Source organism: Nitrospinota bacterium (assembly GCA_027619975.1).
In the GTDB taxonomy this organism is placed as follows: domain Bacteria; phylum Nitrospinota; class Nitrospinia; order Nitrospinales; family VA-1; genus JADFGI01.
On sequence record JAQCGX010000010.1, the window covers coordinates 1 to 55,523 of the forward strand.

Annotated in this window: 67 protein-coding genes and 2 pseudogenes (1 of these 69 running past the window's edge); 21 read left to right on the top strand and 48 right to left on the bottom strand. The window is 47.5% G+C overall.

Annotation, left to right across the window (positions count from 1 at the left end; translation table 11 throughout):
* Positions 1-385: 385 nt before the first annotated feature.
* A complete protein-coding gene (gene asnB / locus O3C58_05000; GenBank protein ID MDA0691221.1) occupies positions 386-2,332 on the bottom strand; it encodes an asparagine synthase (glutamine-hydrolyzing) in 1,947 nt (648 codons plus the stop codon).
* Between the two features lie 696 nt (positions 2,333-3,028).
* Here asnB and O3C58_05005 point away from each other — a divergent pair.
* Positions 3,029-3,448 carry a hypothetical protein gene (locus O3C58_05005; protein ID MDA0691222.1) on the top strand — a complete coding sequence of 140 codons (420 nt, stop codon included), beginning with the start codon at positions 3,029-3,031 and terminating at the stop codon, positions 3,446-3,448.
* A gap of 200 nt (positions 3,449-3,648) precedes the next feature.
* Here O3C58_05005 and O3C58_05010 read toward each other — a convergent pair whose 3' ends face one another.
* On the bottom strand, positions 3,649-4,395 hold the full coding sequence (locus O3C58_05010; GenBank protein MDA0691223.1) for a hypothetical protein: 747 nt from the start codon (positions 4,393-4,395) through the stop codon (positions 3,649-3,651).
* Between the two features lie 89 nt (positions 4,396-4,484).
* Here O3C58_05010 and O3C58_05015 point away from each other — a divergent pair, with 89 nt between their 5' ends.
* The 3 genes from O3C58_05015 to O3C58_05025 all read left to right on the top strand — a co-directional run bounded on the left by O3C58_05015 (position 4,485) and on the right by O3C58_05025 (position 7,866).
* The gene (locus tag O3C58_05015; protein ID MDA0691224.1) at positions 4,485-5,027 is read left to right on the top strand and encodes a tetratricopeptide repeat protein; all 543 of its coding nucleotides are present in this window, start codon (positions 4,485-4,487) and stop codon (positions 5,025-5,027) included.
* 294 nt (positions 5,028-5,321) lie between these two features.
* On the top strand, positions 5,322-6,653 hold the full coding sequence (locus O3C58_05020) for a pyridoxal phosphate-dependent aminotransferase family protein (GenBank protein ID MDA0691225.1): 1,332 nt from the start codon (positions 5,322-5,324) through the stop codon (positions 6,651-6,653).
* Between the two features lie 205 nt (positions 6,654-6,858).
* Entirely contained in the window at positions 6,859-7,866 is a 1,008-nt protein-coding gene (locus O3C58_05025) for an NAD(P)-dependent oxidoreductase (protein ID MDA0691226.1), read from the top strand.
* An 86-nt stretch (positions 7,867-7,952) separates the two neighbouring features.
* Here O3C58_05025 and O3C58_05030 read toward each other — a convergent pair whose 3' ends face one another.
* Complete coding sequence (locus O3C58_05030; protein MDA0691227.1) at positions 7,953-8,396, bottom strand: CBS domain-containing protein; 444 nt, start codon at positions 8,394-8,396, stop codon at positions 7,953-7,955.
* Between the two features lie 101 nt (positions 8,397-8,497).
* Positions 8,498-8,938: a CBS domain-containing protein gene (locus O3C58_05035; protein ID MDA0691228.1), complete on the bottom strand. Its 441-nt coding sequence runs from the start codon at positions 8,936-8,938 to the stop codon at positions 8,498-8,500.
* A gap of 289 nt (positions 8,939-9,227) precedes the next feature.
* Here O3C58_05035 and O3C58_05040 point away from each other — a divergent pair, with 289 nt between their 5' ends.
* Positions 9,228-9,692, top strand: coding sequence for a tRNA (cytidine(34)-2'-O)-methyltransferase (locus O3C58_05040; GenBank protein ID MDA0691229.1), 465 nt, complete (start codon positions 9,228-9,230; stop codon positions 9,690-9,692).
* Positions 9,693-9,701: 9 nt separating this feature from the next.
* Here the strand turns inward: O3C58_05040 and O3C58_05045 are convergent, their stop codons facing one another.
* Entirely contained in the window at positions 9,702-10,076 is a 375-nt protein-coding gene (locus tag O3C58_05045; GenBank protein ID MDA0691230.1) for a tetratricopeptide repeat protein, read from the bottom strand.
* Positions 10,076-10,426: an STAS-like domain-containing protein gene (locus O3C58_05050; GenBank protein MDA0691231.1), complete on the bottom strand. Its 351-nt coding sequence runs from the start codon at positions 10,424-10,426 to the stop codon at positions 10,076-10,078. The genes O3C58_05045 and O3C58_05050 overlap by 1 nt, the downstream gene beginning before the upstream one ends.
* Positions 10,427-10,677: 251 nt before the next feature.
* Between O3C58_05050 and O3C58_05055 the strand changes: the two genes are divergently transcribed.
* The 3 genes from O3C58_05055 (at position 10,678) to O3C58_05065 (ending at position 12,168) form a co-directional block, all read left to right on the top strand.
* Complete coding sequence (locus O3C58_05055) at positions 10,678-10,827, top strand: hypothetical protein (GenBank protein ID MDA0691232.1); 150 nt, start codon at positions 10,678-10,680, stop codon at positions 10,825-10,827.
* Between the two features lie 82 nt (positions 10,828-10,909).
* The gene (locus tag O3C58_05060; GenBank protein ID MDA0691233.1) at positions 10,910-11,608 is read left to right on the top strand and encodes a GDSL-type esterase/lipase family protein; all 699 of its coding nucleotides are present in this window, start codon (positions 10,910-10,912) and stop codon (positions 11,606-11,608) included.
* A gap of 35 nt (positions 11,609-11,643) precedes the next feature.
* A complete protein-coding gene (locus O3C58_05065; protein MDA0691234.1) occupies positions 11,644-12,168 on the top strand; it encodes an isoprenylcysteine carboxylmethyltransferase family protein in 525 nt (174 codons plus the stop codon).
* Between the two features lie 173 nt (positions 12,169-12,341).
* Here O3C58_05065 and O3C58_05070 read toward each other — a convergent pair whose 3' ends face one another.
* On the bottom strand, positions 12,342-12,665 hold the full coding sequence (locus tag O3C58_05070) for a cytochrome c (protein ID MDA0691235.1): 324 nt from the start codon (positions 12,663-12,665) through the stop codon (positions 12,342-12,344).
* A 425-nt stretch (positions 12,666-13,090) separates the two neighbouring features.
* On the opposite strand from O3C58_05070, the gene O3C58_05075 reads away from it, so the two are divergent.
* From O3C58_05075 to hflX, 3 genes are all read left to right on the top strand, one after another.
* Positions 13,091-14,137 (top strand): hypothetical protein, encoded by a 1,047-nt coding sequence (locus tag O3C58_05075; GenBank protein ID MDA0691236.1) that lies wholly within the window; start codon positions 13,091-13,093, stop codon positions 14,135-14,137.
* 15 nt (positions 14,138-14,152) lie between these two features.
* Complete coding sequence (locus tag O3C58_05080) at positions 14,153-14,680, top strand: toxin-antitoxin system YwqK family antitoxin (GenBank protein MDA0691237.1); 528 nt, start codon at positions 14,153-14,155, stop codon at positions 14,678-14,680.
* Positions 14,681-15,073: 393 nt separating this feature from the next.
* Complete coding sequence (hflX, locus tag O3C58_05085) at positions 15,074-16,366, top strand: GTPase HflX (protein MDA0691238.1); 1,293 nt, start codon at positions 15,074-15,076, stop codon at positions 16,364-16,366.
* Positions 16,367-16,432: 66 nt separating this feature from the next.
* Here hflX and O3C58_05090 read toward each other — a convergent pair whose 3' ends face one another.
* The 5 genes from O3C58_05090 to queG form a co-directional block, all read right to left on the bottom strand.
* A complete protein-coding gene (locus O3C58_05090) occupies positions 16,433-18,628 on the bottom strand; it encodes a UvrD-helicase domain-containing protein (GenBank protein ID MDA0691239.1) in 2,196 nt (731 codons plus the stop codon).
* Between the two features lie 121 nt (positions 18,629-18,749).
* The gene (locus tag O3C58_05095) at positions 18,750-19,946 is read right to left on the bottom strand and encodes a trypsin-like peptidase domain-containing protein (protein MDA0691240.1); all 1,197 of its coding nucleotides are present in this window, start codon (positions 19,944-19,946) and stop codon (positions 18,750-18,752) included.
* Positions 19,947-20,054: 108 nt separating this feature from the next.
* Positions 20,055-20,987, bottom strand: coding sequence for a ferrochelatase (gene hemH, locus O3C58_05100; GenBank protein MDA0691241.1), 933 nt, complete (start codon positions 20,985-20,987; stop codon positions 20,055-20,057).
* Positions 20,980-22,020: a uroporphyrinogen decarboxylase gene (hemE, locus tag O3C58_05105; protein ID MDA0691242.1), complete on the bottom strand. Its 1,041-nt coding sequence runs from the start codon at positions 22,018-22,020 to the stop codon at positions 20,980-20,982. Before hemE ends, hemH begins: the two co-directional genes overlap by 8 nt.
* A gap of 168 nt (positions 22,021-22,188) precedes the next feature.
* Positions 22,189-23,352, bottom strand: a complete 1,164-nt coding sequence (gene queG, locus O3C58_05110) for a tRNA epoxyqueuosine(34) reductase QueG (GenBank protein MDA0691243.1) — start codon at positions 23,350-23,352, stop codon at positions 22,189-22,191.
* Between the two features lie 113 nt (positions 23,353-23,465).
* Here queG and O3C58_05115 point away from each other — a divergent pair, with 113 nt between their 5' ends.
* From O3C58_05115 to O3C58_05145, 7 genes and pseudogenes are all read left to right on the top strand, one after another.
* Positions 23,466-24,401 carry a histone deacetylase gene (locus tag O3C58_05115; GenBank protein MDA0691244.1) on the top strand — a complete coding sequence of 312 codons (936 nt, stop codon included), beginning with the start codon at positions 23,466-23,468 and terminating at the stop codon, positions 24,399-24,401.
* Between the two features lie 102 nt (positions 24,402-24,503).
* Positions 24,504-26,573 (top strand): annotated as a pseudogene (locus O3C58_05120) (AAA family ATPase).
* A 15-nt stretch (positions 26,574-26,588) separates the two neighbouring features.
* Positions 26,589-26,900: a hypothetical protein gene (locus O3C58_05125; protein ID MDA0691245.1), complete on the top strand. Its 312-nt coding sequence runs from the start codon at positions 26,589-26,591 to the stop codon at positions 26,898-26,900.
* Between the two features lie 128 nt (positions 26,901-27,028).
* Entirely contained in the window at positions 27,029-27,877 is an 849-nt protein-coding gene (locus O3C58_05130; protein ID MDA0691246.1) for a tetratricopeptide repeat protein, read from the top strand.
* A gap of 181 nt (positions 27,878-28,058) precedes the next feature.
* Positions 28,059-28,592, top strand: a complete 534-nt coding sequence (locus O3C58_05135; GenBank protein MDA0691247.1) for a Gx transporter family protein — start codon at positions 28,059-28,061, stop codon at positions 28,590-28,592.
* Between the two features lie 104 nt (positions 28,593-28,696).
* Positions 28,697-28,870 carry a DUF5989 family protein gene (locus tag O3C58_05140; GenBank protein MDA0691248.1) on the top strand — a complete coding sequence of 58 codons (174 nt, stop codon included), beginning with the start codon at positions 28,697-28,699 and terminating at the stop codon, positions 28,868-28,870.
* 15 nt (positions 28,871-28,885) lie between these two features.
* A pseudogene (locus O3C58_05145) lies at positions 28,886-29,568 on the top strand (glycosyltransferase family 2 protein).
* A gap of 51 nt (positions 29,569-29,619) precedes the next feature.
* Here O3C58_05145 and O3C58_05150 read toward each other — a convergent pair.
* The 3 genes from O3C58_05150 to O3C58_05160 all read right to left on the bottom strand — a co-directional run bounded on the left by O3C58_05150 (position 29,620) and on the right by O3C58_05160 (position 32,241).
* Positions 29,620-29,925, bottom strand: a complete 306-nt coding sequence (locus O3C58_05150) for a DUF2007 domain-containing protein (protein MDA0691249.1) — start codon at positions 29,923-29,925, stop codon at positions 29,620-29,622.
* 67 nt (positions 29,926-29,992) lie between these two features.
* Entirely contained in the window at positions 29,993-31,351 is a 1,359-nt protein-coding gene (locus tag O3C58_05155; GenBank protein ID MDA0691250.1) for a sodium:alanine symporter family protein, read from the bottom strand.
* A 134-nt stretch (positions 31,352-31,485) separates the two neighbouring features.
* Positions 31,486-32,241: a DUF4124 domain-containing protein gene (locus O3C58_05160; protein ID MDA0691251.1), complete on the bottom strand. Its 756-nt coding sequence runs from the start codon at positions 32,239-32,241 to the stop codon at positions 31,486-31,488.
* A gap of 271 nt (positions 32,242-32,512) precedes the next feature.
* Here O3C58_05160 and O3C58_05165 point away from each other — a divergent pair, with 271 nt between their 5' ends.
* A complete protein-coding gene (locus tag O3C58_05165; GenBank protein ID MDA0691252.1) occupies positions 32,513-32,956 on the top strand; it encodes a PRC-barrel domain-containing protein in 444 nt (147 codons plus the stop codon).
* Positions 32,957-33,073: 117 nt separating this feature from the next.
* Positions 33,074-34,729, top strand: a complete 1,656-nt coding sequence (locus tag O3C58_05170) for a hypothetical protein (protein ID MDA0691253.1) — start codon at positions 33,074-33,076, stop codon at positions 34,727-34,729.
* An 88-nt stretch (positions 34,730-34,817) separates the two neighbouring features.
* On the opposite strand, the gene waaF is transcribed toward O3C58_05170, so the two are convergent.
* The 6 genes from waaF to rho all read right to left on the bottom strand — a co-directional run bounded on the left by waaF (position 34,818) and on the right by rho (position 40,875).
* Positions 34,818-35,927 carry a lipopolysaccharide heptosyltransferase II gene (gene waaF, locus O3C58_05175; GenBank protein ID MDA0691254.1) on the bottom strand — a complete coding sequence of 370 codons (1,110 nt, stop codon included), beginning with the start codon at positions 35,925-35,927 and terminating at the stop codon, positions 34,818-34,820.
* A 55-nt stretch (positions 35,928-35,982) separates the two neighbouring features.
* The gene (gene murA, locus O3C58_05180; GenBank protein ID MDA0691255.1) at positions 35,983-37,239 is read right to left on the bottom strand and encodes a UDP-N-acetylglucosamine 1-carboxyvinyltransferase; all 1,257 of its coding nucleotides are present in this window, start codon (positions 37,237-37,239) and stop codon (positions 35,983-35,985) included.
* Positions 37,232-38,104 (bottom strand): peptide chain release factor N(5)-glutamine methyltransferase, encoded by an 873-nt coding sequence (gene prmC / locus O3C58_05185; protein ID MDA0691256.1) that lies wholly within the window; start codon positions 38,102-38,104, stop codon positions 37,232-37,234. The genes murA and prmC overlap by 8 nt, the downstream gene beginning before the upstream one ends.
* A gap of 55 nt (positions 38,105-38,159) precedes the next feature.
* Entirely contained in the window at positions 38,160-39,266 is a 1,107-nt protein-coding gene (gene prfA / locus O3C58_05190) for a peptide chain release factor 1 (GenBank protein MDA0691257.1), read from the bottom strand.
* A 103-nt stretch (positions 39,267-39,369) separates the two neighbouring features.
* Positions 39,370-39,606, bottom strand: a complete 237-nt coding sequence (gene rpmE, locus O3C58_05195) for a 50S ribosomal protein L31 (protein MDA0691258.1) — start codon at positions 39,604-39,606, stop codon at positions 39,370-39,372.
* Positions 39,607-39,624: 18 nt separating this feature from the next.
* On the bottom strand, positions 39,625-40,875 hold the full coding sequence (rho, locus tag O3C58_05200; GenBank protein MDA0691259.1) for a transcription termination factor Rho: 1,251 nt from the start codon (positions 40,873-40,875) through the stop codon (positions 39,625-39,627).
* Between the two features lie 748 nt (positions 40,876-41,623).
* Here rho and O3C58_05205 point away from each other — a divergent pair.
* Positions 41,624-42,037 (top strand): YkgJ family cysteine cluster protein, encoded by a 414-nt coding sequence (locus O3C58_05205; protein ID MDA0691260.1) that lies wholly within the window; start codon positions 41,624-41,626, stop codon positions 42,035-42,037.
* Between the two features lie 64 nt (positions 42,038-42,101).
* Here the strand turns inward: O3C58_05205 and rplQ are convergent, their stop codons facing one another.
* The 27 genes from rplQ to rplD all read right to left on the bottom strand — a co-directional run.
* A complete protein-coding gene (gene rplQ, locus O3C58_05210) occupies positions 42,102-42,641 on the bottom strand; it encodes a 50S ribosomal protein L17 (protein ID MDA0691261.1) in 540 nt (179 codons plus the stop codon).
* A 47-nt stretch (positions 42,642-42,688) separates the two neighbouring features.
* Positions 42,689-43,717 (bottom strand): DNA-directed RNA polymerase subunit alpha, encoded by a 1,029-nt coding sequence (locus tag O3C58_05215; protein MDA0691262.1) that lies wholly within the window; start codon positions 43,715-43,717, stop codon positions 42,689-42,691.
* An 83-nt stretch (positions 43,718-43,800) separates the two neighbouring features.
* Entirely contained in the window at positions 43,801-44,427 is a 627-nt protein-coding gene (gene rpsD, locus O3C58_05220) for a 30S ribosomal protein S4 (GenBank protein ID MDA0691263.1), read from the bottom strand.
* Positions 44,428-44,457: 30 nt separating this feature from the next.
* Positions 44,458-44,859: a 30S ribosomal protein S11 gene (gene rpsK, locus O3C58_05225; GenBank protein MDA0691264.1), complete on the bottom strand. Its 402-nt coding sequence runs from the start codon at positions 44,857-44,859 to the stop codon at positions 44,458-44,460.
* 18 nt (positions 44,860-44,877) lie between these two features.
* Positions 44,878-45,252, bottom strand: coding sequence for a 30S ribosomal protein S13 (gene rpsM, locus O3C58_05230; GenBank protein MDA0691265.1), 375 nt, complete (start codon positions 45,250-45,252; stop codon positions 44,878-44,880).
* Between the two features lie 58 nt (positions 45,253-45,310).
* Positions 45,311-45,424 carry a 50S ribosomal protein L36 gene (gene rpmJ, locus O3C58_05235; GenBank protein MDA0691266.1) on the bottom strand — a complete coding sequence of 38 codons (114 nt, stop codon included), beginning with the start codon at positions 45,422-45,424 and terminating at the stop codon, positions 45,311-45,313.
* A 30-nt stretch (positions 45,425-45,454) separates the two neighbouring features.
* Positions 45,455-45,673 carry a translation initiation factor IF-1 gene (gene infA, locus O3C58_05240; protein ID MDA0691267.1) on the bottom strand — a complete coding sequence of 73 codons (219 nt, stop codon included), beginning with the start codon at positions 45,671-45,673 and terminating at the stop codon, positions 45,455-45,457.
* A gap of 2 nt (positions 45,674-45,675) precedes the next feature.
* Positions 45,676-46,317, bottom strand: coding sequence for an adenylate kinase (locus tag O3C58_05245; GenBank protein ID MDA0691268.1), 642 nt, complete (start codon positions 46,315-46,317; stop codon positions 45,676-45,678).
* A 3-nt stretch (positions 46,318-46,320) separates the two neighbouring features.
* Positions 46,321-47,637: a preprotein translocase subunit SecY gene (gene secY, locus O3C58_05250; GenBank protein MDA0691269.1), complete on the bottom strand. Its 1,317-nt coding sequence runs from the start codon at positions 47,635-47,637 to the stop codon at positions 46,321-46,323.
* The gene (gene rplO, locus O3C58_05255; protein MDA0691270.1) at positions 47,637-48,074 is read right to left on the bottom strand and encodes a 50S ribosomal protein L15; all 438 of its coding nucleotides are present in this window, start codon (positions 48,072-48,074) and stop codon (positions 47,637-47,639) included. The genes secY and rplO overlap by 1 nt, the downstream gene beginning before the upstream one ends.
* 53 nt (positions 48,075-48,127) lie before the next feature.
* Positions 48,128-48,631, bottom strand: a complete 504-nt coding sequence (gene rpsE / locus O3C58_05260; GenBank protein ID MDA0691271.1) for a 30S ribosomal protein S5 — start codon at positions 48,629-48,631, stop codon at positions 48,128-48,130.
* A 155-nt stretch (positions 48,632-48,786) separates the two neighbouring features.
* Positions 48,787-49,152 carry a 50S ribosomal protein L18 gene (gene rplR / locus O3C58_05265; protein ID MDA0691272.1) on the bottom strand — a complete coding sequence of 122 codons (366 nt, stop codon included), beginning with the start codon at positions 49,150-49,152 and terminating at the stop codon, positions 48,787-48,789.
* Between the two features lie 3 nt (positions 49,153-49,155).
* Positions 49,156-49,710 carry a 50S ribosomal protein L6 gene (gene rplF / locus O3C58_05270; GenBank protein ID MDA0691273.1) on the bottom strand — a complete coding sequence of 185 codons (555 nt, stop codon included), beginning with the start codon at positions 49,708-49,710 and terminating at the stop codon, positions 49,156-49,158.
* A gap of 10 nt (positions 49,711-49,720) precedes the next feature.
* Positions 49,721-50,116, bottom strand: coding sequence for a 30S ribosomal protein S8 (rpsH, locus tag O3C58_05275; protein ID MDA0691274.1), 396 nt, complete (start codon positions 50,114-50,116; stop codon positions 49,721-49,723).
* Positions 50,117-50,153: 37 nt separating this feature from the next.
* Positions 50,154-50,339, bottom strand: coding sequence for a type Z 30S ribosomal protein S14 (locus O3C58_05280; GenBank protein ID MDA0691275.1), 186 nt, complete (start codon positions 50,337-50,339; stop codon positions 50,154-50,156).
* 40 nt (positions 50,340-50,379) lie between these two features.
* Positions 50,380-50,919 carry a 50S ribosomal protein L5 gene (gene rplE, locus O3C58_05285; protein ID MDA0691276.1) on the bottom strand — a complete coding sequence of 180 codons (540 nt, stop codon included), beginning with the start codon at positions 50,917-50,919 and terminating at the stop codon, positions 50,380-50,382.
* Between the two features lies 1 nt (position 50,920).
* Positions 50,921-51,262 carry a 50S ribosomal protein L24 gene (rplX, locus tag O3C58_05290; protein ID MDA0691277.1) on the bottom strand — a complete coding sequence of 114 codons (342 nt, stop codon included), beginning with the start codon at positions 51,260-51,262 and terminating at the stop codon, positions 50,921-50,923.
* Positions 51,259-51,627 (bottom strand): 50S ribosomal protein L14, encoded by a 369-nt coding sequence (gene rplN / locus O3C58_05295; protein MDA0691278.1) that lies wholly within the window; start codon positions 51,625-51,627, stop codon positions 51,259-51,261. Before rplN ends, rplX begins: the two co-directional genes overlap by 4 nt.
* Positions 51,624-51,899, bottom strand: a complete 276-nt coding sequence (rpsQ, locus tag O3C58_05300) for a 30S ribosomal protein S17 (protein ID MDA0691279.1) — start codon at positions 51,897-51,899, stop codon at positions 51,624-51,626. Before rpsQ ends, rplN begins: the two co-directional genes overlap by 4 nt.
* A 55-nt stretch (positions 51,900-51,954) precedes the next feature.
* Entirely contained in the window at positions 51,955-52,173 is a 219-nt protein-coding gene (gene rpmC / locus O3C58_05305) for a 50S ribosomal protein L29 (protein ID MDA0691280.1), read from the bottom strand.
* Positions 52,174-52,207: 34 nt separating this feature from the next.
* Positions 52,208-52,612, bottom strand: a complete 405-nt coding sequence (gene rplP / locus O3C58_05310) for a 50S ribosomal protein L16 (protein ID MDA0691281.1) — start codon at positions 52,610-52,612, stop codon at positions 52,208-52,210.
* A gap of 78 nt (positions 52,613-52,690) precedes the next feature.
* Entirely contained in the window at positions 52,691-53,377 is a 687-nt protein-coding gene (gene rpsC, locus O3C58_05315) for a 30S ribosomal protein S3 (GenBank protein ID MDA0691282.1), read from the bottom strand.
* A 1-nt stretch (position 53,378) separates the two neighbouring features.
* On the bottom strand, positions 53,379-53,729 hold the full coding sequence (gene rplV, locus O3C58_05320) for a 50S ribosomal protein L22 (protein MDA0691283.1): 351 nt from the start codon (positions 53,727-53,729) through the stop codon (positions 53,379-53,381).
* A gap of 23 nt (positions 53,730-53,752) precedes the next feature.
* Entirely contained in the window at positions 53,753-54,034 is a 282-nt protein-coding gene (rpsS, locus tag O3C58_05325; GenBank protein MDA0691284.1) for a 30S ribosomal protein S19, read from the bottom strand.
* 28 nt (positions 54,035-54,062) lie between these two features.
* A complete protein-coding gene (rplB, locus tag O3C58_05330) occupies positions 54,063-54,893 on the bottom strand; it encodes a 50S ribosomal protein L2 (protein ID MDA0691285.1) in 831 nt (276 codons plus the stop codon).
* 5 nt (positions 54,894-54,898) lie between these two features.
* Complete coding sequence (locus O3C58_05335; protein MDA0691286.1) at positions 54,899-55,186, bottom strand: 50S ribosomal protein L23; 288 nt, start codon at positions 55,184-55,186, stop codon at positions 54,899-54,901.
* Positions 55,186-55,523, bottom strand: partial view of a 50S ribosomal protein L4 gene (rplD, locus tag O3C58_05340; GenBank protein MDA0691287.1) — the 3' portion only. Its footprint extends 289 nt past the window's final position; 338 of the gene's 627 nt are visible here — the last part of the coding sequence; its start codon lies beyond the right edge, outside the window; it ends in the stop codon at positions 55,186-55,188. The genes O3C58_05335 and rplD overlap by 1 nt, the downstream gene beginning before the upstream one ends.

Below are 55,523 nucleotides of genomic sequence, written 5' to 3' on the forward strand. Positions count from 1 at the left end.
AGAAGAGTTCTCTTATTTTGACTTTGTAGAAGAAATGAGTGAAGATCTTGCTGATGATGATGAGGTAAAAGACAAGAAAAAATCTTTTGACTTTGATTCCTACCTTAACTCAAACATTGATTACTGATGAACTGGCCGGAACCGTACGAATCGCTTCCTGTGCTTAAATCCACGGGGATGGGATAACTGACTTTTACCTTTTCCATAGCATGCCACCTTGCAAAAGTGTTAGACCTTTCTTGGCCTTTAAACTGCCTCTATTTTTTAACGGTATTGTTGAAAATAAACTTAATGCCTATTTTGCAATATTTTTGAACCAATGAGAATTGAGTGATGGGATTTAATATTAATTTTCAAAAAGCAGCTTATTTTTTAATTAGATAGCTCAACTCTGATTCTCTTGCAACCAGGCTTGAAACATTAATATATTCCATATCACATATTGCCAGTTTCTTTTCCCCGAAAGATGCTCAGACCATTTCAACCGCACCAACTCCGGGTTGAAATAGCCTTCCCTTTGCAGCCTTTTTTCATCCATCAATTCCTCCGCCCATTCTCTTAGAGGTCCGCTCAGCCAGGTTCCCATTGGAACGCCAAACCCCATCTTGGGCCTTTCGATCAGATTTCTGGGAACGTATTTATACAGAATTTGTTTCAACAGCCACTTGCTTTCCCCGTTTTTGACTTTCATGCTCATTGGAATCCGCGCGGCAAACTCCACCACCCGATGGTCCAGCAGAGGGACTCTGGCCTCCAAACTGACCCCCATGCTGGCCCGGTCCACTTTGGTCAAAATATCGTCCGGCAAATACGTGATGAGATCCAGAAACATCATTCGCGTGGTGTAATCGGGAAGAATTTTCCAGTCTTCTTTGGTCGAAAACGGGGTCGGGGGTTCCATCGACCCTAAAACCACGGACGATGGATTTTTCCAATGGGAAACCAGCCCGGTATAAAGGGCTTCACCATTTTCAGGATTCAACAAACTTGAAAGAACATGAAGCTTGTGCCCGGTATTTGCAAACCTCAGCTTGGGAGGAAGCATAAACCGGAGGCGATTGAAAATTCCATCCCAGATTTGCGGAGGAACGGTGACCAGGGCCTGGGAAATAAATTTTCTGAGCAAAAAAGGACACCACTTGATTTTATTCCAGATAATACTGGCCCGGTCGTAACGATGATAACCGGCTAAGAGCTCATCTCCGCCATCCCCGGACAAACTCACGGTGACCTTTTTACGGGCTAATTCCGAAACGAGAAACGTCGGAATCTGCGAAGAGTCCGCAAACGGCTCGTCATATAATGTGGGCAGTCGCGGTATGACCGCCCTGGCCTCCTCGGGAGTCACATAAAGTTCCGTATGATCGGTTCCCAGATGATTGGCCACCAGTTTGGCATGCTGGGCTTCGTTGTACTCATCCTCCAAAAACCCGATGGAAAAAGTTTTCACCGGTTGACTGCTTTGCGCCTGCATCAAGGCAACCACCGTGGATGAATCGACGCCACCGGACAAAAAAGCCCCCAAGGGCACATCGGATATCATTCGCAGTTTGACGGCATCGGCCAGGAGGGTCTCAAATTGTTGCATGGCTTCCTGTTCCGATCCGGCAAATGGATTCCGTATTCCCTGCTCCACCACTTCCTTAGCCGACCAATAGGCGACAGAATCGGAAGCGTTTTTTGGGTCCTTCAGGGACAGGGTGAATATGTGACCGGGAAGAAGCTTTTTAATGCCTGCATAAATCGAATAGGGTGCGGGAATATAATTGTGGCGCATCAACAACGCCAGGGAGTTGCGGTCAATGACTCTTTTGAATTCAGGATGCGCTTGCAGCGCCTTCAATTCCGAGCCAAACAAAAAGGAATTTCCCTGCCAACCGTAGTAAAGGGGTTTAATGCCCAATCGGTCGCGCCCGAGGTGAAGCAACTGTTCTTTTTTATCCCACAGGGCAAAAGCGAACATGCCTATAAAATTCTTGACCGCTTTCTCTAATCCCCATTCCTCGATGGCGGCCAGCATGACCTCGGTGTCTGAATGCCCTCGCCATTGGTTGCAACTCAATTGGTCACGCAGAGCCGCAAAGTTGTATACCTCTCCGTTATAAGCGATGACGTAACGCTCGCTGGCAGAGACCATGGGTTGGTGTCCCTGCGGCGAAAGATCCAGAATCGAGAGACGCCGGTGAGCCAACCCCAACGACAATTGCGAATCCATCCAATAGCCTTCATCGTCCGGGCCCCGGTGGGTCAAGGCGGAATTCATTTGCCTTAAATAGTCCTCACACTTTGACCCGTCATTCGTTAAGTTGATGAAACCGGTAAGACCACACATAAGCAATGATTTTTAATAAAATTTTTGGATAAATAAGTTTAGGGAGTTGGGCCAGAATTGAATGAGGACGAAAAACGTCTGCAACCATACCAGCCCTGCGTAAATAGGTCCAGATTATATTAAAGAGACTTCTAAAATTGATATTCGCGGCCCTTCACAATCGCTTCCCTAGTTGCAAGGGATGGGATCATAGTCTTCGTTTGATTTTCAAGATGTCCTTTTATATTCCCCTGCAGGCAAGAGAGTGCGCTTTTATAGAAGTGATTCCCATACAAGGTCAATGGCAAATCCACAACTCAACCCATTGATTGTGACTTCTCCGCAACAACACCTGCATCAGATTTTAATATTCCTCGTCCATTCTCATCAAATCGGGAAGGGTTTGATTTTCTATCAAAAACTAGAAGAAGCAACAAATCATCCGCTGACAAAACCTGCCCCCGACTGCCCATCAACCGCCTAGAGCCCTTCCCAGGACTGGATTTCCACCCCACTCCCAGACATCAACAGATCATCACCCTATCGGATGTCAGAATTTATTCAACAGTGACATCGCCTTAACGAAATCTTAACACCCGCCCGGCATCATGAACCTCACGACAGTTTGATCCACATGGTTTCACACGGGCCGGATACCCATTTTGAATATTTCCCATGTTTCACAGTTAAAACAACTTTTAAAAAGAGAGGTCAATCATGTGTAAATTCCCAGGAAAAATTTTGATGCTTGCAACCATGGCTTTACTTCTGAGTGTCGGCTCAGCCGTTGCCGATCCCGCTTCCTCGGATTGGAACAACAGCTGGGGATTTCCTTCCCCTGCGGAAAAAGCCAACCTGCTAAACCAGGCGCTTGCCATTGAATTCGTTGAAGACGGCGGGTTCGACACTAATTACTATAGTACGGACAACAGCTCGAATTACAGCACGCAAAATTGCAACATCGATGGCGCTTGTTTTAATGGTAATGCGGTTGCCATTGGGAGCCAGGTAAATATTGATGTGAAAGGCGATGGCAATAACGTCGACGGCAATGCCACCACAGACGGAAACACAGCCGCGCAAAACAACAATGGCGCAGGCTCCATCGATCAGAACAATGGCAACAACCCCTATTAATTAATCATACAAACCTTTGAGATTTAGAAGGAGACGCTTCATATGTTTAACAAAAATTATAAAAAACTCATTCTGGTATAACCGCGCATTTAGTTTGGGAAAAAGTTGCAGTTAGTTTGGGATGGAAAGCCGGAAGGGAATTTACTGGGGTATGAAAATTGCTTCAGGAAGAATTTGGCTAGTAAATTTCTCGGATTAAATTATTTTTTGTCTTTCGGTAGGAAGTTTATGGAGTCGATCTGCCGCATGATTTTATCGGTTTCGGTCAAGGCCACGATAATGCCCTGCCAGTGGCGAATGTCGTCAATGGACAGCTTACGGCCTTTGCGGTCTTTCAGCCATTTCTGTGCCGGTTGATAACCGCCAATATAAAACTCCCACGCCACTTGCGGCACACCGCCGAAATACTGCGTGTCGTTGATCCAGACGTTTCCGTCCTCAAAGCGCGGCTTGTTAACCTCATGGTCGCCGTCCACCGGATAGGTGGTGATCGGGGCATTCAGCCTGTCGCTTTCCATTAAATGCAATTCACGAAGTTGTGTTCCGTATTCAGCCAAAGCATGGAAAGTTTCAGGATCGGATGGATACGGAATACGCGGAAAATCGGACTTTAAAAATTCAGCATAACGCTTGCGATAGGCAGAGCTGTGCAGGACGGCATAGATATAATCGAACAGGTTTTCCGGTGTCACATCTGAAACGGCATCTTTGAACTTTCCATAGATTTTTTGATCCAGATTTGGGGTCTTGGTTTCTAAAGCTTCAAGGTTCGCATGGTAAAGATAAAGAGGAAAAACACTGACACCACCACGACGATACAAATTTGTGTCCATCAGGGTATTAGACACAAATACAAGCTCCCACGGTCTTTCAGGTACTGCTAATCCTTGTCTTCCAACGCCAAGACATAAATTTTCCTTTTGTGGCGTGATCAACTCAGAAACCATCACCTGTGACCATACTCTGGCCAGGTATCAATCCGAATACAATTGTGGATAAAGGAGAGTTTTTAATCCTCATGTCTGGAGTTTTTCAAATGAAAAAAAATTTTCTGTTCCATAAATTACTTTTCGGCTTGCTATGTTTTTTAGTAACCCTCGTTTTTTCCGGTCCTCCGGTATCTGCAAATCAGAGTGTCACCCAATTCAAAAAGTTAAACCGCCATGTGGCCACTCTTTACAAATCCAAGCAATATGCGACAGCGGTTCCTTTTGCCTTACAGGCGTTGCAGTTGATGGACCATGATTTGCGGAGCAACCCCGCAGGGTTCGCTCAGGCCCTCAATAATCTTGGGGAGTTGAAGAGAAAAATGGGGGATCATACCACCGCCGAAGCCATGTTTTTACGCTCGCTTAAATTTTCTGCGAAGTTCCTCGATGAAAACCATCCATTGGTGGCTATTCTTTTCAACAACCTGGCTTTGCTCTATGAAAACCAGGGTAAATTTTCAGAGGCTCAATCGCTGTACCAGCGCTCCCTAAAAATAAGAGCGGAAACACTTGGCTCAAATCACCCGACAGTCGCAAATTTGGTCAATAAACTTTCAACTTTGAATAGAGACAGGGGTTTTCCTCAGTAAAAAATTTTGACTGTTCAAATCAATCGGTCACTTAGGAATCAGTAAAGTCCCACATCCCAGATAAAATGGCCCCTTCCCTCAAATTTTACCGAAAATTCATAATCAATTTTCGAGTTCACCTTGTGTAAAATAAGGTTTGATGGTAACCTAGGCATGTTTTTTAGGCTGTTGATTAATAGAGTCTTAAGTTTAAATTTCTTTCGTGGCCAAGTATCTGAAAATCTTTCTCTTTTAGGTTTTCAAAGTCTTTTAAAATCGAATCCAAAATTCTACAGGTAAAAATTGCTTCCAGACATGGAGAAATATTTTAATCTTAATATTGCGGACGAAGTTCAAGACGATGTACCGCCGCATCTGAAGCGAAGCAAAATTGTTGCCCTCCTTAAAAAGGAATTCAATTTTGAGAACTCCCACCTACGGTTCACCTCCGAAAAGGGCAACGGCCTGCTCTCCAAATGTTTTAGTTACAACGCTCCCGACTTGGCAAAAGATCTGGGCATCTACCCATTTTTCCGGGAGATTGAGGAAACGGATGGAGCCTGGGTCACCATCAACGGGAAAAAAGTCCTTACTGTATCGACCAATAATTATCTGGGTTTGACTCAGGATTTGCGGGTGATCCGAGCCGGACAGGACGCTCTTGCCCGATTCGGCGCCGGTTGCACCGGCAGTCGCTTTTTGAACGGGACCTTCAGTCTGCATAATAATCTGGAAAAAGAGCTTTCCCGTTTTCTCAGTCGAGAAGATACCATTGTAATGTCCACCGGTTTCCAGGCCAACCAGGGAACCATTGCCTGTCTCCTGGGAAGAAAAGACATCGCTTTTTCGGACCGGGAAAACCATGCCAGCATTTATGAGGGATGCGCCATTTCCCCTGGGCAAACCGTCCGCTACCGTCATAACGACATGGATCACCTCGAACACAATCTAAAAAAATATTCCGACGTTGACGGCAAGCTCATTATTACCGACAGCATATTCAGTATGAGCGGGGACATCGCCAACCTTCCAGAAATTGTGCGGTTGGCCAGGGATTACAAGGCCACGGTCCTCGTGGACGAAGCCCACGGACTCGGTGTTTTAGGCGATCAAGGAAAAGGAGTGACCCATTATTTTAATCTGGAAAAAGAAGTCGATATCTATGTCGGAACTTTTTCCAAGAGCCTGGGGTCCATCGGAGGGTTTGTTTCCGGCAAGAAAAAAGTCACTGAATTCATCCGTCACAAGGCATCCGCTTTCATATTCACAGCCGCGTTGCCCCCTGCATCCGTCGCTGGGGTTACAGAAGCTCTCGATATTATGATAAACGAACCGGAGCGCATGCAAACGCTCCATGAGAACACTTCTTATGTCAAAAAGGGATTCTTTGATATGGGATTCCAGGTGAATAACAATCCCGTTCCCATTGTTCCCATTAAAATTGGCGGCGAAGAACTGACTTTATTGATGAATCAGCTTCTATTTGATGATGGGATTTTTGCAGGCGTGGCGGTTTCCCCCGTAGTTCCTCCCCACAATGCCATGATCCGAACAAGTTTTACTTCCTGCCATAACCAAGAGGATTTGGACAAAGCGCTGGCGTCCTTTAAAAAGCTCGGAAAAAAATTGGGAATCATTTCTCAATAGCGCGGGGCTGCGGCACCCCTCTCTATACGGTCCATTGTCCGAAGACCTATTCAGCATTCAGGATCATTCACAAATATTACGTGCCGATTAACGGCTCTATTTGGGCCGGTACCTCTCAATGTCCAAAGAAATACTGCCGTGCTGGGAAACCAGCGATTCCTGACCGTGGCTGAGGAAAAAGTTTATTCCTTAACTGAGATTATTCATGAACCAAAAAGACACGCTGGGGCATTCCACCGTTTTGGTGACAGGAGCTTCCGGATTTATTGGCAGTCACCTGGTCGATGCTCTGTTACAGCATCATTGCAAGGTTCATTGCCTGGTCCAGAGGACAAGCGACTTGCGCTGGCTCGACCGGACCAAAGTCCAGCTGCATTACGGAAGTTTAACAAAGTCCGTACCCCTCGAAGACTGTCTGGAAAAAATAGACTATGTATTTCATTGCGCCGGCCTGACCCGTGCAAAAACGAGGGAGGATTTTTTCCAGGTCAATGCCCATGCCTGTAAAGTTCTCTATGAAAAATGTGTCGCCCATGGGGAAAATATAAAACGAATCGTGCATATCAGCAGCCTGGCTGCCGTGGGCCCTTCTCTGCCGGGCCAACCGGTTGATGAGGACACCCCCTGCAAACCTCTCACCCATTATGGAAAATCCAAACTTGCCGGAGAGGAAATCGCCCGACACTATTCGACGTCACTGCCGATCGTAATCCTTCGTCCCCCTGTCGTTTATGGCCCCAGGGAAGTCAACTTTCTCTCTTTTATCAAAGGAATTTCCAAGGGCTGGAACCTGCAGTTAGGAAGCCGGCAACGCACCCTCTCCCTTATTTACATTACGGATCTTGTGCAAGCCATGCTCAGGGCCGCTGTTACTTCCTCGCCTAAAAATAATGTCTATTTCATTACCGATGGCGGCTACCACCTTTGGGACGAAGTGGTCGAAACAACAACTCGACTGCTGAATGTTCGCATCCGCTCTATTCGAATTCCCGACGGTTTATTGATTTTTTTAGGACTCTTCATGGACTTTTTGTCCATCTACCTGAAAAACGCCCCGCTGTTGGATAGTCAAAGGATCACCGATATCCGACAAAGCACCTGGACCGCTTCATCCAATCGTTTTTTTGAAGATTTTAAATTTCAACCTCAATATGATTTGAAAAAAGGTTTATCGGAAACCGTGAACTGGAATAAAAAACACCGCTTCCTGTAAACGCAGAACCCTGCCCAAGGATAGCCGGTCATCCTGAACCCACCCCGCGCACGGATTTTTTCCTCACCAAAAAAATAACCCGATCCTCATTCCTGCATCTTAAAGGACGATTTTGCATAGTAGGCCACCAGGTCTTTTACAGACAAGATGCCCACAATTTTTTCATCCTCGGTCACAGGCAAATGACGAATCTTATTGCTATGCATAAACTGGCTGGCCTCCTCAACCGGAAAAAACCGATCCATGGTTTGCAGTGGCTGGGCCATGATCTCGGTCACCTGTGTTGTTTCCGGATTCAATCCCAGGCCGACCACCTTGCGGGATAAATCGGTTTCGGTAACCATCCCCACATAAATATCAAACTCCTTGACCAGAAGGGAACCAATATTACTGGCCTGCATGTATTGCGCCGCCTCCTGGACCGTGGATTCGTGATCTATACTGAATACCGGGGAACTCATAAACTCCCCAATCTCATCGAGCAAAATATCGGGATTCCCCGGTTCTTGTTTGGAAATATTTTTTGTCATGACTATACGTCCCTTCTCAATAAGGAATAAAACTCAACATTATTTTGCTTTAATTTATTTTCCGTACATTCTCAGTTTAAATGAGCAGCCTTGACCATTTCCTACCAGGTTCTCAATCTCGGATTGGCATAAAACGAAACCAGATCTTTGACAGATAGCACACCAATTATTTCACCATTTTTTGTTATCCCCAAATGGCGTATTTTTTTTTGGGCCATCAACTGATTGGCTTTTGCGACATGTTCCATACAATCCAAAGTGACTAAGGGTTCTGTCATTATTTGGGACACTTTTGTTGTTTCCGAATCCAGACCTTTGGCAACGACCTTGCGCGACAGATCATTTTCAGTGATAATTCCTACAAATTTGTCATTTTCCTTAACAAAAACAGATCCGATATGCTTCGTTTGCATGATTTGCGCCGCTTCCTGAACTGTGGAATCGTGGTCAATGCTGGACACTGGCGATGCCATGTAATCGCCGATTTCTTCCAAATGCGATTCATGTTCTTTTGAAAAATGATGGGTCTCATGTCTGGTCATTCTAACCACCCTCTCTTCTCAAATATTTCATAAAAGAACGAGTATTGCGCTACTGAATGGGGAAACCGATCCCCATTCTTTAAAGTATTAAAATTTCAATTTATGGCGTATTTTTCATAACAACTCACAAGTTTTAATATAAGACCGGGATTTCAGCCCTGCCACTTTTTTTTATCCTTCAAGCCCTATTTGTTTGAAGTAAATTGATTTCATTGATAGTGGTTATAATTTCATAAAATCTGACTGCATTCAGGAACATTTTTTAAGACACGTAAAGGGTAATAAATCCATGCCTCATAATTTGAACATCGTTTTGGTGGAACCCAAGATCCACGGGAATACCGGGTCCATCGGCAGGCTCTGCCTGGCAACCGGAAGCACATTGCATCTGATAGAGCCACTGGGCTTTGAAATCAATGACAAACAACTCAAACGCGCCGGGCTGGATTACTGGAAGCACGTTCAAGTAGTGATCCACAAAGACCTGAAAACCTTCTTTGAGTCTATCCCGGAGGACTCCCCCAAGGCCTTCTTTTCCACGAAAGCGGAAACTTCTTATTTTGATCATCAGTTTCAGGCAGGGTCTTATCTCTTTTTTGGCAGTGAGACGGAAGGATTTTCGGAAGAATTGAAAGGTATAGGGATTCAGCCTCTGTATCGTATTCCCTTATACGATGACCGGGTGCGCTCGCTCAATCTGGCCAATGCGGTGAGTATCGTGGTGTATGAAGCCATCCGGCAACTGGGGCCTTAAAGTTTCCCCTCAATCTTCAGGGAAATCTTCGGGCTTGAAACCGAATTTCTGGTAATAGTCCCGCAGGCGTTTCAAGGCTCGTTCTTTGTTGTGCGGGTCGCCCTTTTCCCCAAACAGGTTCCCGGCCTTGAGGATATGCAGGATGGCGTTTCTCCCGTCATTGACCTTTTCGTATAGAATCCCCAGATTAAAATGTGCTTCAGCGGATTTAGGGTTTATGCGCAAAGTTTCCTTGAATTCGTTGATGGCGTCCTGGAGTCGTCCTTTTTCTTCATAGGCGGAGGCCAGGTAAAAATGCGCCTCGGCATCGTCCGGATTACTTTGCAAACGTTCCTTGTGTTTTTTGAGGGTCCTTCCTTCTGCGAAAATATCCCAGATTCCCATCAGTCATCTCCCAGTTCATCTTCCTCAAACAGATCCTGCATCAACTCACGGGTCGTGGCCTCCGAGTTTTTTTTATGCTTGAAGTCGATAAACTCGTTGACTCTACGCAAATGATCCGCAGAAATATGACAGAGGATCAATTTTTCCATCAACGTTTCTTTCTCGAATAGATCCAATAGCTTTCCGAGACTTGCGTTCAGAAAAGGGGTGATGACACTTGAGACATCGGTGAAATCCAACTCCACAGATCTGCCGTTTCGCAATTCCACAATAAGAAGTTGATACAGTTTTTCGCCATCATCAATGGATTCGCATTTTTCGCCGATCAACTCGGCCATTTTGATCTTCATTAAGTGTCTCTTTATGGTTATGGCGTTTTCCTTTTTTATCCAACCTAAGGAAAAACGACCGATAAAATATTTTAAGGACAAAAGTTCCGTTATTTCATCATATCTAACCCGCCCGGTAAAGCCTGAATTGAAAACTTAAAAATCCTGCAAAAAAAGTTGAGGTTCTTCAGGAAACCTATAAAATACCTGCAACCCAACTATTTCACGATTCTGTTCAACTCCGGCGACTCGGCCTTTAGAAAGAAGGACTTATGAATTCTACTGCAACCAAACAGGCGAAAGTTTCCAATTCCCCATCCCGGCCTCTTAAAGAAACTCTTTGGAACCTTTTCGGGATTTTGTTTTACATCACTGTAGCCGTGGGAGCGGTGTATCATCTGATTCCCTTATTCAATAAATAACCTGCTGACACCTAAAGCACCTTCCGCTGCAATGGCTACCGTTTGCGTAGCAGTTGATACGGTTCCAAAAAATGTTCCAGAGATGAGTCCAGGAGAAATATCCCAATGGGTCTTCGCATCAATCGTCTTTGGGGTTTTTATTCTATCAGGTGCAAATTTATTTCCCGCCCACGCGGAAACGATCCGCTATGTCGCCGTCGGCGATTCCTATACGATCTGTGAGGGAGTTGCCGAAAAGGACTGCTGGCCGGCGTTGTTGACCCGTCACCTGGTTTCTTCTGGAGTTGATATCGAACTGACAGCCAATCCCTCACAAACGGGCTGGAAGGTGGAGGACGCTATCCGGGACGAGCTTCCGGCATTTGAGAACGCCAACCCCACGTTTGTTACCTTATTGATCGGGGTGAACGATTGGATTCACGGATCGGGAAGAAACAAATTTATTGCTAACTTGAGAATTTTGCTAGATCGCATGCAGAAGGAACTCCCTCGTCCTGAGCGGTTGCTGATCGTCACCTTGCCCGACTTTTCCTGCGCACCCCGAGGGGAAATCCACGGCTATGGCCGTAATATCTCCAGGGGAATTTTAAAATACAACGCGATCATTCAAAAGGAAGCAACGGTAAGAGGGCTCCCCGTGGCGGATATTTTTCCGTTATCGCAAACCTTTTGCGATCAGAAGAACATGTTTGTGGAAGATGGGATCCATCCTTCCGCCCGGCAGTATATACTTTGGGAGCAACTTATTTTTCCCGAGGCCTACAAACTTTTGCGACAATGAAAGGCTTCCGACTTCCCTCTTGAAAGGAATTTCCGATGAAAGTGACCCCTCAACTTATCAAGGTTTTTTTTATCTTTCCTTTCAATGTCATGGTTGTCATTCCAGGGCTGATACTTTGGGTTTCCAGTCAATCCGATTTTCTTACACCCTTCAATTATGGTTTTGATCTGGTTCGCGGAATACCGGGAGGTCTCTTAATTGCAGTGGGGATCGTTATCGCTTATTCCTGTGTTTCTCTTTTCACCGATCATGGCGATGGGACGCCCTCCCCCTGGGACCCACCCAAAAACCTGGTCATTCGCGGGATTTACCGCCATGTTCGCAACCCGATGATGGAAGGCGTCTTCTGCGTTCTGCTGGGAGAAAGTCTGCTATCGGGCTCCCTGCTTATATTCCTGTGGTTCTCGTTTTTTGTGGCTGCCAACCTGCTCTATATTCCTCTGATCGAGGAACCAAAACTGCTCAGCCGGTTTGGCGACCCTTACCACCTTTACATGCAAAACGTGTCTCGATGGCTTCCCCGGAAACACCCCTGGAAAGGGTCGAACGAAAAAAATTAAATGCTACCGGACTGAAACTTGTGGACAGCCCTGGGCTGGACCCAACTCGCAGCAAACCCTCCTCGCGAGCCGCTGAACCAGCTACAGTTTCAAATTTCTACAGCAGAGACTCCACCCACTCCTTCAGCTAGTTTGCTCACGACGCACAATGCATTCTGATTTCGGTTCGAACTTTATCGCCGAAACTCCACCATCCGCGTCAGAGCCAGTTTGCGAATATAGAGAATCAATTGCCAGATCTCTTCATCTTCAAGTTTCTTAAAGGCTGGCATTCCAGTCCCTTTTGAACCGTTCTGGATGATCCAGAAAAGCTGTCCATCCGGCACCCCCTTGATGGTTTGAGCGCAGGTGAAATTTCTCGGGCGAGGGTTCAGCCCGAATGCCATGGGACCGTTTCCGGTTCCATCCAAACTGTGACACTGCATGCAGGGCAGGGGCTTGGCTTTTTTCTCGAAAAGAACTTTTCCGGCAAGGATATTTTCAGGATCCGCAGGCAACGGATTTTCCTTTTGGTAATATTCAGCCGGAGCTCTTTTTGTGTTTCTGGGCTGAGGACATTCATCGGCATATACAAGGAAAGGGCATAAAACCCAAGCCAGAATGAATGACACGACAAACCACCTTCCCTGTATCAAATGTGCGCAGCCCTCAGATTTTCTAATCTCTTGAGTCATCCTGGCCTCCGTTCTTAAGTTAACCCCATTGCAAACTCCCTGTTTTTAAGAGGGCAAAAATAACGGAAAAATTCTATAAAAATCAGAATTTAATCCACTTTTAATAATCACCTCTTCAAAAATTAAATCCCTCGGCCTCCCATATCCATCCAAATATTTGATATAATTAATACTAATTATATGGAAATACCGCGCACCTTTTATTTGAGGGTTTTCTGCTCCAATTAAAGCCCCATAGATTTAATAAAATGACTTTCCGACTTTTTCAGAATTTAACTTTTCTTCTCCTCGCCTTGTTGATTGCTGGGACATCCACCCAGGCTCAGGAGAGCGCTTCCCGGAGCGAGAGGATCAGCGCCCCCGCTGAAAACCTTATCGAAGTGGAAGTGGAAGCTTTTCAATCCGAAGCCTTGGGAGATTTTTTGAAGGATTACCGGCAGGTTTTAAAACAATCCAAATTTGATACTTCAATCGTTTTGAAAAATCAAAGGAAAGATTTTTCAACTCTTAAAGAGGAAAATTTTCAGGCTTTGACATCCATAAGTAAAGATAAGCTTCCAAAAGTTGTTTTAAAAAGAATCCGTCCAGTAAAATATCAAATACCTCAGTCCGTTCCAAAACCAACCCCGCCAACAAGTCTCGGGCCCGATTTTATTTTTCATGGAGTTTTATCCAAACAAAATTTAGACCAGCACCCTCAACCCCACCACAAAGACAAGCCGTTGAGCCTTAAAGAAAGACAACGCCTCGCAGACATTAAAAAACTGCACCTGAGTGAAACTCTTCACTTCCGGCAAAGTGAAATAGGCCAACTTAAAACAGAAATAGAACAGGGTTCGCTAAGAGAGCATCAGACCAAACTCATCGAGTTCAGTCGGCTGATAAAAAAGTTGCAGAAGCAACTCAGTCGCGAGCGACGAGATAACCGCAAGATTTTTCTTGATTTGGGAAACGCTTATCTTGAGTCCCAACAGTATCTGAATTCTTTGGATCATGCAGAACGGGTCAAGTTAACCCGCTACGCGCCGCATTCAGGGATCGCCCTGGGCAGTTACGAGCTGGCTCTCTGGACTTTTAAAATGGCCCTCACGCGGAATCCTAATGACGGCGATACCAACTTTCTTATGGGGAAGGTTTTTTCTAAAATTGGAAATAGAAACGAGGCTCTTGAAAGGGCAAAAAACGCGGAATATCTATTCACTAAAAACCGCGAACTGGAGAGAGCCGCCGAAACGCGAAGTTTTATAGATTCTTTGGTAACTGCCTCACCCAAAAATTATAAAACCGAATTTTAGCAAGCAAAATACCTCATGCAAAAAATCGGATGGCCCTTATATTTTTTAGTAGGAACTCTGGCTTTATCCGTTCCAGCGTTTGCCGAACCGCTTGTCAAATACCACTCCAACGGAAAATTGAGCGTCAAAGGCCATCTGGATGAAAATGGCCTGCCTCATGAAATCATCCGCAAATACGATGAGGAAGGCAACCTGCTCTCGGAAGGAAATTTTCATCATGGAGTTTTAGAAGGAGTGAGTAAACTTTACTATCCTTCCGGAGAGTTGATGACCCACTGGACCTACAAACATGGAAAACGACATGGCATCAGCCACGGGTATTTCCGCAATGGAAAATTGAAAGATGAGGGGTTCTACCAAGACGACACCCTCGATGGAAAGGTCAAAATGTATTACGAGGACGGCATCCTGAAAACGGAAATGAACTTTAGGGCATCTCTAAAAATTAGTTTATTACAGGAAATCGAACACTGTACAAGGATTTCTTATATTGGTGGCACGGGCTTTCTAGCCCGTGCGAACAGGCTGGAAAGGCGGAATTAAATTCCGCACTTCCGTATAACCTTTAAGGGCAGGTCGCCTGTTCCACTAAAACAAAACCATCTCCTTAAGTTGACGATTAGGAGCATTTAGTCAATTTTTAGAGATACCCTTTAAAAAAAGATCGGCAGGAAGGCCAGACAAAAACCTATAGAAGAGACGGAAAATTGGAATTCATTTACACCCATAGCAAAGGACGGTTGCTCAACCGAAAAAAATTCGATTCCCAGAAAAAACTCGTTCTCGACCAGGATTACCCGGTCCTGCAGGTCCAGCCCTGAATCCTTCCTGCCTTAATTCGGCACCGGTTCCAGGCGCGTAATGCAATATTTCCAGTTTTCACAGCAAACACTTCACGCTTGTCCCTAAAAATCCGCTATAATCGAACGGAATCCTATGACAATCACCTTTTCTCAAAATAGACAACCGGCTCCTGCAGAAAAGAAAGCGGTCCTCGTTGGCGTCGAGTTGCCGCGGGCAACCTCCATGTCGGTTTCTTTTGAGGAACTGGAGGGGTTGGCCACCACCGCGAACTACCACCCCGTCGCCCGGCTTTCGCAGAAGTTGTCCACCATCAACCCCAAAACCTTTTTGGGAAGCGGCAAGGTGGAAGAACTCGGTCAGGCAGTCAGCCACCACGAGCCTGACGCGGTTATTTTTGATGCCGAACTTTCACCGGGACAAAACCGCAACCTGGAAAATATCCTCAAATGCCGGGTCATCGACCGGTCCTGGCTCATTCTGGAAATTTTCAACGACCACGCGCACACCAGGGAGGCTAAAACCCAGGTCGAACTGGCGCGGTTGAGATATGCCCTGCCCCGGCTGACCCGCATGTGGGGTCATCTGTCGCGGCAACGCGGCGGTATTGGTCTTAAGGACGTGGGGGAAACGCAGATCCAGTTGGACCGGCGTCTCATCCGCAACGAGATCACCAAACTGGAACGCAAACTGATACAAATCGACAAAGAGAAAGTCACCCAAAGAAAAAGCCGACAGGGGATCTACCGCGTAGCTCTTGTGGGTTACACCAATGTCGGCAAATCCACCTTGATGAATCGGTTGACCGGAGCCGACACCCTGGTGGAAGACAAACTGTTTGCAACTTTGGACCCCACCATTCGCAAAATTAAGAAAAACTTCCCCTATCCGGTGCTTCTTGCGGATACCGTCGGCCTCATAGATAAACTACCGCATGATCTGGTGGCGTCTTTTAAAAGCACGTTGGACGAGGTGCGCGAAGCGGATCTTCTGATCAAGCTGGTGGATTTCAGCCATCCTCATTACCGCAAGCAAATGGAAACTGTCGATCAGGTGCTCACTGAACTTGGGGCCCAGGAAATAGACTCTCTTCTGGTATTCAACAAAATCGATCAAATCAGCGACCCGGAACTTCTCGCCAAGGCCCGGTATTTATCCCCGGAAGCGGTTATGATCTCATGCAAAACGGGTGACGGTATCGAACACCTTCAACAGGCGATCATTCGTTGTTATGAAAACCGTTTGATCCCCTACACCCTCGAACTGAAATATTCGCAAACCGATTTGATTTCTGAAATCCGCAAACAGGCTATTATCGTCAAGGAAGACTATGAGGAGGACCGCATCGTTCTCAGCCTGAGACTGCCGCCGGGGGAGAAAGACCGACTGAGTAAACTTTTACAGCAAAAATCCAGTACCCCCCTGTGACCTTCAATTCCCCTGCACCTCAGGGAAGTTTTTAAAAGCCCTCATTGTTGTGAGAAATGCAATGGGTTACATGGGAATCAATTTAGCATGCTTGACGGCGATTTTTTTCTTCCCATGCGGTCGCTTGAAAAATATTTCCAGCTTCAAGTCGTCTTCATTGCCTGTGCGGTTCATCACCACCCCCGTGCCAAAGGCCGGATGCAAAAGTTTGGAGCCGATGGAATAAGGCTGATCCACCGCCGCGGACCTTGATTGTGAACGTATGGCGTAGGCAGGACCTGAAGGGACATTCGATGCCGAATTTGATGAAAAGGAAGGCATCGTTTTTTCTCCTCCCAGACTGCTTTCTTTCTCCAGGATATCTTCTGGAATTGACAGCAAAAATTGCGACGGTGAATAGTTAAATACGTTTCCATAAATTTTCCGGCGCCGGGCGTTGCTGACGAACAACATTTTTTTTGCCCGCGTGAATCCCACATAGCAAAGCCGCCGCTCTTCTTCATATTCGGCAGGGTCCGACATGGAACTGCCATGCGGCAGCAGCCCGTCCTCCATGCCGATGATAAACACCGCGTCAAACTCCAGACCCTTGCAGGTATGAAGCGTCATCAACGGCAGGACCCCACGGGAATCATCGAGAGAATCGATGTCCGCAACCAACGCGGTGGAATCTAAAAACTCCTGCAGACTTTGGCCCTGCGTTTCCACCGACTGCTCCACAGCCGAGCACAATTCCTGCAGATTCTCTTTTCGGGTCCGGCTTTCAATCGTATTCTCTTTATCCAGCATGGCCTCATACCCTGAACGCACAATCACCTCGCGCACCAGATCGACGGGAGACCCGCTTTGGAACAAGGCGGAAAAGCCGTCCATCATCTCGACAAATGCCGTGATTTTTTTGCTCACCGCCGTGGACAGCAGACCGTTTGTCCCCACGTCTCGCAACCCTTGCATGAGAGAAATATTCGTTTGTTCACAATGGACTTCGACTTTATCCAGCGATGTTTTTCCGATCCCCCGGACGGGCAGATTGATGATGCGTTTCAAAGCCACGGAATCATCCGGGTTCAACATCACCTTCAAATAGGAAAGAATGTCCTTGTTCTCTTTGCGAGCGTAAAATTTCAATCCACCGAATACCTGATACTGAATTCTTTCGCGGCGCAACGCATCCTCCATCACCCGCGATTGCGCATTGGTGCGATACAACACCGCCATATCGTTGAACGAAATGCCTTTCTCCCGGCTCAACATGACAATTTTTTTGCAGACGTTTCTGGCTTCATCGACCTCGTCTTCCGCCCGGTAATAAACGATCGGATCACCCGCTACATTTTTGGTCCACAGGGTTTTGGGTTTGCGGTTGAGGTTTTCCTTGACCACTTCACCGGCGGCTTTCAAAATGTTTTGCGTCGAGCGGTAGTTTTCCTCCAGCTTGATCACCGTGGTTCCCGGATAATCTCTTTCGAAATGCGAAAGGTTTTCCAGGTTGGCTCCGCGCCAGCGGTAGATACTTTGATCGTCATCTCCCACCACGCAAACATTTTTGTGCTTTTTCGAAATGAGTTGGAGTAAATGGTACTGAGTGAGGTTAGTGTCCTGAAACTCATCCACCATGATGTATTGAAACCGATCATTGTAAAGCTCGCTCACCTCCCCCACTTCTCGAAGCAGGCGCACGGTCCACATCAGCAGGTCATCGAAATCGAGGGCGTTATTTTTTTTCAGTTCTTCCTGATACACCACATAGACTTCTGCGGCTTTCATCTTGTTGCCAAAGGGAAGCGAGTCGCGATCTATATCTTTCGGAAAAAGGAAATCGTTCTTGAATCCGCTGATGTGATTGAGAATCGATTTAGGCGGGAACGCCTCCACATTCATCGACATTTTCTTCATGCATTGTTTGACCAAAGACAACTGGTCCTGGGAATCATAAATGACAAAGTCACCGGGAAACCCCAGGGTGGAAATATGCCGTCTCAATATTCTCAGACAAAACGAATGAAAGGTGCTGATCCACGGGGGCGAGTCGGTGTTACCCAGTATTTTTCGGACCCGTTCTTTCATCTCGGCGGCGGCCTTGTTGGTGAAGGTGATCGCCAGAATACGTTGCCCCGAAACTCCTTTTTCCAATACCAGATGGGCGATCCGGGTGGTGATCACCCGCGTCTTGCCCGATCCGGCGCCGGCGACCACGATGAGCGGACCATCGACATGACATACGGATTGCAACTGCTGAGGATTCAGCAAATCCTTATTCATAAGATTTCCATTTTAAAGTTTTTAGGGGACTTTTAAAAATTGATATTTTTTGGCTTTTGCAATCGCCAATCCATTAGATAAGGGATTGGCTCAGAGTCAAAGTTGAGTTTTTCGAGATATTCTAAAGATTGATCCCTGCAGGCGCTTCAAGATGGAATCCAGTCAAAAGCATTTCGTATCTGCCTAACGTTCTCCAAGATCGGGAATTTCCTCCACTTCTACATTGAGCATCATCTTTTTGTTTTTGCGAAACAGGATAACCGCTATTTTTTCCCCGGGGGGGGGTGTGTGCGATCAGTTTCGGAAGTTCCCGCGAGTTTTTGATCGGCTGTCCGTCAAACTTCAGGATGACATCATTGGCTTTGATCCCTGCCCGGTAGGCCGGACTGCCCGCCACCACTTCCGTGACCAGAGATCCCTGATCCACGGGCAGGCGCAGGGTTTCCTTGACGGCCAAAGTAATGTCCTGCACGGTGACACCCAGCCAACTACGAATTACCCGGCCTTTTTCCAGCAATTGCGGAATGAGTTTCTTGACCAGATCGATCGGCAGGGAAAACCCAAGCCCTTGACCCTGAGGAAGAATGGCGGTGTTTATCCCAACCACCTCGCCTTCGGTATTGATCAAAGGACCGCCGCTATTGCCGGGATTGATCGGGGCATCCGTTTGAATGAAGTCATCAAACACGCTCATCCCCAGAGACCGCCCCTTGCCGCTGACTATGCCGGCGGTTACCGTCAAATCAAATCCGAAGGGACTGCCAATGGCCATCACCCATTCTCCAGGTTTCAACTTATCGGAACTTCCCAACGGCAAAACCGGCAAATCATACCCCGCATCGATCTTGATGAGCGCAATATCCGTTATCGAATCGATCCCCACGGGCTTACCGCGAAATAACTTTCCGTCCGACAACGCCACCTGAACCGCATCGGAACCCAGCACCACATGGGCATTGGTCAAAATATACCCATCCTTATGGATGACAAAACCCGACCCTTCGCCTTTTTGCTGGTAATCTCCTGAAGACGGCTGATCTGGTTTTCGCGGAATCCCAAAAGGAGTATCGCCATAGAAACGACGGTTGACCTCCTGCAGGGAACGGATGTTGACCACCGCCGGACTCAGATTTTCCGCCAGCCGGCTGAAAAGATCGCCGCCGATAATAACTTTTTCAGGTTTTGAAGGTTGCTTTTTTTCCGTCCATAGCTTGTCGGTTTTTGACTGCACGGGGGCCACCCCCACTGCCAAAGAAACAAACAAGGCCCCAACCAATACGGCTGTCAAGGGTGCACGCAGCAATTTTGCATTTCCCATATCACAGGTTCCTTATCCCAGTTAGAGTGTCGGTTCCTTTTAAGATTAAAAAAAACAAAATTGAATTTGGATTAAATTGGAATTAAAAGTTTTTAATCCCAATGAATTTCAAACCTGGTTTTCCCACACCACCGCAGCCATGGCTTCTATGAAGGCAGGGGAAAGGTTCATGGACTCTGTCCGGTGAAGGTCGAGCTTGCGTTCCCTTGCATAATTTTTGAAGTCGATATCGATATCGTAAAGAATTTCGATATGATCAGAAACAAAACCCACCGGAACCACCAAAACCGTCTTAGAGCCAGTACGGGCAATTTTATCAAGAACTGCTTCGACCTTCGGCCCCAACCAGGGGACCGGAATCATTCCCTGACTCTGGTAAGCCATGGTCCAGCGGTCCGGTTTTACCCGCTCCACGATTTTGCGTACGGTTTTTTCATATTCCTCGGCGTAAGGGTCGCCTGCATCCAAAGAAGATGCGGGTATGCTGTGCACGGTGAATATAGTGTGAACCTCGTCTTTGCCTTGTTGTCGCAACGTTTCGATGGCCTGCTCATATTTTTCAACAAACGCATCGGTCAGGCAGGGATGGTCGCACCAGCTTGATATATAATGAACCTCCAAATCTTCCGCATCACATGCCGTCAACGCTTCCTTGAAAGATTTAAAGTAACGCTCGGTACTCCATGTGCTGTATTGCGGGGCGAGGCAGAGGGCATAAACCTTTTTCACGCCATCGTTTACCATCTGCTGAACAACGTCCCGAATATAGGGGCTCCAGCTACGCATGCCAAAATAGACTTTGAAGGCGTTTTTCCCATCCTGATTGACGAACTTTTCCAGCGCCTCGGCCTGCCCCCTTGTGATGTCCAGCAAAGGCGAACTGCCACCGATGGCCCGGTAACGCTCCTGGATCAATTGGATGACCTCAGGGGTGGAGTCTTTCCCGCCCCGAATATTCTTCAGATACAGGGGAATGTCCGCAACCGCGTTGGGCGCCCCGTGGGCCATCAAGAACAAAGCGGTGGTTGGACGCTCACCCATGACGGTAGTTGTGAACCATATCGCAAACGGCTTTTACATGATCCACTGGGGTGTGTTGCAATATGCCATGTCCCAGATTAAAAATATGACCGGGCCGACCTTCGGCGCGGCGCATGATGTCGTGCACCCTTTCTTTAATAACAGGAAGCGGTGCAAACAAAGTCACGGGATCGAGATTGCCTTGAATCGGCTGATCATGACCCACTTGTCGCCACGCATCATCGAGATTGATGCGCCAGTCAAAACTGATCACGTCACCGCCTGCCTTAGCCACACGGTCCAGCATGGTCGATGTGCCGGTGCTGAAATTGATGACCGGAACGCCGCAATCCTTCAACCCATCAATCACTCGCTTGGTGTGAGGCAGAACATAACGGCTGTAGTCCTCCGGGCTTAAGCATCCCACCCAGCTGTCGAATATCTGCAAGGCCTGAGCGCCTGCATTCACCTGCATCTTCAAATAGTCGATCAGCATAACGCAAACTTTATCCATCAAGCGTTCCCACAGATCCGGGGTCTCAAACATCATCATTTTGGTGGTTTTGAATTCTCTGGATTTACCGCCTTCCACCATATAACTGCACAGGGTGAAGGGCGCTCCGGCAAAACCGATCAAAGGAACTTTTCCCGATATTTCACTGCGCACCATGCGGATAGCATCGCCAACAAATCCTAATTGTTCCTCCGCATTGACCGGGCGCAGGTTATCGACCGCCTTGACATCCCTGACGGGGCGGGGAATCGAGGGGCCATCTCCAGCGACAAACTCCAGTCCCGTTCCCATCGGTTCCAGGGGCAGGAGGATATCCGCGAATATAATTGCGGCGTCAATGTCGAGGGCGTTCACCGGTTGCAGGGTCACCTGGGTGGCCAGTTCCGGGGTTTTACACATTTCCAGGAAAGAATATTTTTCCTTGAGATCGCGGTAGGCCTTCATATAACGTCCCGCCTGGCGCATGAACCACACTGGAGTCGCGTCTACCGGCTCGCCACGGCACGCTTTTAAGAATCGGAAATTATTGTCTTCGCTCATGAGTCCTTTGTATGTTTGGGATTAACCCCGCTACGCGGGGAGGAAATACAGGGCAGGCGCTTGTGACACCCTATCCATTGCCTTCATGCCCCTGTGATATCCTTTGGTTCTTTGGGATCAAACGGAGTCAATTATAGGCTTTAGACAGTCATTTTACCAATGAGTTTATTATTCGCTAGAAAAATACGAGCCGGACGTCCGACGGAAGGTTTTATCAACATTCCGAATTTCCGTCAACACCATTTCATCGGTTTCTTCCCGGAGGTTCTCCCACAAAACCGTGGGTGCTTTTTCTTGCAACAATTCTCCCAATGCCCAAACCGCGTGGGCGCGAATGAGGGGCTCTTTGTCATTGAGAACCTCAATGAGAGGGGAAACCGCGTCAAGGTTTCCTGAATTCCCCAGAGCCACCGCAACGTTGCGCAACAAGCCCCGGCGTTTGATGCGTTTGACGGGGCTTTTGCGAAACCGACGACTGAAACCTTCGTCATCGAGACGCATCAAGTCGATGAGACGACGAACGCCCTCCCGCTCGTGAAAGGCTTCCTCATCGGTTTTTACTGCATAGGAATTCCACGGGCAAACGATCTGACAATCGTCGCAGCCATAAATCCGATTGCCAATAGCTTTGCGGTACCTCACAGGAATCACGCCCTTGAGCTCGATGGTCAAATAGGAAATGCACCTTCTGGAGTCCAGAACATAGGGCGCTATGATCGCCTGTGTGGGGCAGATGTCGATGCAATCGCGGCAGGTGCCACAACGGTTCACAGCTTTCTGGCTTTCGGGAAGTGGAATGTCGGTCAGGATCTCAGAAAGGAAATACCAGGACCCGACGCCCTCTGAGATCAGGTTGGTGTGCTTGCCCACCCAGCCGATGCCGGCTTGCTCGGCCAGCGGTTTTTCCAGCACCGGGCCGGTGTCCACATAGACTTTGGTTTGGCAGTCGTTGAATCCCTGATGGATTTTTTCTTCGAGCTGTTTGAGCCGTGGAGTCAAAATATCGTGATAATCGTCGTTGAGCGCGTAAAGCGAAATATCGCCCTGATCGGTGTCGTCCAGAAAGGTCAGGTCTTTTTCTTTGGGGAAATAATTGGTCCGCAAGCAGATCACGCTTTGAACGCCGGGGAGAACCTTGTCTAAATCCGCTCTTTTTTCTGCCCAGCGGCTCATATACCCCATTTCGCCTTCGTATTGAAGCGCGAGCCAGCGCTGGTATCTTTCCACCGCTTGCGGAATCTTGGGGCGGGTGATGCCAAAGCCGTCAAACCCAAGGTTCCTGGCCGCCTTTTCGATTGCTCTCACTTTTTCTTGCAATATCGTAGAATCCATTCCAGCCGCGCTTGTCCTGAATTTTTTATTCTGATATTCTCTCACCGATTCGTATGTAAACAAAGAATAACCTGTTTGCCTGGGGAACTCCTAAAATTAAGGAAGCGACCGTTATGGGAAAAACCAGCTTTATATATAATCCGCTCTACCTGAAACACGAAACCAGCCCGCACCCGGAGAATCCGGGAAGGCTGGAAGCCATTTATGGCAAAATTCAGGGTTCGGATATTTCCCCGGACCTGATTTTTACCGAGCCCCGGCCCGCGACCCCTGAGCAGATCGCCATGAACCACAGCGCCGGATACATCGACCAGGTGAAAGCCTCCTGTGAACAAGGGGTGCGGAACCTCGACGCCGACACGGTCATCAGCAAAGACTCTTATGACGCCGCTATTCTGGCCGCAGGAGCCGGGTTGACAGCGGTGGATTTAGTTCTGGATGGAGAGGCGGATAATGTTTTCTGCGCCGTGCGTCCTCCCGGCCACCATGCGGAACAGAACCGCGCTATGGGGTTTTGCCTGTTCAACAACGTTGCCATCGCCGCCCGCTATGCTATCCGCGAAAGGGATCTGAACCGGGTGTTTATTTTCGACTGGGACGTTCATCATGGCAACGGCACCCAGCATTCCTTTTACTCAGACCCCTCGGTTTTTTATTCCAGCATCCACCAGTTTCCGTTTTATCCCGGAACGGGGGATAAAGACGAAACCGGCTCCGGCGATGGCTTGGGAACCACGCTCAATTTTCCTTTGCGGGCGTATTGCGGCGATGCAGAGTATATCGATCTCATTGAAAACAAGCTCATTCCTGAGATGACCCGGTTTAAACCCGATCTGATCATTATTTCAGCGGGCTTCGACGCCCATGAAGATGATCCTTTGGCCAACATGGAAGTGACGACGGAGGGTTTCGGTAAAATGACGGAACTGCTCAAGAATGCGGCTCAGGAAATTTGTGCAGGACGGTTGATTTCCATGCTCGAAGGCGGATACAACTTACAGGCATTGAGCGATTCGGTTCAGTGCCATTTAAAATATCTGTTAAAGTGATGGCACTATAAATCAAACTCAATCCGGGAAAATATGCTTCAACAATACGTTCGCTATTTCACTAATAAAGTCGTCGAAGCCCTGAACATCGGGTCCATGGAAATGGTCAACCTGCATCAGAATCTGCTCACCCCGGATTTCATCCTGCTGGGGTTGCTGGAACAGGAAGAATCCATGGTTGCCGAATTGCTGACCAGGCTCCGTCCGGAAGAAAAACATCTTGCCAACAGTTTGGTGGAAGCCATCTATGAAGCGCAACAGGGTCAACAAAAAATAAAGGGCCACCCCGTCCAGAACATCCAGCTCGCCCAGGAAACCGAAACTCTGTTCGAAATCGCCCAGGGGGAAATGAAGAAAATGGGGGACACGTTCATCGGCGTGGGTGCGGTTTTTCTTGCCCTTTTAGATCCTCGCGTCGGAAAAGTATCTTCGATCCTCAAAGAAGTCGGCCTTCATTACGACAAGGTCAGGGAAGAGCTGGAGATCATGCGAGGCGGTCGAGCCGTCGACGCCAAAGATGCGGAGGGACAGTTCAACGCTTTGGATCAATTCACCACGGATTTGACGGACCTCGCCCGCAAAGGTCAACTGGACCCGGTGATCGGCAGGGAAAATGAAATCAACCGCCTCATTCAAATCCTCACCCGCCGGAAAAAGAACAACCCCGTTCTGATCGGTGAAACCGGCGTGGGGAAAACCGTGATCGTAGACCGATTGGCGCAGAGAATCGTCAATGCTGAAGTGCCAAAAACCTTGTTGAACAAGCGCGTCAAGGTGCTGGATATGTCGGAGGTCATCGCCGGAGCCAAGATGCGCGGCGAGTTCGAGGAACGCATGAAAATGATCAAGGATGAAATCATCGCCGCCAAGGGCAACATCATTCTGTTCATCGACGAGTTGCATACCATCGTCAGCGCCGGAGGGGGCGCCGGTGGCGTGGATGCGTCCAATATGCTGAAATCAGCTCTCGCCAAGGGGCAGTTGCAATGCATTGGCGCCACCACCACGGATGAATACAAAAAACATATCGAAGAGGACAAAGCACTGGCCAGACGGTTTCAGCCGGTTCTGGTCCAGGAACCTTCGGTGGAAATGACCATTAAAATTCTCGAAGGGCTTAAATCGAAATACGAACAGCATCACGAGATAACTTATAAACCCGCGGCAATTGTGGCCGCAGCAAATTTATCCGAAAAACATATCTCCGACCGGGCGTTGCCGGACAAGGCCATCGACCTGCTGGATGAGTCAGGCGCGCAAAAACACCTGCCTCTCATCAATGTTCCCGTTCCCATTCGCGAATTGGAAAATGAAAAAAACAGTCTGATGCAGAGGCAGAATGAAGAATTCGCCAAACAGGATTTCGAGGAGGTGGCGGAACTTCGGCAAAAAATTCTCGAACTGGATAAAAAGCTCAGCGAAGAAAAAAAGAAGTGGAAAGAAGAGCTGAACGGCATAGACGCCTACGTAACGGAAAACGATATTGCAAATATCGTTGCGACCTGGACGGGCATCCCGGTCAGCAAAATCAAGGAAACGGAAAAAGACAAACTGATGCACATGGAGGAGAACCTCCACAAACGGGTGATCGGACAAAACAACGCCATCATCGCGGTCAGCAATGCCATCCGTAGAAACCGCGCGGGCCTCAAAGAAAAAAATAAACCCATCGGCAGTTTTCTCTTTCTGGGGCCGACCGGCGTCGGAAAAACCGAACTTGCCAAGGCGCTGGCTGAGTTTCTGCTTGATGACGAAAACCGCATCATCCGCCTGGACATGTCGGAGTATATGGAAAGACACACGGTTTCCAAAATCATCGGCTCTCCACCGGGGTACGTGGGCTAGGACGAAGGCGGACAATTGACCGAGAAAATCCGGCGCAATCCATACAGCGTCATCCTGCTCGACGAACTGGAAAAAGCCCATCCGGATATTTTCAATATCCTCCTGCAACTTCTCGACGACGGGCGGTTGACCGACGCTCATGGGCGAGTGGCCAGTTTCAAGAACGCCATCATCATAGGCACCTCCAACATCGGCTCCAAAGCCATCTCGGAAACGCAAAAGGGCATCGGCTTCGGGACCGCGACCGAAACCACAAAAAAATACAAACAGATCCAGGCCATGGTGTTGAGCGAGGCGAAAAAGCTGTTTAAGCCGGAATTCCTGAACCGCCTGGACGATCTGATGGTTTTTCACAATCTGACGCCGGAGAACGTCCGTGCCATCGCCGATCTCATGATCAACAACCTCAATAAACGCCTGACCGACCAAAAACTCAGCATCGAGGTTTCCACCGAGGCGAAAGACAAACTGGCGGAAGACGGGTTCAGCGAAATGTACGGCGCGCGGCCTTTGAAACGGCTGATTGAAGATCAGATCGAAAACCCGATATCCATGAAAATCATCACTGGCGAGTTCGATTTTGGCCATACCATCAAGGTCGACCTCGAAAATGATGAATACACTTTTACCAAAGTGCCCCACCCTTCCGATTGAGCATTTCCGTTCTCGAAGCGCAACCTCCCGTACCTGAAAATCCCCTTGGCCCAAAATTGCTAGAGTGGTAAAGTGGGGCGATCCATATAAAATAAAAATTTTGATGAATTTTAACGGGTGGGCCTTTTATGTCTGAGCGAGAAATACAGAACATACCAGAGTGGATATCACAAGTTATCCTATTCTTATTTGGAGGATGGCTTTTTAAATTGGGTTCTGACCTTATTAGCGCAAACCAACCTTGGCTTACAGTATCTATTTTTGGATTAGGAGTTTTATTAATTGGTATGGCAGGTGTGGGACCAACTAGGATTGCAAATTTTGGAGCTAAATGGGGGAAAGGGGGTGGGGAGTTCGGCGTTAGCGTTAGGAATCAACCTACAGAAAAGGAACGGGAACTTGTCCTCAAAGTATCTCAAGATCAACTTTCCCCTGAAATCGAAAAAGAAGAGCAAGATTACATTAAAGAGGCAGAAGAGCGGGCTCCTGAAAGACGCTCGCCGGAGGATTATCTGGCGTTGGCCACTGAAAAATGGCGTGCCAAAGACTACGACGGCGCATTGGCTGACGTGTTTGCCGGTTTAGCCTTGAATCCAAAAAATATCCGCATCAAGGCCAGTTTGATTCATAGAAAAGGTAGCGCCTTTCATGATCTTGGGCTGATGGATCAGGCAAAAAAATACTATAAAGAAGCCATTGAGCTTGACCCCAGTTTTTCGTTGCCCCACTCCAACCTGGGATACCTTTATCAGGGTCAAGGGAACCTTGAGGCAGCAAAAAAGGAGTATAAAGAAGCCATTGAGCTTGACCCCAGTTTTTCGTTGCCCCACCACAACCTGGGAAACCTTTATAAGGGTCAAGGGAACCTTGAGGCAGCAAAAAAGGAGTATGAAGAAGCCTTGCGATTAGATCCTGAATTAACTCTGGCAAGAAAATACCTTGAGAAATTAAAAAAAGAAATGGAGAAGGGGGAATAAAAATTGTTCCTTTCACCCATCCCTTCCTTTCGGGGCATGCAGGATGATATAAAATCCCCCCGGCCCCCTTCATGGAAGGGGGAGAAACTGGTTCCCCCTTTCTAAAGGGGGTTAGGGGGATTTAGAAAAACACCAACAGCAATTAAAGGAAATTTACCAATCAAACCTTTCACAAATAATCATGCCTCCCATTACCCCACAATTCCCCGATAAAAAACTGGTCACCCTAGCGCTGATGGTGGCCCTGGGGGTCATCCTGCACCGCGTTGAAGCTTTGCTTCCGCTGCCCACGCCGTGGATCAAGCTGGGGCTGGCCAACATCATGACGTTGTTGGCGCTGGTGTTTCTCGGCTTCAAGGAAGCTCTGATGGTCACGGGACTCAGGGTTTTTCTGGGTTCCATCATCGGCGGGACGTTTCTGGGGCCGACGTTTTTTCTAAGTCTCACAGGGGGATTAGCCGCCGCCTTGCTCATGGCTCTGGCGTATCGACGGGGAGCTGGCCCGTTCAGCATGATCGGCGTCAGCATTACAGGAGCCACTGCCCACATTCTGGCGGTCACGTTTTGCGTTTACTTTGTATTCATCCCACAGGATGCGTTTCTCCGCCTGCTCCCGGTATTTTTGTCTTTAGCCCTTATCTCCGGCCTGCTGACGGGAATCGTCGCAAATATTTTGACCGATCGGCTGATTGGGGAAAATGTTTCTTTCCGGTGAAATTTCAAGGTGTTTCGTCCAGAATTGCACGCATAGAAAAATTTCCCTCCCATAATTCAAAAATTTTATTAGACAACAAGGGTTTCATCCATTAAACTTTTTCTATGAGCGAACATACTAACAGCAAATTTTCTATTCTTTCCGAATTCTGGGGCTTCATGAAGGCCCGAAAAAAGTGGTGGCTGGGTCCCATTATTCTGGTCATGCTGCTCATGAGCCTCCTGATAATTTTGAGTGAGGGAAGCGCTGTAGCGCCATTCATCTACACCCTTTTCTAATTCCCCTTCTTCAATTTGAAACTTTCTGTCGTCATTCCCGTCTACAACGAGAAGGCTTTCCTGAGAGACGTGGTTCGCAGGGTCGAAGCTACGGACTATGACAAGGAAATCCTTTTAATCGACGATTGTTCCACCGACGGAACGCAGGAAATTCTTGCGGAGTATAAGCACCGGGAGGGATTTCGCGTGATTTACCATTCCCGCAATCAAGGCAAGGGAGCCGCTCTCAGGACGGGGTTCACCCACGCGACGGTCGACATCATAATCATTCAGGACGCTGATCTGGAATACGACCCTAAAGATTACGGGGCGCCTCTGGAACCGATTCTGGACGGACGCGCCGATGTGGTGTATGGCTCCCGGTTTCTAGGCGGACCGCACCGGGTCATGTTTTACTGGCATTACGTCGGCAACAAACTTCTCACCACGCTCTCCAATATGTTCACCAACCTGAATCTGACGGACATGGAAACGGGTTATAAAGTTTTTTCCAAAAAAGTAATCGACTCCATCACGCTGAAATGCAACCGCTTTGGTTTTGAGCCGGAGATTACCAATAAAATCGCTAAAAAAATTTCAGGATCTACGAGGTCCCGATCTCGTACAGCGGACGGGACTATTCAGAAGGTAAAAAAATTACCTGGAAGGATGGAGTGGCGGCTCTGTGGTTCATCATCAAATTCCGGTTCTTCGATTGATGCGACTCGCAATCTGAGCGGAAGGTTTGGCCTTCCCTGCCAGAGTCGTTTTCAAGTCGGCTCCAAAGTTTCCCCGCAAAAATCACAAGTCATGTCCTCGGGAAAAACCACGTGACCGCAGGAGGAGCAGGAATCAAACTGCTCGGCTTCTTTAATCAATTGCCGGGCTCTTTCCACATCTGATTTTTTTGTCCATAAGCGGACTTTGGTGAGTCCGGCCACCGGGATCGGCTCTGCATGAAACGTCAGGTTTTCCAGTTGGCAGGGAATTCCCGCATTTTCTAAAAATCCACGCAGGATGTAAGCGTTTTCTTCCTGAAGAACCGTGTAGGCAATTTCAAGATCTTCCGTTGCCATTTTTTCCTCGCTCAGTCAATTGATGGGACCAAAACAGGTTACTCTCTTCCCCGGCAAAAACCAAGTTTCAATCGTATTTGTCGATGGACCCGTCCTTAACCCCTTTTTCGAAAATTTTGGTTTCCCGTGCCAGCAGACCGCTTAAAAACAGAAGCCCGATCAGGTTAGGGATAGCCATCAAACCATTCATCACATCGGAAAAATTCCACACCAGTTCCAGCTTGACCACCGCCCCGATAAAAACAAACACCACCCAGACATAGCGGTAATAGGGAACGTATTTCTCACCGGCTAAATATTCAAAACATTTTTCTCCGTAATAACTCCAGCCCAGGATGGTGGAAAAAGCAAAATTGATGATTCCAAGCGTCACGATCCATTGCCCCCACTGGCCGGGCAACCCGGCGGAAAATGCCTGAATGGTCAATGCCACCCCGGTCGCACCGGATTCCCAGGCTCCCGTGGCCGCCAATGCCAGCGCCGTCAAAGAGCAGACAATGAGGGTGTCCAGAAACGTTCCTGTCATGGAGACCAGAGCCTGCTTGGCAGGGTGATTCGTCCGGGCTGCAGCGGCGGCGATGGGAGCGCTTCCAAGGCCGGATTCGTTAGAAAACAAGCCGCGTGCGATCCCATAACGAACCGTTTGGGCTAATGTCGCCCCGGCAAACCCTCCGGTGACCGCCGTTCCCGTGAATGCCTGTTCAAAGATCATCTTAAGCCCCGGCCCGACTTGGGAAAAATTTTTGATGAGGATGATGACGACACCGCCAAAATAAATCATCACCAGAACCGGGACCAGTATGCAGGATACGTTGGCGATGCGCTTGATGCCGCCCAGGATCACCATTGCAGTTAACCAGGCAAGAAAGATGCCCACGGGAACCTTGCCGATGCCCGAAACTTCCGTGATCGCCTCCGCCGTCGTGTTGGCCTGCGCCATGTTGCCGATGCCAAACGCCGCCAGCGCACCAAAAAATGCGAAGCACATCCCCAGCCATTTTTGTCCCAATCCATGCTCAAGGTAATACATGGGGCCGCCGGAAATCTCTCCGTTGCCATTGACTTTACGAAACTTCACCGCCAGAAACCCTTCGCTGTATTTGGTGGCCATGCCAAACAGCGCCGTGATCCACATCCAGAATATGGCACCCGGTCCGCCGAGCGCCACGGCGGTACTGACGCCTGCGATGTTGCCAACGCCGATCGTGGCGGCCAGCGTCGTCATCAACGCACCAAAATGGGAGATGTCTCCCTCGCCATCGCGCTCCTTTGAAAAAGCCAGACGCAGCGCATAAAAAAGACAACGAAACTGAATTCCGCGCAGGCGAATGGTCAGCAGGATTCCGGTCCCCACCAGCAAACACAAGAGCCAGGGACCCCAGACCATGCCGCTCAAATCTGCAAAAAATTTATCTAATGAAGCCATAGAGGGAGGGAGATTATTATCTAAAAGGAAGCCGCCTCAAAATTTTGACTGAGAAGTCATCCAGAAAATATCTACAGAGAACAATACGTTAGATGGAGTGGAAACTGCAAATTTTTTTTTACGAGGTCTCAATACTATTCAGTTCTGCCTGGGCCAACTTCCTTTTTTTCAATTTCTGGATTTTTTACTCCCGGCTCTTTGTTGTCGGGGCTTGTAGGAGATGGTTTGGGTTGGGCGGGATCGGATTTCGGTAGAGAAGCGATCTCAACTTCCAGTTTTTCTACCAGCGTGTTTTTTTGCGGGAGCTCTTCATTGATGCGGGATCGTTCGTTTATGAAAATCAAGCGGCGCGGGTACTCCCGGCTTTTCGCTTCGTAGTCCTTTTGCAGGCTTTGCTTGAGAAAACTTTTGACATCCTTGAGAAGCCCGGAGTCAAAGGGTTCCAGTGTTTTGTCCAACGCTTCCTTTTCAGGAAGAACCTCTACGATTTCGTTTCTCAGCAAGACGGCATGGCGTTGTTGCGGAACGTAATCTGCGTATTTTTTGTAACGCTGGATATCGCTTTTCAAAAAACTGAGCGCGCCCTGCATCGCCGCCTGCTCCTCTTCACTGACCTTTTTGCCCAGGTCAACCTTTGCTTTTTCCGGCGCTTCCGGGGAATCGACAGGCTCCGACTTTGGAGCCGACAGTCCACGCCTTTTTTCCACCTTGTCAGAAGAGCGGTATTGGGTGGGGATCTTCAAGGGATCATCAGTGAAATGGACTTTTCCCTGATCGTCCTTCCATTTATAAAAACTTGAAACTCCAGCAAAACCCTGAACGTAAAAAAGCAACACTCCACCCAGTACAATGACTGATTTCAGAAAACCGATTTTCAGTTTCGCGTTCATGTCACTCCTGATAAGACTTAAGGGTATCTATAATAATTCGATATTTTTATGGCAGGCAACTCGCGGACCCTTATTTCATAAAATCCGCTCATGGCCCGGAACCATTTTTAGAGATGTCCTTAAGGGTTCCAAGCTGGGTTCCGATGCCCCAAGCTCAAGGTTATTATAACAATTTCCAGCCAGCTATGCTATAATAAAAACCTTAAGATACAAGTACTTAACGAACCCATTTAAATAATGGAAATTCAATCTTTCTGATGACCCCGGCGGCATGAGCATACATCGACTGACCTATATTTCAGAAAATATTTATAAACTCCGCGAGCAGGACCGGATCATCGGATGCTATCTTTACGATGAATTTGACGATGCGTTGTCCCGAATCGAAGCCCTGGTGGTGGAATCGGGGACCCTTCTTGCCCGCTACGCAGTGGTCACCCTCGGTGGGATGCTGAATATCAAAGGTAAAACCTTGCTTCTTCCTATAGAGGTTTGCCGGTCCATCGATTTGGGGAAAGTGCGAACTGCCTGGCGCAAGGAATCCCTCATGGACGCGCCCACGCCTCACAACCCACAACAAGTGACGATTGCGGAAGAGGAACTCATTTTAGGATATTTTGATCTGAAACCCTATTGGGCGGTTGAACCTGAGCCACCGGAAGAAAAACCAGGCGACAAAAACTCCGACCCGAAATCCCGTAAGCCGGGATATTAGTTCAAACTATCCCACTCTCGAACGTCCACCCTCAAATTTCTTCCTTCAAAGATCTACGAAATTAATATATCCTCGTTTTATCTCTAACGCCCAATTGAACTTAACGCAGGTAGGCCTATGGACCAGAAATTTGAACGCCAGATTGAAGATATTGTTTTTCAATTGAGAGCCGCGAAAGATAAGGGCAGAAAGTGCACCTTGTTAATCGGAGCCGGTTGCTCGGTCACAGCAGGAATTCCCACCGCCAGGGAATTTGTAGAGGAAATTGAGAAGGATCACACACGCGCTTATGAAAGAGCAAAACAAAAAGACTACGCCCATTGCATGGAGGAACTCCTCCCCGGTGAAAGGCATGATTTGATTGTCAAATATATTGGTGGGGCTAAGGTCAACTGGGCGCACATGTGCATCGGTCTTCTCATCCAACAAGGTTACGTGGACCGGGTATTGACCGTCAACTTCGATCCCCTGGTGGCCAGGGCCTGCGCTCTACTGCGTGAATTTCCCGCCATCTATGATTTCGCCGCGTCCAAACATTTTGATCCCGATCGAATTCCCGATAAAGCGGTGTTTCACTTGCACGGCCAGCACACCGGTTTCGTTCTCCTTCACACCACTAAAGATGTGGAAGGACATGTGGATACTTTTGCACCGGTTTTTGAGGATGCGGGACGGGAACGAACCTGGATGGTTGTGGGCTACAGTGGGGAATGCGACCCGGTATTTAAACACCTCGAAAAAGTCAAAGAGTTTAGCAGGGGGCTTTACTGGATTGGGCACGACCAAAAAGAACCTTCGGAACATGTGCGCGAAGGTCTTCTGGTTTCCGGAAAGGGAGCCTTTTATACCAAGGGGTATGATGCGGACTCTTTTTTCATCAAGCTGACGCAAGAGCTGGAAATTTTTCCTCCCAAGTTTGTCACTCATCCTTTTACCCACCTCCAGGATACTTTTGAGGATTTAGAGCCCCTCATTCTTCCAGACCAATCCGAGGATATCCTCAGTGATACCCGATCGAACATCAATAAGGCCATTGAAAAATATGAAGCTGGTGATGAGGAAAAACTCGTTGCCGAGGCCTTGCGCCTGTCGATGGCTGGTGATGATGAAGAACTTGTGCAATTTTGTATTAAGCACCAACTAACCACCCACCCCCAACTCATCGAACCGTTAGCCTGGGCTTATATAGACTTGGCAAAAGCTCTCTACGATCAGGCGAGGACCAAAAGCGAGAAAGAAGCCGACCTTCTCTTCACCCAGACCGAGGAAAAACTTCAGGAAGCCTTGAAGATCAAACCCAACCTCCACGAGGCTCTATACAATTTGGGCCTTGCCCTTCATGAACACGCAAAGACCAAAACCGGTGAGGAAGAGAAAGCGGAAGCGAACAAACTCTTCACCCAGGCCGTAGAAAAATATCAGCAAGCCTTGGAAATCAAACCCGAAAAACACGAGGCTCTCAATAATTGGGGCCTTGCCCTTCATGAACACGCAAAGACCAAAACCGGGGAGGAGGCGGACGAACTCTTCGTTAAGGCAAGAGAAAAATATCAAGAAGCCTTGAAAATCAAACCAGACATGTACGAGGCTCTTTTTAATATGGCATGCCTGGCCGCTTTGACGGGAGATGAAAAGGGGTGCCAGGATTGGCTGGAGAAGAGTATCAAAATGGAGCCTTTAACTGAAGAAAATATCAACGACTCTGATTTTGACAATGTGCGGGAGTTGGGTTGGTTCAAAAAACTGGTGGCTGAATCTAAGAAGAAGGAGTGATACAAAATCCCTTCCAGGCTCTTTGCTAAGGGGCGAGGCCCCTCATCCCAGCCTTCTCCCCACAGGGGAGAAGGGGATTTTTTATCAATCATCCGCCGACGGCTTTTTTGCCTTCCAGTTTTTTCATCAGCCGGACTACGGCTTCGGACACATCTTTGACGCTGATATCTTCCAGGCAATAGGGTTTGTTGTGCGGCGAGGGTTTGCATTCCTTGAAAAATTTCTGCCGACAGGGAGAGCATTCGAAGTTTTTGGTCACGATTTCCTGTTTCGCCTTATCTATATAAGGCCCGCTGGTGAGAGAACTCCCCGGACCAAATATGCCCACCAACGGAGTGCCCACCATGCTGGTGAGGTGCATCATGCCACTGTCGTTGCCAATGAACAGGTGACTTTTCTCCAGAAGCGCGGCCACTTCCCGCAAGTCCATATTCGGCGGTACGGGAACCACATGCCCAGGAGAAAACTTTCGTATCTGCGCCAAGAGGCCCGCATCTTTTTCGTTGCCTAGAAGAATGATTTTGACAGGATACTCCTTGACCAGTTTCTGACACAGTATTCCAAAACGTTCTGAATGCCAGCCGCGTTGCGGCTTGGATGTCCCCGGATGCACCACGATCAACAACTGGTTCTTCTCCCAGCCTGAACGGGACAGGAATTCCTCCACGAACTTATCTTCCCCGTTTTTATTTAACGGCAGGAATTTTTTTTCGTCCGGGTCAAGTTTAAGTGGCTCCATCAGATCAAAAAAATAATCGACCCGGTAGGCGGTCCTTTTGGCAAGAGAGGTGACGGAAACCGGGTGGGTCAGGAAAATTTCCCGGCCTTCGGTATTATATCCCAGCCGGTTTTTGACCCCGGCAAGAGACATCATAAACGCAGTGTGGATCGAGTTGGGAAACACGATTCCAAGATCAAACCTGTATTTTCTAAGTTTTCGTGCAAACCGCAACCCCGCCAGATAACCGCCTTTCGACTTGGAGGGAATCTGGATCACGGTGTCCACCGCCGGGTGGGCCATCAGGATCTGGTCGGCTGGAGCCTTTACCACCGCCGTTATGCGAGAATGGGGATATTTTGCGCGCAGGGACTGCAATGCGGGCAATGCCAGAATGACATCGCCGATCCAATTGGGCATCCACAAAAGGATATTATGGAAATTCTGTTCGTGTAATGGTTTTTCCTCAGGCTCACTCATCGCGTTATTGGCCTTTTTATAAAAAAACTCATACCGTTTTTGCTTTGTCCTCAGGTCATCTGGCACGCCGGATGGTCGCGCCCAGCTGGACTAATTTATTTTCCATCGCTTCATACCCCCGGTCAATATGATAGACGCGGGATATCACCGACTCTCCCTTCGCCGCCAGTGCCGCCAACACCAGAGACGCGCTCGCTCTCAGGTCGGTCGCCATCAAGGGAGCGCCGGACAACTGCCCGACTCCTTTGATAATGGCGGTGCGCCCATCCAATGTAATTTTTGCTCCCATGCGCCTGAGTTCCGCCGCATGCATGAATCGGTTCTCAAACACATTCTCCACAATGATACTCTGCCCGTCCGCTAAAGTCATTAACGCCATCATCTGAGCCTGGAGATCTGTTGGAAACCCTGGGTGTGGCTGGGTCTTTATGTCAACCCCCTTAAAGGAATTTCCTCCTTTGACCCGGATGCTGGTGCCACTGATTTCTACACACACTCCCGCTTCCTGTAATTTGTGTATGAGCGGTTCCACATGTTGAGAAATGCAGTTGGTGATTTCCACGTCTCCGCCAGTGATGGCCGCCGCAATCATGTAGGTTCCCGCTTCTATACGGTCGGGGAAGACCCTGCACTCGATAGGTTTGAGGCCACTGACTCCCTGAATGGTGATGACATCCGTTCCCTGACCTTCAATTTTAGCGCCAGACTGGACCAAAACATCGGCCAGAAAAACAACTTCCGGTTCCTTGGCGGCATTTTCCAGCACAGTTTCACCCTCGGAAAGCACTGCGGCCATCATCAGGTTGACTGTTCCAGTCACCGTCACCGTATCAAAATAAATATGCTCGCCCTTCAATCCTTTTCCAGCGGTTCCGTGGATGTAACCTTGAACCAGTTCGATATCGGCTCCCATCGTCTGCAATCCCTTGATGTGCAAATCCATGGGACGCGCACCGATGGCACAGCCGCCGGGCAAAGAAACTTTGGCTTTCCCCAGACGGGAGAGAAGCGGACCCAAAACCAAACAAGACGCGCGCATGGTCGATACCAGCTCGTACGGAGCTTCCGAATTGTTCACTCCGGAGGTATCGATTATCAGGGTGTCGCCTTCAAAGCTTTCCAGGCGGGCGCCAAGTTCTTCAAGCAGGCGGATCATGGTGGTGACATCGCGGACACGGGGAACGCCTTCAATCACATTCCTGCCTGCCGTCAACAGGGTGGCGGCCAAAATGGGCAAGACCGCATTTTTAGCTCCGCTGATCGCGACCTGTCCTGTAAGCCGCCGTCCACCTGCAATGATGAGTTTATCCATTTTTACGTTTCCGTGCAGAAACCACCCGTTCCACTCCTGTGTAATCCAAAGTCACTTGCGGCGTCTGATAGCCGCCATACTCTGCAAAAAGAGATCGCACCGCCGGTGCCTGCTGGTCACCAACTTCTAAAAACAAAGCCCCGCCTTCGATCAAATGGGTTAAGGCCTCTGGCAGAATGCGTTTATAAAGTTCCAATCCTTGCTCGCCACCATCAAGGGCCCGTTTCGGCTCAAAATTTTTAACATCGGGCATTAAAGATTCCATTTCTCCATCTTCAATATATGGGGGATTTGAAAGAATGGCATGAAAGGGACCCTTCAGATCACAGGTAAACAAATCGCCCTGGACAAACTTGATACGGTCCGCCACGCCATGAACCCAGGCATTGGTCTGGGCAACCTCCAGGGCCGGTGGAGAAATATCAACCGCCGTCACCTGCGCATTGGGAAGCTCTCTTGCGGCCACAACGGCGATGTTTCCTGAACCGGTGCCGATGTCCAAAATTTGCAGGGGGGAAGATAACGGGGTGGCTCGCACCCATTGAAGAAACTGCTCCAACAAAACTTCGGTTTCCCAACGGGGAACCAGGACATCTGGAGTCACCTGAAAATCCATGCCCCAGAATTCCCGGCAGCCGAGGATATAGGCCACGGGTTCTCTAAGAAAACGCCGCTCCACGAAACTTTTAGAAAGGACGATTTCTTCTTCTTTTAATTTGCGTTCCGGCTCTCGGTAAAGGTCCTCTCGGCTTGCGTGCAGCCCTTTAGCCAATAAAACTTCAGCCTCCAGTTGCGGAGATTCTATGCCCGCCTGAGTGAGACGCTCGGCAGACCATTTTAAAAAAGCTTTTGTTGTCCAAGTCATTTTTTTGAACTGCCTTAAACTGGGAAAATACCCAACCTTGCCTGTTGACTTGCCGTTACGCTCTGGTTTTTTCCGATTTTCCTTTTTCCAGTTCGAGAATATTTTGTTTGAGAGTCTCGGCCTGGTTGTGAAGGGTGAGTTCATCGATAATTTCGTCCAGATCGCCTTCAAGAATCTGAGAAAGTTTGTGCAGGGTCAATCCGATGCGATGGTCGCTCATCCGCTCCTGTGGGAAATTATAGGTGCGGATGCGTTCACTGCGATCCCCGGTTCCCACCTGTTGTTTGCGGTTTTTTGCCATTTCGTCATGCTGTTTTTGCTGCACCTCGTCGTAGAGTCTGGCGCGCAGCACTTTCATCGCCTTTTCCCGGTTTTTGTGTTGCGACTTCTCATCCTGACAGATCACCACCAGCCCGGTCGGGATATAGGTGATGCGTACCGCCGAATCGGTGGTGTTGACGCTCTGGCCTCCCGGACCGGAGGACCGATACACATCGATTTTTAAATCTGACGGATTGATTTTGATATCCACCTCTTCAGCTTCCGGCAGAATCGCAATCGTCACGGCAGAGGTGTGGACCCGCCCTTGAGTCTCGGTTTCCGGAACCCTTTGCACACGATGGGTTCCGCTTTCAAATTTTAGCCGGCTGAATACGCCTTTGCCGCTGACACTGAGAATGATTTCCTTGAATCCGCCCTTGCCACTGATATTAGTGCTGAGGAGTTCTGTCTTCCATTTACGGAGTTCCGCGTATCGGGAGTACATGCGAAACAAATCCGCCGCGAACAGGGCCGACTCTTCTCCACCGGTGCCGGCGCGAATCTCCATGATAACGCTTTTTTCATCCCGGGGATCTTTGGGCAACAACAGTCGTTTCAAATTTGCTTCAACTTTTTGACGTTTTTCCGTCAACGTGTTGAGTTCGTCCTGAGCCATCTCCACCATTTCCGCATCGGTTTCCTCGGCCACGATTTTTTTATTTTCTTCCAATTGAACGACAATCGTTTTCAGCACTTTGGCCGCGGCCACGATAGGAGCCAGTTCCGATTGCTCGCGGGCATACTTCTTGTATTCGGATTGCTGGGCGATGATTTGCGGATCGCTCAGCAATCCGTTGAGCTGATCGTAGCGTTTTTCAATGGAATCAAGTTTTTTAAGCATCGAACGGCCTCACAGTGTGAGGGGGTGGGGATATCGTTAAACGAATATTACCGAAAATTCATGCCGCAATTACTGCGGCAAGGATTTGGTTGTGAGGAATAGGCTAATTGGGGGCGACAGTTTCCTGATCGCTTGTGGTATTTTTCTTGGAGTATTTGCGGTTGAATTTTTCAATGCGACCAGCGGTGTCCAGCAGTTTCTGCTTTCCGGTAAAGAACGGATGACACGCCGAGCAAATTTCTAGATGCAGGTCTTTTACGGTAGAACCGATTGACACTTTATTCCCGCAAGCGCAAGTTATTTCGGTTTCAAAATACTCTGGATGAATGCCCTCTTTCATTACTTCGTTCCTCTAAAATCAAGTGTTCATGGCGGCCAAAAATTCGGCATTAGTTTTCGTCTCTTTAATCTTCTGCAGGAGAAGGTCCATCGTATCATGAATCCCCATCGGCAGTAAAACTTTTCTTAATAGCCATACCCGTTGCAAGTCTTCTGGCGGCAGAAGCAGTTCTTCTTTCCGCGTTCCGGAGCGATTGATATCGATCGACGGAAACGTTCTCTTGTCCGCCAGTTTGCGATCCAGAACAATCTCGAGGTTACCGGTTCCCTTGAATTCCTCAAAGATGACGTCATCCATGCGGCTTCCCGTATCGATCAGAGCTGTCGCAATAATGGTCAAACTGCCACCTTCTTCCAAATTACGGGCGGCGCCGAAAAACCTCTTTGGGCGTTGCAGGGCGTTGGAATCGACACCACCTGAAAGCACCTTGCCGCTGGGCGGGACGATGGCATTGTAGGCACGGGCCAGACGCGTGATACTGTCCAGCAGAATCACCACGTCTTTTTTATGCTCCACCAGACGTTTGGCCTTCTCGATCACCATTTCAGCCACCTGAACGTGGCGTTGGGCTGGCTCGTCAAATGTGGAGCTGATTACCTCTCCCTTTACCGAACGTTGCATGTCCGTCACTTCCTCCGGGCGCTCGTCGATCAGCAAAACGATCAGCACGACCTCGGGGAAATTGGTGCTGATGCTGTTGGCGATCGACTGTAAAAGCATGGTTTTACCCGTTCTTGGAGGAGCCACGATCAATCCGCGCTGGCCTTTGCCGATAGGGGTCATCAAATCCATGACTCTGGCGCTGTAGTCCTTACAGTTTGGCGTCTCCAGACGCAGACGTTCCTCCGGGTACAGAGGCGTCAGATTGTCAAACAGGATTTTATCCTTGGTTTTTTCGGGATTCTCAAAATTGATAGCCTCGACCTTTAACAGCGCAAAATAACGTTCACTGTCCTTCGGGGGTCGAATCTGCCCGGAAATGGTGTCACCTGTGCGCATATCAAATTTACGGATCTGTGACGGCGATACATAGATATCATCTGGGCCCGGCAAATAGTTGTAGGTCGGGGCCCGGAGAAAACCGAAACCGTCTGGAAGGATCTCCAGAACTCCCTGGCCAAACATCAAGCCATCCTTTTCCGTCTTGGCTTCCAGGATCTTAAAAATAAGGTCCTGTTTGCGTAGCCCGCTATGCCCCTGAATTTTTAATTCCTTGGCTATATTAGTGAGCTCGGAGATGGTTTTTGACTTTAATTCTTCAATATTCATTTGGCTCATAGGTCTTGGTCTCTCTGAAGTAGAGATTTTTGGAAGAAGTTGATTATTATTTTGGGTTTGGAGTATTTAATTGATTGTCTGGATTGTGGGCAGAAAGAAAGCTTTCGATATTTTTTTAGGTTTATTGCAAATAGATATGTTTATTTATGGAAGCGTAGAATAAAAGCTGGGTTGCTTGATTGAGCTTCGGAGTTGTTTTGGGAGCTTGGAGATCTTCATTTAGGTTATCCAGTTAAATCACTTTTGTCAACATTTTTCTTATACTCCCTCGTTTCCTGTTTCAGGCAAGATACCCTCTGGCTTATTTTTCTTTAGATATCCATAAATGCAGACATCTTTGGAAAGAACGGATTTATTTTACCGATCCACATATTTTTGCTTTTTATTCGCTGAAACGTTTGTACCTCTGAACTATCACAACAATTCCTGACTGGAGAGAGCAGACAGGATCGACAACCTGGATCAGCAACCAGCCGATGGCAAAGTTTATAGGCCCTTGCGGTTTGACTTAAAACACAATTAAAGGCAGAATACCGGACTGGAGTTTACGGATGCAGGATTTTATTTTCTCTGAACGGAGAGGGCAGGCAGGCACATCTCGCCGTTGTGAATGGAGCCTGGAAGTCCTGCAAGAATAAACTCTTTTTATATTTCAGCCCTGTTGAAAGAAAAAGAAGCTATCAGACCGGTGGTTTGAGCTTCTGCAAATAGTGAATTTTGAGTGCAAAAGGAAAATTGGATGAAAACGAAGAGTAATAGAGATGACACGAACCAATGTGAAAAATGTTTACCGGCGTATTGCTGCAATTATTTCGCTTTTGGAATCGATGAACCGGAAGAACGAAGGGACTACGAGAGCCTACTCTGGAAACTGGCTCATGACAAAGTTTCCATTTATATCTATCGCAAGTCCTGGTATATCATGATTCATACACGGTGCAACTTTTTAACCATCGACAACAAATGCGCCATTTACGAAACCCGCCCCTACATGTGCCGCGAACACAGTACGGATAACTGTGAATACACAGGCTCCGACTACGGTTTCACAGAACATTTTAAAAGCTACGACGATTTGCTGATCTGGATTAAGGAAAACACCAACTTCCGGTTCACGCAAGAGCCCACTGGTATTCCAGCGAACTGTCTCTGATAAAAATAGAAAATCCCACCCGGCTCAAGCTGGGTGGGATTCCGAAATAAGGCGGGTACTATTTCTACTCTTTATCAGTGGATTCTTTTTTAGCCGGGGCCGTTTCCCCTTTTTTTTCCGAGGATTTTTTAGTTTTACCGGTTTCTGTTTTCTTCGCCGTTTCCTTCTTTGCATCGGCCTTTTTTGCACCAGCCTTGGGCTTGGCTTCTTTCTTAACTTTAGCCGACTTTGGGCTCTGTATTTCGCTATCGGCTTCTACAAGCTCGATGAATGCCATGGGCGCATCGTCCCCTTTGCGGCTGCCGATCTTAATGATGCGCGTATAACCGCCATTTCTTGTTGCAAATCGCTCGGCAATGGGACCAAAAAGTTTCTTAAGCGCTTCTTTTTCCTGAACGGTTCGAAAGGCCAGCCGTCTTGCATGGAGCGTCCCTTTTTTCCCAAGGGTGATCGTTTTTTCCGCTTTACTACGCAATTCTTTGGCTTTGGCGAGTGTCGTTTGAATTCGTTCTCTTACGATAAGAGCCGTAACCAGGTTGCGGAATAAGGCTTTTCTATGAGCGGATGTCCGCCCTAATTTCCTACCGGCTTTTAAATGACGCATGAGCCTTTTTATTCTCCAGAAATGGATTTAACTGCAGGAGTAAATTTTCATCCTGCAACATCGGTTTCAACTTCTTTCTTTTTTCTCGCCAGATTGATTTGCTTCAAATCCTCTTCATCGATTTTCATTCCGAGATGCAGCCCCATTTCCTCCAGAATCTCCTTGATTTCGTTCAAGGATTTTCTGCCAAAGTTTCTGGTTTTGAGCATTTCACCATCGGTCTTTTGAATCAATTCAGAAATGGTTTGAATATTGGCATTTTTCAGGCAATTATAAGAACGAACCGAAAGCTCCAGTTCCTCAACACATTTTGCCATATTGACCAGAACCTTCTGTTTCTTTTCATCGACTTGCGGCTGAACAGCTTCAGGTTCTTCATCGAAGTTAATGAAGATTTGCATGTGGTCCTTCACGATCTTGGCCGCGTGAGCCACCGCATCGTCGGGCGTGATGCCGCCATTGGTCCAAAGCTCCATAACCAACTGATCGTAATCAGTGGACTGCTCCACCCGGGTCTTTTCGACCGTGAAGGTGACTTTTTCGATGGGAGAAAATATCGCGTCTATCGGAATCATCTGAACCGACTCATCCTCCAGACTGTGCTGTTCAGAAGGAACATACCCTCTTCCCCTGTGAACCACCATTTCCATATCAATGGAGCCATTTGTATCCAAAGTGGCGATGTGATGATCGGGGTTCAAAACGATCACATCAGGATCAGCAGTAATATCCGCCGCTGTCAATACGCCCGGTGTGCTTTTCTTGATATAAATTCTTTTACTGGATGCTTCCCCACGCAATGTAAGATTCACCTGTTTCAAATTAAGAATGATCTCGGTGACATCTTCAATGACTCCAGGGATGGAAGAAAACTCGTGGTAAACCCCCTCAAACTTGACTCCGATGATCGCGGCTCCCTCAATTGAGGATAACAGCATCCGCCGCAAAGAGTTACCAATCGTCACCCCATACCCTCTTTCGAAGGGACCTGCAGTAAATTTTCCGTAATTAGCGGATTTATCTTTTTTATCGAATTCCAAACGCTTGGGTTTGATAATTCCCTGGGCTGTGTACATTAAGCCTCCGGTGCTTGTTCTATTTTAGCGTTAACTAATTATTGCAGTAATAATGAGCCAACAAATTGACGAACGGAAATTCGTTACCGAGAATATAGCTCTACGATCAACTGTTCTTGAACGGGAATAGCAACATCTTCTCGGGTAGGTAAGGCCTGAACCAGCCCTTGTTTACTTTCCAAATCAAAAGCAAGCCAATGTGGCAAGGTTTTACTTTTTAATCGTTCCAGTGCATTTTTCACAGGAGCCTTTGCAACTTTCCTGGGGTCAGGAGCGATTGTATCGCCTTTCTTGACAGCATACGATGGAATATTAACGCGCTTCCCGTTTACCATGAAGTGGTTGTGCCGAATCAACTGCCTTGCAGAGTTTCTGGATTCGCCCAACCCCATGCGATAAACAACATTATCCAGCCGCAACTCAAGACTCTGCAATAAATTCTCTCCTGTAATGCCCTTTTTTCTATCCGCAGCAGCAAAGGTAATTCTGAATTGCTTTTCAAGTATCCCGTAAAATCTTTTAAGTTTCTGCTTTTCTCTAAGCTGAACCCCATATTCGGAAAATTGCTTGCGGCCCTGCCCATGTTGACCGGGAAGATAGGCTCTCCGCTCAATGGCGCATTTCGCCGTCTCACAACGGCTGCCCTTCAAGAACAGTTTGATACCTTCTCTGCGGCACAAACGACAAACAGACCCCGTATATCTTGCCAAGTTAAATCTCCCGTGAAAAATAGTTGCACATTATACTCTTCTCCGCTTTCTAGGACGGCATCCATTATGCGGAATCGGAGTTTTGTCGCGGATAACAAGGACTTCCATGCCTGCCGCCTGCAACGATCGAATCGCGGACTCTCGCCCTGGCCCAGGACCTCTAACATGAACTTCCAGCTTCCTCATACCCATATCCCTAGCCTTAATCGCGGCTTTTTCGGAAGCCACCTGGGCGGCAAATGGGGTACTCTTCCGGGAGCCCTTAAAACCTTGCGCCCCTGCACTGGACCATGAAATGACGTTTCCAGATGTATCACTGATGGTCACCAACGTATTATTAAACGTTGCCTGGATGTGCGCAATTCCCGTTTCGGGAGCGGTCTTTTGTTTCTTTTTACCGCCGCCCTTGCCTGCTTTGCCTTTATCCGCCATGTTTCATCTTCCCTTTATTTATTTTTTAGAGGCTCTGGCCCCAACGGTTTTCTTGGGTCCTTTGCGTGTTCGGGCATTAGTGTGAGACCGCTGCCCTCTAACCGGCAACCCTTTTCGATGGCGCAAACCGCGGTAACTTCCAATATCCATCAGACGCTTGATATTCAAGGCTACTTCACGCCGCACGTCACCCTCTACCTCGCAATCCTTATCGATAATAGTTCGGATTCGAGAAATTTCATCTTCGGTCATGTCCTTCATCCGCACATCTTCAGAAATCTTAGCCTTAACCAGTATTTGCTTTGATGTGGTTGCCCCTATCCCATGAATATAGGTAAGCGCGATCACTGCTCTTTTATCTCTCGGAATGTCTATTCCCGCAATTCTTGCCACGGTTTCTCCTTTTTCCCTTCAACAGCGTATGTCTATTTGGCACACCCGCTTTTTTAAATTATCCCTGCCGTTGCTTGTGCTTCGGGTTTTCACAAAGAACCCGCACAACGCCGCGCCTTCGGATCACTTTACACTTTTTACAGATGGGCTTTACTGAGGATCTAACTTTCATTTTTTCGATCGAGGTTATTGTATCTGATTTTTATTTATAACGATAAGTAATTCGTCCACGAGACAGATCGTAGGGTGAAAGCTCAACCTTAACCTTATCGCCTGACAGAATGCGGATGAAATGCATCCTCATTTTTCCCGAAATGTGCGCTAGAATTTTATGACCATTTTCCAACTCCACCCGAAACATCGCGTTCGGCAGGGGTTCCAAAACCGTTCCTTCAACTTCAATCGATTGTTCCTTCGACATATTTACGATACCAGGCTGCAAACTTGGGAAAAAATTTCTTCTACGGAGCCACGACCTTCCAGGCTTTTCAGATTCCCCTTCTTTCTATAAAATTCCTTAAGAGGAGCGGTTTCCTTTTCGTACACATCAAGACGTTTGATGATGGTTTCTCTATTGTCATCGAGGCGCTGATAAAGCACATCACCACAAACATCGCAGATTCCGGTTTTTTTCGGCTGACGTGTTTCATCGTGAAACATGGCACCACAGTTGGAACAGGATCTTCTTCCTGTGAGCCGTTCTAACAACTCCTGGGGATTGACTTCAAAGTCGATGACGGTGTCTATTGACAAGTTCATCTCATCCAGGGTTTCACTGAGCTTTTCCGCCTGCACAATGGTTCTCGGAAAACCGTCCAGAATAAAACCTCGGGAGCAATCCTTATCCCTTATTCTTTCAGTGATCAACCCGATGACTATCTCATCCGGAACCAATTGACCATCATCCATTACCGCTTTAGCTTGTTTACCAAGTTCGGTGTCATTGCTGACGGCTTTCCTTAAAATATCACCTGTCGATATTTGCGGAATACCAAATTTATCCGTCAACATCTTTGCTTGCGTTCCTTTCCCCGCTCCCGGAGGACCCAATAAGATCAACCTCATGAATTAGCCTCGACGGCTTTTCAATCTGCCCTTTTTAACAAAACCGTCATAACTTCTCATTACCATGTGGGATTCTATCTGCTGCATTGTGTCCAAAGAAACACCGACAACGATCAACAAACTGGTTCCACCAAAATAAAATGGGATGTTGAAATATTTAATCAAAATATCAGGCAAAATACAAACTAACGAAAGGTAAACAGCACCATAAAAAGTCAATCGTGAAAGTATAGCATCGATGTATTCCGAGGTCTTGCTTCCAGGCCGTATACCAGGTACATACCCGCCGTGTTTCTTCATATTGTCAGCAACATCCACCGGGTTAAAAATTACGGCGGTATAGAAATAACAAAAGAAGAATATGGCACCAATGAATATAGCGCTGTAAATGATCGTCCCCGGAGTCAAACTGGAGGATACGACCTGCATCCAGGGGTGGTCCACAAATTGTGCAATGGTCGCCGGGAACATGATGATAGAAGATGCAAAAATTGGAGGAATAACACCCGAAGTATTAACCTTTAAAGGCAGATGTGTGCTCTGTCCGCCATACATCTTCCGTCCGACGACGCGCTTCGCATATTGAATCGGGATCCTTCTCTGCCCTCCTTCTGTAAATACAATCGCACCAATCACCACGATCATAAGTACAACCAATAACATCACGATGAGAACGGAAAGTTCTCCTGTTCCCATGAGGTCCAAGGATTGAAAAATTGCTGCCGGAGTACCCGCTACAATTCCCGCAAATATGATCAGGGAAATTCCGTTACCAATTCCTCTTTCAGTGATCTGCTCACCCAACCACATGAGAAACGTTGTTCCGGCTGTGAGAGTGAGGATAGCCATCAGCCGGAATTCCCAACCCGGCTCTGGAACTATCGGCGTACCACCAGGACTTCTCATTGCCTCCAGACCCACGGCAATGCCCGATCCCTGCACCATACACAGAAGGACTGTCCCATAACGAGTGTACTGGGTGATCTTTTTTTGCCCCTGCTCTCCTTCCTTCTTCAATCGAGAAAGATAAGGAGACACCATGGTCATTAGCTGAATAATAATCGATGCACTAATATACGGCATGATGCCAAGTGCAAAGATTGTCAAGCGGCTCAGCGCCCCGCCGGAAAACATATCAAAAAAACCAAGAATAGTTCCCTGCGCCTGAGCAAAAAGCTCTGCAAGTGCCTGTGAATTAATTCCGGGTGTGGGTATATGAGCACCGATCCTGTAAACGATCAGAATCACAAGTGTGAACAAAACCCGTTTTTTTAATTCCGGAATTTGGAAAATATTACCAAATGCAGCAGCACCACTCATTAAACTATTACGGCCTTTCCTCCAGATTTCTCAATTTTCTCTATTGCCGACTTACTGAACTTATGCGCATGCACTGTGATCACTCCGGATACATCTCCATTTGCTAAAATCTTAACGGCAGCTGAACTTTTGACGAGGCCGTGTTCTTTCATAATTTCTGGAGTGATGGGAAGATCGCCGGTTACTTTGCAAAGCCTGCTAATGTCGACAATTTCATATTCTTTTCTAAATATATTAGTGAAGCCTCGCTTCGGTAAACGTCTGTGCAGAGGCGTCTGGCCCCCTTCAAACCAAGGATGCGGGTTGCCGCCGGAGCGGGACTTTTGCCCCTTTTGGCCTTTACCGCTGGTCTTTCCAGTTCCCGATCCGGGACCACGACCAATTCTTTTCCGGTTCTTCTGAACCCCGGGCGCTCTTTTTAAATTTGAAAGTGTTATCATGGGTTTGGCTCAATCTTTCTCGCTGAATTCCAATCGTCTGATTGGAAGTTTTACTTTGTTGCTTTAGCTGAAACAGGTTTCCCGCGCATCCGTGCAAAGTCTTTTGAATCTCGCAGGGAAATCAGGCCTTCAATGGTAGCCTTAACCACATTATGCGGGTTGTTGGTTCGAATACATTTAGTCAAAATATCGCGAACACCAACAGCCTCCAAGACCGCTCGAACGGCGCCGCCAGCGATCATCCCGGTTCCTCGGGATGCTGGCTTTAATAACACTCGACCTGCTCCAAAACGGCCGATAGTTTCATGGGGAATGGTTGATCCGTCAAGACTGACCTTAACAATATTTTTCTTTGCCTTTTCCACACCCTTGCGGATAGCTTCCGGAACTTCGTTGGCCTTCCCCAGCCCCCAACCTACCTCACCTTCATGGTTACCAACCACAACAAGGGCGCTGAAACTAAACCGACGTCCACCTTTGACCACCTTCGCAACTCGGTTGATTTTTACTACCTTATCAACATATTCCTGTTTATTTTCGCGTTGTTCTGCCAATGCAACCTCCGGTCAACCGCAAGCATTCCTTTTCAGGTACACGCTACGGCGCAGCTTAAGGGAACTTCTAATAATTGATATTTTTTGGCTATTATAACTACCACCCTTAAAATATTTCGGGCCGGATTATAATCCAAGTTATTTACTGGGTATCTTTAGAATTTAACGCCCTTTTCCCTGACCCCGTCGGCAAGGGCTTTCACCCTGCCCGCATAAATAAAACCGTTGCGATCGTAGTAGATTTCCTTGATCCCCTGTTTAACGGCTTTCTCTCCGAGGAGATTACCCACCAAAGCCGCTGCCGCAACATTGCCCCCATTTTTCATTTTCTCTTTAAACATTGGAGATAATGAAGACTCTGCCGCAAGGGTTTTTCCCCCCTTATCATCTATGATTTGCGCATAAATATGTTTCGAGCTCTTAAATACGGTCAGGCGAAGTCTCTCAGTATTGGTCTGGACTTTCTTTTTGACCCTTCTTTTCCTAGCTTCTCTTAAGCGTTGTCTTTCTGAAGTTTTCATAAGTTATTTACCTTTGCTCCCAGCGCCGGCTTTACCAGCCTTTCTTTGAATCCGTTCTGTTGAGTACATAACCCCTTTTCCTTTATAGGGTTCTGGGGGCCGGAAACTCCTTATTTCTGCCGCCGCCTGCCCGACTTTTTCCTTGTCAATGCCCTTCACGATGATCGTGTTCTTTTTTGGATCCACTTCGAACTCGATCCCATCGACGGCAGGGTAATCAATTGAGTGGGAAAACCCAAGGTTGAGAAGCAGGTTTTTTCCTTTGAGTTCCACCTTGTATCCAACACCAACAATATTGAGCTGTTTAGAAAAACCATCGGTGACGCCGGTGACCATGTTACTGACCAGTGTCCGGGTCAAACCGTGAAGGGATCGGTCCAGTCTTCCGTCGCTTGGACGAATAACTCGTATCTCTTCCCCTTCCAACTCAAGCTTCATGTTAGTGTGCAAAGCTCGCTGCATTTGTCCCTTGGGGCCCTTTACCCGAAATACATCACCTTCGGATTTGCAGTCCACCCCAGAGGGTATTTTAATTGGTAGTTTTCCGATTCTTGACATAATTAGTTATCTACCAGACGAAGCCCAGCACTTCTCCGCCTATGCCTTTTTCTCTACATTTCTGACCGGTGAGTACACCGGAGGATGTAGACACGATGGCTGTTCCCAAACCATTCAATACTCTGGGAACTTCCTCTCGTCCAACATAGTGACGTCGACCAGGCTTGCTGATTCTTTTAATACCGTGAATAACAGGTTCATCATTATGATATTTCAAAAAGACCCGCAATATTCCCTGCTTATTATCTTCATACACCTTGAAGTTCTTGATATAACCTTCATCCTTCAAAATCTCGACGATGCGGGTTTTCATGCGGGAATTGGGAATATCAATCTTTGTATGGCTGACCATAAGACCGTTTCGAATGCGTGTGAAAAGGTCTGCAATGGGATCTGTCATGGACATGTTCTAATGAATCTCCTAATTTTAAACTGACTGTCTATTACCAACTTGCTTTGGTCACACCGGGGATCTCCCCGCGCAGCGCCCGCTCTCTGAAACAAATGCGGCACATGCCGAATTTCCTGAGAAACGCCCGGGGCCTTCCACATACCCGGCACCGATTATAATTTCTGACTTCAAACTTGGGTTTTCTTTCTGATTTCGCAATCAGTGATTTCTTTGCCATTTAAACTACCGTGGTTAGCACATCCGCAAATGGATGATAATTATTTTCTTAAAGGAAAGCCCATGCTTTTCAGCAGACACCTTCCCTCTTCATCGTTCTTGGCAGTGGTGCAAATGGTGATATTCATCCCCTTAATTTGATCAATTTTATCGAAATCAATTTCCGGGAAAATCAATTGCTCTTTGACACCGACCGTGTAGTTCCCACGTCCGTCAAATGCTTTTGGGGGCAAACCTTTAAAGTCACGAACCCTGGGCAATGAGAAGGTCACAAATCTTTCAAAGAATTCGTACATTCGATGACCGCGCATGGTGACCATAACTCCAATGGGCACGCCCTCTCGCAATTTGAAATTAGATATCGCCTTTTTAGCCTTTGTGACAACAGGTTTTTGACCGGTAATCAATCTCAATTGCTCCACACCTGCTTCGATCAACTTTGCGTTTTGCAACGCTTCCCCTAGCCCCATATTAATTACGATTTTCTCTAACCGGGGAACCAGCATTACATTTCCCAACCCGAGGTCTTTTTGAATTTGAGCCCGGTGTTTCTCTTTAAAATTACTTTCAAAATTTGCCATATCAGACCTTGTCCATCACGTCGTTACACTTAACACAAACGCGAACACGCTTTCCATCTTCAAGCTTTTTCCGTTTGATGCGAACTCCTTTGCCACATTTATCGCAAAACAGAAGCACATTGGAAATATTCATTTTTCCTTCGCGCTCAACAATACCGCTCTGCTGGGATTTACCATCACCCTTCAAATGGCGCTTATACATGTTCAGTTTTTCTACGAGCAATCTGTTTTCCGCAGGAATCAGAGAAAGTATTTTGCCTTTCTTTCCCTTCTCGCGCCCGGATATCACCTGAACAATATCATCTTTCTTTAACTTCATCTTCTTGGGAGCAGCTTGTATCATAAAACCTCTGGCGCCAGGGAAAGAATTTTCATAAATCTCTTGGCCCGCAACTCCCTGGCAACAGGACCAAATATACGGGTGCCGACAGGCTCTTTGTTTTCATTGATCAAGACTGCCGCATTACCGTCAAATTTAATATAACTACCATTGGGACGGCGGATTTCTTTTCTGGTTCGCACGACAACGGCTTTCTTGACCTCGCCCTTTTTAATCGCACCGTTAGGCTCTACCTCGCGCACCGCAACGACAATGATGTCCCCGACTCTGGCATAACGCCGACGAGACCCGCCTAACACCTTAATACACTGAACCACTCGGGCTCCTGAATTGTCAGCAACATCTAAAACGGTTCTCAACTGTATCATTTCGCTCGTCCTTGCTCTGCAACTGCGGCCCGTTTAACGATTTCAATAAGACGCCAGCGCTTGTCTTTGCTCAAAGGGCGGGTTTCACAAACAGTGATAAGATCGCCTGGCTCGCACTCATTTTTCTCATCGTGAACTTTATATTTCTTTGTCGTATTCACGACTTTCTTAAAAGTCGGGTCCGTAAAGCGGCGCGCGACTTTGATCACAACGGTCTTTTGCATCTTGTTACTGACAACCGTTCCCGTTAATGTCTTTTTTCTTGCTTCGATATTCAAAAGAATCTCCTTAATAATAATCTTCTATCCACGCTCAAACCATCCGCCCTCAGGACTTAACTTCTTCCTCTTTACAGGCAATATTCCGTGCTTGATTCTGGATGGTTTTGATACGGGCAATATCCCGGCGAATGAGGCGCAACCGGCTGGGATTTTCAATCTTTCCTGTCGCCAATTGGAACTTCAGATTAAAAAACTCCTGCTGCAAATCATCTACTTTTTCCTGCCTCTCCTTTTCGGAGAGATCTCTGACATCCGCCGTTTTCATATTTCTTCCTGGAAATTAACTAAATTTTTCAACATCAGTTTGTAATAAATCGCGTTGCCAAAGGCAACTTATGAGCGGCAAGCCGAAACGCTTCCTTCGCAACCACTTCGGAAACTCCTTCCATTTCATACAGAATCCGGCCTGGTTTTATCACGGCCACCCAGTATTCAGGATTTCCCTTTCCCTTACCCATTCTTGTCTCAGCAGGCTTCTTCGAAACTGGCTTATCAGGAAATATCCTGAGCCAGATCTTACCACCACGCTTGATATAACGAGTCATGGCAATTCGAGCTGCCTCGATTTGCCGGTCAGTGATCCGGCCACATTCGGACGCCTGCAAACCAAAAGAACCGAAACTGATCGTACCACCACGATACGCAGTACCACGCATTCGGCCCTTATGCCGCTTCCGATACTTAACTTTTTTGGGCATCAACATGATGCCAGCCCTCCAAATTAAAACTACAACTAGTTTATTTATTCAAAAGAATGCTCAATACGCCAACACATTCTCAAATTAACTCTGTTCTCGCTCGCCTTTTTTCTTGGCAAATTCAGTAATAACAACACCTTTTTCAGGAAGAATGTCGCCGCGATAGACCCACACCTTGACTCCAATGATCCCATAAGTGGTTTTTGAAGAAGCTGTGCCATAATCAATATCAGCTCGCAGGGTGTGCAAGGGAACTCGTCCCTGCCGATACCACTCACTTCGCGCAATTTCAGCTCCTCCCAGTCGACCCGAAACTCGAATCTTGATCCCCTTAGCTCCAAACCGAAGGGCCGATACAACACTTTTCTTCATAGCCCTTCGAAATGCGATCCTTTTCATTAACTGCAATGCAATATTCTGGGCGATGAGGGCCGCATCAAGTTCCGCCCTGCGGACCTCCTTGATATTGAGGCTGACCTGCTTGCCATTCATCAACTTTTGCAACTCTTCTTTCAGACGATCGACTTCCGTACCTTTTTTGCCGATGATGATACCTGGTCGAGCCGTATGAATATTGACTCGCACACGGTTGGCAGAACGCTCGATCTCCACTTTAGATATCCCCGCATGCCCCAGGGTATCATTGATAAATTTCCTGATCTTTATATCATCGATCAGAAAATCTGCGTAATCCTTACGAGCGTACCAGTTTGAAATCCACGTCTTGTTGTAGCCCAGGCGAAAACCATAGGGGTGAACTTTTTGACCCACTTTATTCCTCCGAAACCAGTTTTTCGTCTAATATCATGGTGATATGACTTGTTCTCTTACGAATCACAGTCGCCATTCCACGTGCGCGAGGCATGTTGCGTTTCCAGGTAACACCTTCGTCAACAGTTATCCTCTTTACAACCAAATCATCCACATCCACCACCTTATGATTCTCCTCAGCATTAGCAATGGCCGATTTCAGCAGTTTCTGAAACTGCAAGGCCACACGTTTGCGCAAAAAGACCAGGGTATTCATCGCGTCATTAACATTCTTACCGCGAATCATATTTGCAACCAACCGAGCCTTCTGAGGGGTAGTTCTAGTGTGTCTAAGGATAGCTTTAACTTCCATAATAACCTGTTATTCCTGTCTATTTATTTAGGGGCTGCTTTTTTGGTCTTCCCGCCATGAGACTTAAATGTTCTCGTTGGCGAAAATTCCCCTAGCTTGTGTCCCACCATGTTTTCAGATACAAAAACCGGAATGAATTTTTTCCCGTTATGCACGGCCATTGTATGACCGACAAAGTCGGGTGTCACAGTGGAACGGCGAGACCAGGTCTTCATGATCTTTCTCTCGTTCAACCGATTCATTTCGTCTATTTTCTTTTGTAGATGATCATCTACAAAAGCGCCTTTTTTTAATGAACGTGCCATATTTTTCCTGATCTAGCCTAGCGGCTTATTATTTCTTTTTCCGTTTAGACACAATATACTTGCTTGAATCTTTCTTTTTCTTTCTTGTCTTCAACCCCTTGGCAAGCTGCCCCCAGGGACTACAAGGATGACGCCCGCCAGAGGACCTTCCTTCTCCACCACCCATTGGATGATCCACCGGATTCATCGCTACCGCTCGAACCCTGGGCCGACGTCCCAACCATCGAGTCCTGCCGGCTTTGCCCATGGAAATATTTTCAAAGTCGGCATTCCCTACTATCCCGATAGTGGCACGGCATTTCTTTTCAACCCTACGAACTTCTCCGGATGAAAGCTTCAAGGTGGCATACTGACCATCCTTGGCCATTAACTGCGTTGAGTTACCAGCAGTACGGGCCAATTGGCCACCTTTTCCAGGGCGCATCTCAACATTGTGAACAAGAGTTCCATCGGGGATATTCTCGAGAGGGAGGCAATTACCAACCTTGATCTCAACATCTTTTCCCGAGGATACCATGTCTCCGACAACGAGTTTGGAAGGAGATAGAATATACCTCTTTTCACCATCTTTGTAAAATAAAAGTGCAATATTTGCGGACCGATTGGGATCATATTCGATTCCAGCAACGCGGGCTTCGATATTATCCTTATTCCTCTTGAAGTCAATCAGACGATACTGCTTACGGTGCCCTCCACCTCGGCGCTTGGCTGTAATCCTGCCGTGGTTATTTCGCCCACCCTTTCGGGCAATTGAAACCAGAAGGCTTTTCTCCGGAGTGGATTTAGTGATTTCGTCAAAACCGGAATAAGTTAGAAACCTAACTCCGGCAGACCTTGGATTTAATTTCCTGATGGGCATACCAATCAGACTCCCTCAAACATTTCTATTTTATCGCCGTCTTTCAAGCGAAGCATTGCCTTTTTCCAATTCTTAGATACACCGACCGTTTTCCCGAAACGCCGACTTTTACCTCGCACGTTTACCGTGTTGACCTGAAGCACGGTGACACTAAAAATCTTTTCAACGGCATTTTTGATTTGAATTTTGTTTGCATCAGGATTCACACGAAACACCAGCCAATTGCCATCCTCCTGCAAAAGTGTGCTTTTTTCTGTGATCATGGGTTTTACTAGAACACGATATTTATCCATCAGGCCAACCGCTCCTCAATTTTTTTCAACGCCTGCGGGGTACAGAATATTTTATCATGCACCGCCAGATCGTAAACGTTAAGCCCATCTACCAAGAGAACATCCACACCCTGCAAATTGCGAACCCCCAATTCCAAGTTATGGTTCCTTTCGGAAAGTAAAAACAAAGTTTTCCTGGGAGAACCAAGACTCTTCAATAGCTGCACAACTTCACTGGTTTTAGGATTATCAATGCTGAGCTTGTCAACCACATGGAATTTATCAGATTTAACCCCGTCGGTAAGAATTGACTTGAGGGCAAGTTGCTTCGTCTTCTTTGACATCTTGAAGCTATAAT

Bases quoted from the DNA above. Each gene is read 5' to 3' on its own strand.
- O3C58_05020 (MDA0691225.1), top strand. From the start codon at position 5,322: ATGGAGAAATATTTTAATCTTAATATTGCGGACGAAGTTCAAGACGAT.
- murA (MDA0691255.1), bottom strand. From the start codon at position 37,239: ATGGATAAACTCATCATTGCAGGTGGACGGCGGCTTACAGGACAGGTC.
- hemE (MDA0691242.1), bottom strand. From the start codon at position 22,020: ATGAGCGAAGACAATAATTTCCGATTCTTAAAAGCGTGCCGTGGCGAG.
- O3C58_05005 (MDA0691222.1), top strand. From the start codon at position 3,029: ATGTGTAAATTCCCAGGAAAAATTTTGATGCTTGCAACCATGGCTTTA.
- rpsH (MDA0691274.1), bottom strand. From the start codon at position 50,116: ATGTCCATGACAGATCCCATTGCAGACCTTTTCACACGCATTCGAAAC.
- hemH (MDA0691241.1), bottom strand. From the start codon at position 20,987: ATGGGTGAGCGTCCAACCACCGCTTTGTTCTTGATGGCCCACGGGGCG.
- rpmJ (MDA0691266.1), bottom strand. From the start codon at position 45,424: ATGAAAGTTAGATCCTCAGTAAAGCCCATCTGTAAAAAGTGTAAAGTG.
- O3C58_05045 (MDA0691230.1), bottom strand. From the start codon at position 10,076: ATGGGAATCTGGGATATTTTCGCAGAAGGAAGGACCCTCAAAAAACAC.
- O3C58_05170 (MDA0691253.1), top strand. From the start codon at position 33,074: ATGGACCAGAAATTTGAACGCCAGATTGAAGATATTGTTTTTCAATTG.
- O3C58_05065 (MDA0691234.1), top strand. From the start codon at position 11,644: ATGAAAGTGACCCCTCAACTTATCAAGGTTTTTTTTATCTTTCCTTTC.
- O3C58_05165 (MDA0691252.1), top strand. From the start codon at position 32,513: ATGAGCATACATCGACTGACCTATATTTCAGAAAATATTTATAAACTC.
- O3C58_05335 (MDA0691286.1), bottom strand. From the start codon at position 55,186: ATGGATAAATATCGTGTTCTAGTAAAACCCATGATCACAGAAAAAAGC.
- O3C58_05030 (MDA0691227.1), bottom strand. From the start codon at position 8,396: ATGACAAAAAATATTTCCAAACAAGAACCGGGGAATCCCGATATTTTG.
- rho (MDA0691259.1), bottom strand. From the start codon at position 40,875: ATGAATATTGAAGAATTAAAGTCAAAAACCATCTCCGAGCTCACTAAT.
- rplP (MDA0691281.1), bottom strand. From the start codon at position 52,612: ATGTTGATGCCCAAAAAAGTTAAGTATCGGAAGCGGCATAAGGGCCGA.
- rplX (MDA0691277.1), bottom strand. From the start codon at position 51,262: ATGATACAAGCTGCTCCCAAGAAGATGAAGTTAAAGAAAGATGATATT.
- O3C58_05135 (MDA0691247.1), top strand. From the start codon at position 28,059: ATGCCTCCCATTACCCCACAATTCCCCGATAAAAAACTGGTCACCCTA.
- O3C58_05010 (MDA0691223.1), bottom strand. From the start codon at position 4,395: ATGGTTTCTGAGTTGATCACGCCACAAAAGGAAAATTTATGTCTTGGC.
- O3C58_05055 (MDA0691232.1), top strand. From the start codon at position 10,678: ATGAATTCTACTGCAACCAAACAGGCGAAAGTTTCCAATTCCCCATCC.
- O3C58_05140 (MDA0691248.1), top strand. From the start codon at position 28,697: ATGAGCGAACATACTAACAGCAAATTTTCTATTCTTTCCGAATTCTGG.
- rpmE (MDA0691258.1), bottom strand. From the start codon at position 39,606: ATGAAAGAGGGCATTCATCCAGAGTATTTTGAAACCGAAATAACTTGC.
- rpsS (MDA0691284.1), bottom strand. From the start codon at position 54,034: ATGGCACGTTCATTAAAAAAAGGCGCTTTTGTAGATGATCATCTACAA.
- O3C58_05215 (MDA0691262.1), bottom strand. From the start codon at position 43,717: ATGTACACAGCCCAGGGAATTATCAAACCCAAGCGTTTGGAATTCGAT.
- O3C58_05150 (MDA0691249.1), bottom strand. From the start codon at position 29,925: ATGGCAACGGAAGATCTTGAAATTGCCTACACGGTTCTTCAGGAAGAA.
- O3C58_05160 (MDA0691251.1), bottom strand. From the start codon at position 32,241: ATGAACGCGAAACTGAAAATCGGTTTTCTGAAATCAGTCATTGTACTG.
- prfA (MDA0691257.1), bottom strand. From the start codon at position 39,266: ATGCTTAAAAAACTTGATTCCATTGAAAAACGCTACGATCAGCTCAAC.
- queG (MDA0691243.1), bottom strand. From the start codon at position 23,352: ATGGATTCTACGATATTGCAAGAAAAAGTGAGAGCAATCGAAAAGGCG.
- O3C58_05080 (MDA0691237.1), top strand. From the start codon at position 14,153: ATGCAAAAAATCGGATGGCCCTTATATTTTTTAGTAGGAACTCTGGCT.
- O3C58_05205 (MDA0691260.1), top strand. From the start codon at position 41,624: ATGAAAACGAAGAGTAATAGAGATGACACGAACCAATGTGAAAAATGT.
- O3C58_05130 (MDA0691246.1), top strand. From the start codon at position 27,029: ATGTCTGAGCGAGAAATACAGAACATACCAGAGTGGATATCACAAGTT.
- waaF (MDA0691254.1), bottom strand. From the start codon at position 35,927: ATGAGTGAGCCTGAGGAAAAACCATTACACGAACAGAATTTCCATAAT.
- O3C58_05060 (MDA0691233.1), top strand. From the start codon at position 10,910: ATGAGTCCAGGAGAAATATCCCAATGGGTCTTCGCATCAATCGTCTTT.
- secY (MDA0691269.1), bottom strand. From the start codon at position 47,637: ATGAGTGGTGCTGCTGCATTTGGTAATATTTTCCAAATTCCGGAATTA.
- rpmC (MDA0691280.1), bottom strand. From the start codon at position 52,173: ATGAAAACGGCGGATGTCAGAGATCTCTCCGAAAAGGAGAGGCAGGAA.
- rplR (MDA0691272.1), bottom strand. From the start codon at position 49,152: ATGAAAACTTCAGAAAGACAACGCTTAAGAGAAGCTAGGAAAAGAAGG.
- O3C58_05125 (MDA0691245.1), top strand. From the start codon at position 26,589: ATGGTTTTTCACAATCTGACGCCGGAGAACGTCCGTGCCATCGCCGAT.
- O3C58_05095 (MDA0691240.1), bottom strand. From the start codon at position 19,946: ATGGGAAATGCAAAATTGCTGCGTGCACCCTTGACAGCCGTATTGGTT.
- O3C58_05035 (MDA0691228.1), bottom strand. From the start codon at position 8,938: ATGACCAGACATGAGACCCATCATTTTTCAAAAGAACATGAATCGCAT.
- O3C58_05050 (MDA0691231.1), bottom strand. From the start codon at position 10,426: ATGAAGATCAAAATGGCCGAGTTGATCGGCGAAAAATGCGAATCCATT.
- O3C58_05155 (MDA0691250.1), bottom strand. From the start codon at position 31,351: ATGGCTTCATTAGATAAATTTTTTGCAGATTTGAGCGGCATGGTCTGG.
- rplQ (MDA0691261.1), bottom strand. From the start codon at position 42,641: ATGCGTCATTTAAAAGCCGGTAGGAAATTAGGGCGGACATCCGCTCAT.
- O3C58_05025 (MDA0691226.1), top strand. From the start codon at position 6,859: ATGAACCAAAAAGACACGCTGGGGCATTCCACCGTTTTGGTGACAGGA.
- rplE (MDA0691276.1), bottom strand. From the start codon at position 50,919: ATGGCAAATTTTGAAAGTAATTTTAAAGAGAAACACCGGGCTCAAATT.
- O3C58_05090 (MDA0691239.1), bottom strand. From the start codon at position 18,628: ATGAATAAGGATTTGCTGAATCCTCAGCAGTTGCAATCCGTATGTCAT.
- prmC (MDA0691256.1), bottom strand. From the start codon at position 38,104: ATGACTTGGACAACAAAAGCTTTTTTAAAATGGTCTGCCGAGCGTCTC.
- O3C58_05075 (MDA0691236.1), top strand. From the start codon at position 13,091: ATGACTTTCCGACTTTTTCAGAATTTAACTTTTCTTCTCCTCGCCTTG.
- O3C58_05040 (MDA0691229.1), top strand. From the start codon at position 9,228: ATGCCTCATAATTTGAACATCGTTTTGGTGGAACCCAAGATCCACGGG.
- infA (MDA0691267.1), bottom strand. From the start codon at position 45,673: ATGTCGAAGGAACAATCGATTGAAGTTGAAGGAACGGTTTTGGAACCC.
- rplV (MDA0691283.1), bottom strand. From the start codon at position 53,729: ATGGAAGTTAAAGCTATCCTTAGACACACTAGAACTACCCCTCAGAAG.
- hflX (MDA0691238.1), top strand. From the start codon at position 15,074: ATGACAATCACCTTTTCTCAAAATAGACAACCGGCTCCTGCAGAAAAG.
- rpsK (MDA0691264.1), bottom strand. From the start codon at position 44,859: ATGGCGGATAAAGGCAAAGCAGGCAAGGGCGGCGGTAAAAAGAAACAA.
- O3C58_05245 (MDA0691268.1), bottom strand. From the start codon at position 46,317: ATGAGGTTGATCTTATTGGGTCCTCCGGGAGCGGGGAAAGGAACGCAA.
- rplB (MDA0691285.1), bottom strand. From the start codon at position 54,893: ATGCCCATCAGGAAATTAAATCCAAGGTCTGCCGGAGTTAGGTTTCTA.
- O3C58_05280 (MDA0691275.1), bottom strand. From the start codon at position 50,339: ATGGCAAAGAAATCACTGATTGCGAAATCAGAAAGAAAACCCAAGTTT.
- O3C58_05015 (MDA0691224.1), top strand. From the start codon at position 4,485: ATGAAAAAAAATTTTCTGTTCCATAAATTACTTTTCGGCTTGCTATGT.
- asnB (MDA0691221.1), bottom strand. From the start codon at position 2,332: ATGTGTGGTCTTACCGGTTTCATCAACTTAACGAATGACGGGTCAAAG.
- rplN (MDA0691278.1), bottom strand. From the start codon at position 51,627: ATGATACAGTTGAGAACCGTTTTAGATGTTGCTGACAATTCAGGAGCC.
- O3C58_05115 (MDA0691244.1), top strand. From the start codon at position 23,466: ATGGGAAAAACCAGCTTTATATATAATCCGCTCTACCTGAAACACGAA.
- rplF (MDA0691273.1), bottom strand. From the start codon at position 49,710: ATGTCAAGAATCGGAAAACTACCAATTAAAATACCCTCTGGGGTGGAC.